Origin of the sequence: Rahnella sp. BCC 1045, assembly GCF_019049615.1 — a bacterium.
Taxonomy (GTDB): Bacteria; Pseudomonadota; Gammaproteobacteria; order Enterobacterales; family Enterobacteriaceae; genus Rahnella; species Rahnella contaminans.
Genome location: NZ_JAFMOZ010000128.1, coordinates 1 through 56184, shown reverse-complemented (window position 1 = coordinate 56184; position 56184 = coordinate 1). Strand labels below are relative to the sequence as shown.

The window sequence follows — 56184 nt, the reverse complement described above, 5'->3', positions numbered from 1 at the left end:
AAAATAGGCATCCAGCATCCAGAGACGGAACTCAAAATCGTTTTTAATCAGGCGCATAGCGGTAATCTCAGTAAATGACAAATAGCGCACCTGAGTAAAAATTCCATAACACTTCAATATGATATCAGGCACGCATTGCGTTCAGGCCTTCCATTGCTGATCTCATATAACAAGAAATTAACACAATAGTGACACTTAGCAAGCAGCACTTTCTCTGAAAAGTTTATGGGATAAGCGTTTATTGCTATTCCTTGCAATAATCGGTTTAAAATATAATTCTCATGAATGGTTTATATTTTAAATATTCAGCATGCGATTAATTTTGCAGGAAATTATCAGCAGCGGAGGTTTTAAAATGATTAAAAACGAAAGGAACAGAACTGACATTGGGGATGCTTTGCATCGCCACTGCCAGCCCTGTTCCCAAAATCTGTCGTTACTGTTCTTTCGTGTTCTGACTCTTAGCCGTTCAGTAAAAAGTGATTACCAGCGGCCAGGAGGCGGGCCTTCACGCCAGTGCCCCGGAGGACCATCACGCCAGTAGCCGGGAGGCGGACCTTCATGCCAGTGCTCGTGATGCCAGTAGCGCGGCGGTGGCGGTGGAGCCGGTTCGTAATAAACCCAATGCCCGCGGCCTTCATCACGATAATGGTTATCCCACCAGCCTGGCGGACGCCAGTCACCACCGTCCCAGTAATATCCACGATTATCGCGGTCACCGACATGCAGTGACAACCCCGGCATATTAAGCCCTACCTCGACGTCTGCCTGTGCGATAGCGGGCAAAGTGAGCAAAACGGCGAGAACAAAAATTAGTTTTTTCATTGTGAACCTCACGACCTGCTTATCAGGTGGTGACAAAGTACCGCCAGCTATCTTCCTGTTCTATAGGAATTTATCCCAAAAAAAATGTCCTGACGTTATCCTTACAGTTGCGTCAGAAGCGATGTCGGGAGACTGCGATGCAACACTATGTCGGTAAAGGAGATTCAGCCAGAAGTGCCAGAATAGGAATAAATGACAGATACAAAAAAACCGCCGAAGCGGTTTTCTGTTTGCTGCTAAGTTGTGCAAAATCAGATTTTGCAGCCTTCGCAGTCGCTTTCGTCCTGAACGGCTTCAGGCACTTCTGCTGCTTTTTCAGCCGCTTTTACTTCAGCAGTTTCTAGTGCAGCATCAATGTCAAAATCAAAAATATCGTCGCTCATTCTCATCACCTTAATTGTTCAAAATCGCGTTCAGTATAAACGACAGTCCCCGCCCGGTGCCGGTTTTTTTGTGCCCTGCTCCGGCACTAATCATGGAATTTCTGCCCTATCCTGCCTCGCAGATTTGCATTAACCCCGCGCAGAAACCATAGTTAACCTGAATATGATGGTGTCATGGAGACACCGTTGCGCAAAAAATACGAGGAGAACCGGATGACGACGTCAAACATCAAAGCCTGGGCCAACACACGTGAAACCTCTCATGAAATCGCTGAAGCCATTTTCGAACTGGCTAAAAATGATGAGAAACTGGCGCAGAAAATTTGGGAAGAAGGCAGCGATGAAGTCTTGCCCATCGCGTTCGCAAAAACCAAGGACGACTATTTGTTCTGGGGTGAAGAGAAAATCGACAGGAAAAATGTCTGATCAGTAGCCCGGCCATTCGCCACGAAACCCTGGGACCTTCCCGGGGTTTTTGCGTTAACCGGATGCGCCGTTAGCTGTCAAAACCAAAGCCCATTTTGTGTGCCCACTCAAATACCTGTTCTTTATAAAAGAATCGGGGTTCGCATACGCCAGGCTCACCGGGCGTCTGAATCATCACTGCGACGCAGGGATAAGCCACCGGACGCGCGTCAAAGATAAAATCTTCCACTTCCTGATCGGCAAACTCAGAGGTTTCGCCTACCGCGCTTGCCTGGAATATTTCGTCCATGATCCACTGGCGGTATTCAAATTCGTTACTGATAAATTTCATCATTCCCCCCTGTTCGGCTTTTACTTAACATGCGGTCAGGCCCGGATTTATTCAATGGTGCAGGGCATCGCCACCGCAGCAAGGGCACACTTCAGCGCGGGAAACCGACATTGCGGCGCTGCCGTCGCTGTCCCATTCCACACGTAAAGGTTTGCCATTGTCGTTTTCGGCTTTGATAAAGCGATCAAAATGCATCGCCTGCCCGGTCATTGTTTCAGTCAGCAACAGTCCATCGCCAGCATAAATGCGCGCAGTCGCCTGTGCATCCTGTTTTTCACCGGAAATGATTTTGTGCAGATGATGAATTGTAAGTTTGATTCGTTCCACTGTCGCTCCTGTAACGGCTGGCATCATTTTTCGCATGTACGATTCATTCACGAAAATGATACCCAGCCACTATTTTATCAGAGCATGCAGGGTAACGTCATGGGCAGAAGCCATGTTTAAGGGCGCGATCAGTGAGCTAACTGTGCTGTTCTGGTGGGATCTTGCTGCTGATTTTCCAGACGAGCCAGATCGTATACATCATAAAAGTCGATCGAGCCTTTGTTGCGTACGATCGATTCAATACGATTTTTGATGTGCGAACTTACGCTGCCGGCACTCAAAATTTGCTTAACCGCATCACCGGATAATTCACGGCTGAAATACCATTCGCCGTTATAGCAAACGCGAAGATCTAACACGCCGATATCTTCGTAACGGTAAACCGGTTTGATTTCGAGCAGCAGCATCGCCGACATAAACACCAGAAATGCGGTGAAGCCGATAAACCAGCCCACGCCCATGTACGGTGAAACATACATCACCACGCCGACGGCGATATAGCCGACCAGCATCGCCAGGCATAACCATGGATGGTTCACGAAGAACTCTCCATTAATGCGCGCCTTTCCGTCACGGCCTTCCTGACGATTGATCCGATCAATTTCACTGTTTAATACGTTTTTGATTACGTCCATCTCATAACCTCACTGCGTCACGACTATAATGCAATCTGATTACATAATTTTATCATGACAACTGTTATAGCGCGTAGAGCAGTTACCGTGAGTAAAACGGTGAACTGTTATAGATAAGCTTGGCATTGACGTTTTTACCCACATGGAAACCACCCAATCTATGTCAGATAAAAGGAGATCATCGTGGCATTATCAATCGTAGAAAGACCGGCCAAAAAGCTGGTGAGCTACCGGGTTGTCGGCCCTTATCAGCAGTCAATCCACAGCGGCTTTCAGCAACTGACCAAATGGGTTGCGCGGCATCATCAGCCGCGTACCGAATGGCTGACCTGGTTTCATGATAACCCTGATACCACGCCGGCAGAGGCTTTGCGGGCCGATCCTTCGGTTTGCGTTGCCGATAATTTTATTCTGGATGAAGCAGAAGGTCTGTCACTGCAAACGTTGCCAGGAGGCACTTATGCGGCCTATCACACCACTATTGCCGACGGTGATTTTGAGAAAGCCTGGCGCGATTTTTATGCTCAGTTGCTGACCAGTGCGCACTACCGGCCGGACGGAAAAGCCTGTTTCGAACACTATCTCAGTGATGGTTCGAAAAGTGGCATCTGGGAAGTTGTACTTTATCAGTCTGTGGAGAAAATTCCCGCTATCCGCTAAAAGGCTCAGACCAGAAGCGGAATGTCAGACTGACTGCAAAAATCGAGATAAGCCCGCGGTGGCTCAGCGTCGCTGACCAGTACATTGAATCGGGCAAGAGGTGCGATTGCCGCCGGTCGCACCTGATCAAACTTCGTGCTGTCTGCCACCAGAATACTTTGCGCAGAACGCTCCATCGCCTGATGTTTCATCAGCAACTCATCAAAATTGTAGCAAGTGACGCCGTGTTCAATACTGACACCGGCCGCCGAAATAAAAGCTTTGGACGGACGGATATAATCCAGCTCACTGCTGCGCCCTAACGGGGTAAAAATACTGTTGCTGGATTTGAACGCGCCGCCACACAAAATCACCTCACAGTGAGGCTTTTCCTGCAATGCGAGAAAGGTATTGAGCGAATAGCAGATTGCCGTAAAAACGAGGGTTTCGGGAATGCTTTCGATGACGTAAGGCATTGTGGTGCCGCAATCAAAAAACACCGTGTCGTTCGTCTGAATCAGCCCCGCTGCGCGTGAGGCCAGGCGTTTTTTCTCCGCAACCTGACGCATTTTCTGTTCGCTGACGAAATAATGTGTCGCCGGGTTATTCTTAGGATCCATGACAATGTAGCCACCCAGCAAAATAACCGGCGCAGGTTCCACGTTAAGGTCACGGCGTATGGTCATTTCGGAAACATTGAGCAGTAAAGACGCTTCTTTCAGATGAATTTTGTCGGTCTTTTTTAATGCCAGCAACAGACGCTGGATCCTGTCTTCACGCTTATTTTCCATGGTGTTATCTCACGCCTTTCCCGTTCGCAGCCGCTCACTATACCTTTGCCGCGCAACCACCGCAAACCCGCCTGCAGCCTGATATTATTGCAATTGCCGTATCGTCAGATAACCACCAAAGACCGCGCCGGTATCAATATAAAACAGGTTCGCAAATTGCAGTGCAGGTTCAACCGGCGTATGTCCGAAATAGAAAGCATCAGCGCCGGATATCGGCCCGTAACGTCCGGCAAGCGCAGAGTTAATACGGTCGCGGTTCCAGATAGTTTCATAACTGTCGAGCGGCTTTCCGAAAACATATTCGTCCGAAACGTAATCCGCATGCGCAATGACGATGCGTTTTCCTTCGCGCGTGTTGAGTTCGAGAACATGTGGCAATTTGTCTGCCTGCAAAATCAGCGCTTTTGCCTGCTCCTGAATCTCATCTTCCAGTGCGTAAAACCAGTCGCCGCCGTTACGCAGCCATCTTGAAACATTCTCTTCATGTATCGCGTCAATCGCCATCTGTTCGTGATTGCCGCGGACACAGGAAAACCACGGCTCATTGATCAGGCGCAGGCACCCGACACTGTCAGGGCCGCGATCGGCGAGATCGCCGACAGACAACAGTAAATCGCGTTGCGGATCGAACGCTATCTTTGCCAGTTCATGCCCGAGCAGGCTGAGACATCCGTGCAGATCCCCCACGACAAAAATGCGGTGGTAAAGCGAGCCATTGATACGCTGATACAAAGCAGGCGTCATACGAAACAGAAATCCATTTAAGCAGTGAATTCTTTAAGTGTAACGTATGAGAAGAAGGAGGAAAGAATGCGTCCGGCCGGGAGGAAAATTTTCACTGCCCGTCAGCGGTTTGAGCGCTCTTTACACGTAGTTGGCGCTGAAATCCACTGATAATTAAATTATCGTTAAGTAACTGCCGCCTTTTTGTGCTAGACTACTGCCCGCTCTAAGTAAAACCGGAGGTTTTATGAGTTCCACCGTTGTAAGCGCTCAAGACGAGTGTCCGTTGTGCCAAAGCACGAATAAAACGTCGGTGAATATGTCGGCGAAAATTGTCACTGTGACCTGCACTTCTTGCGGCCGTTACAGTATCTTCCGCAAAACTATGGAAGAAATTTCTATAGACCGGAAGAAACGCGTTGCCCTGCAGGCGTTTTTTACCAGCCAGCCTAACTACCATCTGCCTTTATCTATCAGGGCACTGAGCAACACTGATTCACCGGGTGAATTTTAACCCTAAAAACGCCCCTCGGGGCTGTTTTAATTCCCTTCTCTGCACTTACTCCCCTGCACGCCACACGAAAAAGCATCATTGTGCATTCTTGTGGCTTGCCGAATTTCAGGCATAAAAAAACCACCCGAAGGTGGCTATAACGACATTACTACTTTATTGCTTTTGATTATTCAGCTAATTTTCCATGGTACCCGGGACGAGACTTGAACTCGTACAGCCATAAGCCGAGGGATTTTAAATCCCTTGTGTCTACCGATTCCACCACCCGGGCTCCGGGAAAATTGGAGGCGCGTTCCGGAGTCGAACCGGACTAGGCGGATTTGCAATCCGCTACATAACCGCTTTGTTAACGCGCCTTAAATCTTACTACTTGTCTTGTACTTAAACCAATTCACGAACCAGTTTAAGAAAATTTGGAGCGGGAAACGAGACTCGAACTCGCGACCCCGACCTTGGCAAGGTCGTGCTCTACCAACTGAGCTATTCCCGCTTTAATCAGAACGTACTGATTTTTTTAACTATCTTCTGGCGCATGACTGGCTGCCTTCCGATGCGTTGCATTCTACTGACCTGACGGATTGAGTCAATAAAATTATCAGGTTCATGCGATCGTTTGACGTTTTTTACGTCAGTTTGATCAGGGTTCCAGCAAATCGTGGCGCGCAGCGTTCAAATACTGGAACATTGACCAGAAAGTCAGCACAGCAGCAATGTAAAGCGCAACCACACCGACACCCACCACGATGTTATCCGGACGCCACAATAACGCGACCAGAGACAACATTTGCGCCGTTGTCTTCACTTTACCAATCCAGGACACCGCAACGCTGCTCCGTTTACCAATTTCCGCCATCCACTCGCGCAGCGCCGAAATGATAATTTCACGTGCAATCATCGTCGCCGCCGGCAACGTAATCCACCATGAATGAAAGTATTCTGCGACCAGCACCAGCGCGATGGCAACCATCACTTTGTCTGCGACCGGATCCAGAAATGCACCAAAACGCGTTGTTTGCTTCAGGCGACGGGCAAGATAACCATCAAACCAGTCAGTCACCGCAGCAAAAACAAAAATCAGCGCGCAGGCCAGTGATGCCCAGGGATAAGGCAGATAGAAAGCCAGCACAAAGAACGGTATCAGTACAACGCGGAACAGGGTAAGGCACGTAGGTATATTAAATTGCATAGCGAAGGTAACTGTTTGTCCGGTGTGGATATTATGAGTATGTTGCTACATTGCCTTTAGTGTTTCAACGCATTATGAATCTTTTCTGCCAATGCGTTAGAAATACCCGGCACCTGTGCAATTTCCTCTACGCTGGCATTCAGTAATGGCTGAATGCCTCCCATGTATTTCAGTAAAACCTGACGCCGTTTTGGCCCGACGCCTTCAATTTCTTCCAGTGCACTGGTCGTACGCACTTTAGCGCGACGCTGACGGTGGCCGGTGATCGCATGATTGTGCGAGTCATCGCGGATGTGCTGAATCACATGCAATGCCGGAGAATCCGCCGGTAACGCAATGCCCTCACCTTCTGGTACGAAAAACAGCGTTTCGAGCCCGGCTTTGCGGTCAGCACCTTTCGCGATACCAATCAGCAGCGGTTTAGATTTATCCCACTCAACATTCAGCGAATCAAAAACATCGCGCGCCATGCCGAGCTGGCCTTTCCCGCCGTCAATAAAGATGACATCGGGAATTTTCTTTTCATCGAGCGCTTTACCATAACGGCGGTTCAGCACCTGAGCCATCGCCGCGTAATCATCGCCTGGCGTAATACCGGTAATGTTATAGCGGCGGTATTCCGAACGCACCGGGCCGTTGCCGTCAAAAACAACGCAGGAAGCGACCGTTTGCTCGCCCATAGTATGGCTGATGTCGAAGCATTCCATGCGGTTAATTTCGGCAAGATGGAGTGTTTTTGCCAATTCTGCCAGCCGCTGATGGATGGTGGATTGCTGCGCAAGCTTTGTTGTCAGCGCGGTGGATGCGTTGGTACGCGCCAGTTTCAGATAACGCGCGCGATCACCGCGAGGCTTACTTTGAATCTGAACTTTACGTCCGGCCATTTCACTGAGCGATTCCGCCAGCAAGTCTTTTTCAGGCAGGCTGAAATCCAGCAAAATTTCACCGGGAAGCGTACGCATCTGGCTCCCCTGCAAATAAAACTGCCCGACAAACGTCTGCACGACTTCGCCCAGATCGGTGCCGCCCGGCACTTTCGGATAATAGCTGCGGCTGCCAAGCACTTTACCCTGACGGATAAACAGCACATGAAGACAGGCCATTCCCGACTCAAAGGCCACGCCGATGACATCCAGATCTTCGCTGTTGCCCGATACAAACTGACGTTCTGTGACGCGACGGACGGCCTGAATCTGATCGCGGATCCGCCCGGCATCTTCAAATCGCAAATCTTTGCTGGCTTCTTCCATACGGCTGACCAGCTGCGTCACAACCTGCTGATCTTTGCCCGACAGGAACAGACGCACGTAATCTACCTGATCGTTGTATTCCTGATCGCTGACCAGCCCTTTGACACACGGGCCCAGACAACGGCCAATCTGATATTGCAGACACGGACGTGAACGGTTGCTGTAAACACTGTTTTCACACTGTCGGATGGGGAAAAGTTTTTGCAACAGCGCCAGCGTTTCGCGAACAGCGTAAGAGTTTGGGAAAGGCCCGAAATATTCGCCTTTCGCATGCTTCGCGCCACGGTGAACGGTAATTCTCGGATGGTTGTCCGCGCTGAGGAAAATCAGCGGATACGACTTATCATCGCGCAGCAAAACGTTGTAGCGCGGCTGATACAGTTTGATGTAGTTGTGTTCAAGCAGCAGCGCTTCAGTTTCCGTATGCGTTACGGTGACATCGATTTGCGCGATATTTTTGACCAGCGTTTCCGTTTTACGACTGGAAACCTGGACGCGAAAATAGCTGGAAAGACGTTTTTTAAGGTCTTTGGCTTTACCTACATAGATTACGGTGCCGCTGGCGTCATACATCCTGTAGACGCCCGGCTGGCTGGTGACCGTTTTCAGAAAGGCTTTAGGGTCGAAACGCTCATCACTCACTGCCTGATAAAGTCTCCGCGTTGAACAAGCCGTGCCGGATAGCCAAATGGGTTAACTCAACATCGCCGCTAATATTTAATTTACTAAACATCCTATAACGATAACTGTTAACTGTCTTCGGGCTCAAGTTCAGCTGTTCTGAAATTTCATTCACCTTTTGGCCTTTGGTAATCATAAGCATGATCTGTAATTCACGCTCTGATAAGGAATCAAAAGGCGTTTCAGATTGGGGTTCAATCTGGCTGAGTGCCATTTGTTGAGCGATGTCAGACGCAATATAGCGCTGACCCGAATCAACCAGGCGGATAGCATTCACCACTTCCTGTGGCGCAGCCCCTTTACTCAGATAGCCCGAAGCCCCGGCCTGCATCACTTTGGCGGGTAACGGATTTTCGGTATAAATCGTCAGGATGATTATCTTGATGTCGGGCGAAAAACGAATAATTTTCTTCGTCGCTTCTAACCCGCCGATACCCGGCATGTTCATATCCATCAGGACAATATCAACATCGTTGGCGCGACACCATTTGACGGCATCTTCACCGCACTGCGCCTCACCAATGCCTTTGATATCTTCAAGAATGCGTCGGATCCCTGCGCGCACCAGTTCATGGTCATCAACAAGAAGAACGCTAATCAAAGAGAATTCTCCAAAAAATAAGGGCGACACACCGTCAGGTTCTTCAAGCCCGTCTTAACGTAATCATGTACGCTGAACATTAATAGTGTTCTCAGACCGCTTATAAACGAAGAGGAGGTGGCAATTATAGGCCAGCATTAACAAACTCGCCCCACTACCGCTCATCGGCAGTGTTTTAAATCATGAAGACGAAAGCATTATTATAGCCCGCGTATTTTACTCTATCATGCCGTCCTGACCAAGGAATGTCTGAAAAAAACTACTTTGCTGAATGTAAATGAGAAGTGCCATCACCTGTATTAATAATTCGTTAAAAAAACCTGTCTAATCAACGAAAAGGCTGATCAGAGGTCCGATGTTTTCAGCAGTAAAAAAATAATAACACCGGAATTTTCAGGTCTAAAACAGGCATTTTCTTAGACAGCTTATTTATCCGTCAACGTCGTTCTTTCATATATCTATGATATATCCGATTATTATTTTGGATAGCACGAATTGCTGATGGCTTATATGAATAAGTCTGCACATCTGCATGAAAGGTTCTCAGCTTGCTATTACGTTTAGTATTCTTTACGGCGCCCATAATATTCCGTATGAATAATCCTATTTGGCTGTTTTAACCGCAACAGGTCCGCGCTGCACTAAACCGTGCCAACTATGCTAAAATGCTGCCACTTTTCACCCTTCATAGCGGGTGAGTTCACTTTTTACCCTGTTCTTTTTACCGTTCAGAATTCGGCGTGCTGCCTGCCAGCCTGTCTGAGGAGATTTAAATAATGAGTAATTGCGATTTTACGACTGAAGCAAACGTTGAAACACTGGCGACCGAAGTTGCCTGCCTGAAAGCCACGCTGACCCTGATTTTGAAAGCCATTGGCCAGGCTGATGCAGGTAAAGTCATGCTGAATATGGAACGTTTTGTGGCGCAGATGGAAGACGAGCAACAGGCTGAAGTCTTCAAAAACTCCCTGCAACAAATCAAATTCGCTTATCGCCAGTAAGAATATTTCGGAGCCTGCCGCCTGGCGGGCTCCGCGCTTTCCCCGCACGACCCCCGGCTTTCGCCCTATATTCTGCTATAATAGAGCCCTGTATTCACATCATCAGGACAACCGTAATGAGCGAAAATAATAAAGAAAACAAAAGCAAGGCAGACGAAGTCCATGTCAGCGACGGGCTGGCAGAACTGATTGAAGCGGCCGAGCAACTGACAGAAGAAGAGATTGAGAAAGCGGCTGAAGAAGCCAAAAAAGCCGTCGAAGACGCCAAGAAACAGAAACATCACTGATCAATGCACCGCAACTTCCTTGCACCTCATCAGGCCATCGCGCCGCTGGCCATTGATTATCAGCATGGTGATAGCGAAGCGGCACACAGCCACCACTGTTCGCAACTGATCCATACTTTATCTGGCGTTGTTGAGGTGAACACCGCGCTCGGCACCTGGATGGTTCCGCCGGGCCGCGGCGTCTGGCTGCCCGCAAACGTCGAACACAGCCTGCGTTTTATCGGTGGCGTAAAAGCCCGCACCTTATTTGTCGATCCCCTCGCCCGCGCCGATTTACCCGCGCAGTGTCAGGTGGTCCAGATTTCCCCCCTGCTCCGCGAACTGATTCTGACATCTCTGACGATCCCGCACGATTATCTGCCGGGCGGCCGTGATGAACGGATTATGGAGTTACTGCTCGACGAACTTCGGTTGCTGCCAACGTTGCCGCTTCATTTGCCCGAGCCCAAAGAACCGGAGTTGCTTGTGCTCAGCCAGCAAATTCGCGCCGATTTGTGTGCGTCATGGGAGCTTGAGGAAGTGGCTAAGCGTCTGGATATCAGCAGCCGGACACTCTCGCGCCGCTTTCAGCGCGAAACCGGGCTGCGTTTCAGTGACTGGGTCAGACAGGCAAAATTACTCGAAGCGATTAATCAGCTGGCAGCAGGTCTCTCGGTGATTGATGTCGCGCTGGCACTGGGCTATGACAGCCCGAGTGCATTCAGCGCGATGTTCCGCCGTTCCCTTGGCATTTCACCCAGCGAATATTTTAGTCAGACAGAATCCCGCCAGCCGCATTAAACAGCGCCTGCACGGAAGCACTGGAGACATCGCTGTCGATACCCACGCCGTAGCGGGTTTCACCATGACGCCCCTGACAACTCAGGTACGCAACGGCACGGCTGTGGCTCTGATGCCCTAACGTATGCTCGTGGTAATCGCCAATTTCCAGCTCCACGTCAAAACTGCGGCGCAGGGCATCGACCGCGCCGGACAACAGCCCGTTGCCGCTGCCGGCAATTTGCTGCTCTTCATTGCGGTAGCGGATGCGCGCACTGAAATGACAGACATTTTGCTCATCACTGCGGATATCGTAGCTCAGCAGTTTTACCACCGGTTGCTCGGTCAGTCCGTAACGCGCACGGAACAGCCGCCAGATATCGCTGGTGCTCATTTCCTTGCCATGCGTATCGGTTTCGCGCTGCACGGCTTTACTGAAATCTATTTGCAGGCCGCGCGGCAGTTTCAGCCCGTGATTCTGTTCCAGCAACCAGGCCGCCCCGCTTTTTCCCGACTGGCTGTTGACGCGGATCACTGCCTCGTAACTGCACCCGACATCAGCCGGATCGAGCGGCAGATAAGGCACCCGCCAGACGTCACTGTCTGAGGTTTTCTGCGCCGCGAAGCCCTTTTTGATGGCATCCTGATGTGAACCGGAGAATGCGGTGAACACCAGTTCACCGGCATAAGGATGGCGCGGATGCACCGGCAGCTGATTACATTCCTCAACCGCTTCGACAATCGCCTGCAAATTACTGAAATCCAGTTCAGGGTTTACGCCCTGGGTATAGAGATTCAGCGCCAGCGTCACAATATCCACATTCCCGGTACGTTCGCCGTTCCCGAACAAACAACCTTCCACGCGATCGGCACCCGCCAGCATCGCCAGCTCGGCACACGCCACCCCGGTTCCGCGGTCATTATGCGGATGCACGCTGATGGAAACCTGCTGACGACGGCTGAAATGCCGGCAAAACCATTCAATCTGATCGGCGTAAATATTCGGCGTACTGACTTCCACGGTGGCCGGTAAGTTGATAATCATCGGACGCTCAGCGCAGGGCTCCCAGACATTCGCTACCGCTTCACAGACTTCCAGTGAAAACTCCAGCTCAGTAAAACAAAACGTTTCCGGGGAATATTCGAACGTCCATTGCGTCTGAGAATATTGTTCGCACAACTGGCGGATCTGCTGCGCACCACGGACAGCCAGCTCGCGGGTGGCGGCCTTATCCTGACTGAAGACCACTTCGCGGAAAACCGGCGCCGTAGCGTTATATAAATGTACGATGGCGCGCGGCACATCTTTCAGGGCTTCAAACGTGCGGGCAATCAGATCCGGGCGCGACGGCGTCAGCACCTGAATCACCACGTCGTCGGGGATCAGCTTGTCTTCAATCAACCCGCGCACGAAATCAAAATCGGTTTGTGATGCAGAGGGAAACGCCACTTCAATTTGCTTAAAACCACAGCGCACCAGCAGGTCAAAAAACTGGCGTTTACGTGCATTATCCATCGGTTCCGCAAGAGCCTGATTTCCGTCACGCAGATCACTTGAGCACCATTGCGGCGCTTTATCGAGCGTATTCCCCGGCCACTGGCGGTCCGGCAAATTCACCGGGGGGAACGGGCGATATTTCTGTGACGGGTCGTTTAACATACGAATCTCCTTAGGAATAAAGTGAGCGGCAATGCTCTGCGAATTCCATAGTACGCAAACGATATCCTTCTGCGCCTTGCTAACTGACAGCAACCCTCGCAAAACGGACAAAAAGAAAATGATAAATGAATCAGAGTCACGCTATAGTGCATAACTAAACGCGTCCAGATCGGCGATCAGAGGTCGTACAGAATGAAAAGGGTTCTGAATCCAAACGAAAATAAACGGCTTGCGGCGCTGCAAAAACTCAAGATTGCGGACAGCAATCCGGATGAAGTGCTTGATCTGATTACCCGTCTGACTCAACAAATTTTCGATATTCCTATTTGCATCATTACTCTGGTTGACCAACACCGTCAGTGGTTTAAATCCAAAACTAATACAGCAACTCAGTACACCGCACGTGATATTGCGTTTTGTGATCACACCATCCGCTCTTCTTCGGTAATGGTCGTCAACGATGCCAAAAAGGATCCGCGTTTTCGCGAGAATCCGCTGGTCACCGCCGATGAGGGAATGCGTTTCTACGCCGGTGCCCCGCTTATCACCCGCGATGGTTTTGCCGTCGGCAGCCTGTGTCTGGCCGACAAACAGCCGAGAGATTTTTCCGTGCAGGAAGTGGAAATGCTCTCGGATCTCGCGGCTATCGTCATTGATATTATCGAATCGCGCAGCTCGGTGAGCTTTGTGGATATCGTTACGCGCCTGCCTAACCGCCAGCGGCTGATGGAAGATATCGCGCAACTGATCAAAACGCCGGATAACACGTCCTATCTGCTGATCCTGATTGATACGCTCGACACGCTTTATGCCTACGACATCGGGCGTTCAATTGGCATTCCGAAAGTCGAAAACATTCTTAAAGACGTCGGTGCTTTCCTGCGCTGTGAACTGAATGAAAACGACAAAGTTTACAGCCTGATGCTCGGCCGCTTTGCGCTGATCAAACGGCTCGATGAACAGCAGGAGATTTTCAATCAGCTGGAAATCGCCGCCGCTAAAATCCAGCGCAGCATTACCAGCGATATCCCGATCAATGTCCGCTTGCACGCAGGTTACACTGTCTTTTCGTCAACCTCTTCCTGCGCGGAAACCACCCTGCGTCAGGGTATGTCGTCCCTGCATGAAGCCATCAGCAATAATCAGCTGGTGATGCCGTATCAGCAGGAATCCGATGTTATCCAGCTACGTGCCTTCAATTTGCTTAATGATCTGATGGCGACCGTCGCGTCCTGCGAAGATTTTCATCTGCTTTATCAGCCAAAAATTCGTCTGGCTGACAAAAAATTCCAGGGCGTGGAAGCGCTGATCCGCTGGCGGCACCCGACACTCGGGGTCATTTCACCTTCAGAGTTCATTCCTCTGGCAGAAAAAACCCCGCTGATTACGCCGCTGACTAACTGGGTCATTACTCAGGCTGTAATGCAGATTGCCGAATGGCAAAAACGCGGCGCGCAGATCCAGGTTTCCATCAATCTGACGGCCAATAATCTGGTGGAACAGGATTTGGTTCAGCGCATCCATACCGCGCTAATCCTGCATCAGGTTTCCCCGTCGATGCTGGAAATCGAGTGTCTGGAAACCCAGACGCTGGTGAATAATCCGCACGCCGTCGCATCGCTGGATGCCCTGAGACAAATGGGTATCAGCATTGCGCTGGACGATTTCGGTTCCGGCTACAGCAACCTGAACTATCTGCAAAAAATTCCGGCGGATACGCTCAAGCTGGATCAGTCCCTGATTCAGGGCATCAGCAATGACAGCAAAAGCAAAGTGATCGTCAAATCGATGATTGAAATGGCGCATGCGCTGAGTTACCAGGTCGTTGCCGAAGGCGTGGAAGACAATGACACGCTGATGTGTCTGGAAGAACTGCGTTGTGATTCCGTGCAGGGCTTCTATTTTTCCCGCCCGCTGCATCACGATCAGATACTGGAATGGTCGAAACCGTACATCTGATATTCCCCGTGTAATCATTGCGAAAAATAGCCATAAAAAAACCCGCCGGAGCGGGTTGTTCATTTCGGTCATTCGCCGGTTTTCTGCCGGATATTGTAGGTTCCGAAGAAACTGCGGTCTGTTTCGAGACTGACAGGTTTCCCGTTCGCATCCACAGTAATCGAACCGGTCGTTTTGGTCAGTGCGCAGGCAAGACGAACGTCGATGGTTCGCATGCCGTTTGGCACATTTAAATCCACATACTGATTAAAGTGCAGCGACGCGACGGTCTGACCATCTAGAATCACGATCAGCGGACAGGTCTTTTCAAAAGGTATTACCGACCACTGCTCGATGCGGTGCAATCTGACATGCGTCTGGCCCGCCGGCGGTGTGGTGCTGGCATTGGCAAACGACGATTTGACCTGAAGTGTCGGCTCGTAAGGATTAGCTGCACACCCGGCTAAAAATAGAGCAGCCAAGGCCACCAGTGTTTTTTTCATCGTTATCTCCCTGAGTTTATGCACGAATAATAGCAGCGTGCGCGCATTTGTCCGACTCTTTTTAGGAGAGATTGTTACACCGTAAGCAGGCCGGGCAAAACAAAATCACACCCCAGATTGCAATGTTAAAGCATTGGGAAATTAATGCCGTGCCAAAGAAAGCCTGAATATTTCCTGTCAAAAAATGAAGTTCCTGAACCAGTAAAGTTAAACAGCCGCTCCAGAAAATTTATATCCCGCATTTCATCAAATTTAACCACAGTAAAACTAATCCGAACTCACTGATTAAATTTAAGGCAAAGCACAGCTTTATATTTCCGGAATTAGAACGAAACAATAATATTGCTGAATCAGGAAGATAAAACCGAAGGGAATGACGAAATAGGGGAATCACAACACATTGATAACCAGATTGTTGGTGGGTCGTGGCGGGTTCGAACCGCCGACCAATTGATTAAGAGTCAACTGCTCTACCGACTGAGCTAACGACCCAACGGGACGGATTATTCTCTTCTCAACGGATGATGTCAAACGCTTATCCCTACTTTTTTTACAGTTATTCTCAGTGATAATTGTGAAGCCCATCACAGTGAAAAACGGTATTATTCCCGTCGCTGTCACTGACATTTGATTAATTAACACTCAGTTATCCACGTTGTAAAAAATACGATACATTTTTTTCTGCGGCATTTTTCATGCCAGTTATAATAAATGCGCATATAACATTACTATTACACCGGTCATCCCGGCTGTCGTTCCAGTTAGGCTGACAAAAGAGCCATTGAGAGCTCAATTTACTGACATAAATAAATGCGATATGGCGGAGTTCATACGCAAAAAAGCAAAAAACAGGAATCAATACAACATGCAAGAAGAGTCAAAAATCCTCACTCAGTCAGAGGAAGAGAACGCAGAAGGCTTGCGGCGAAACCTCTCTAACCGCCATATTCAGCTTATCGCTATCGGCGGTGCCATCGGTACCGGCCTGTTTATGGGCTCAGGAAAAACCATCAGTCTCGCCGGTCCTTCCATCATTTTCGTGTATATGATCATCGGCTTTATGCTGTTTTTCGTGATGCGCGCAATGGGCGAACTGCTCCTTTCCAATCTTGAATACAAATCCTTCAGCGATTTTGCCGCCGACCTTCTCGGTCCGTGGGCCGGATATTTCACCGGCTGGACCTACTGGTTCTGCTGGGTCGTCACCGGTATCGCCGACGTCGTCGCCATCACCGCCTACGCGCAATTCTGGTTCCCCGGTCTTTCACAATGGATCGCCTCGCTGCTCTGCGTTCTGGTTCTCCTTAGCCTGAACCTTGCTACCGTCAAAATGTTTGGTGAGATGGAATTCTGGTTCGCGATGATCAAAATCGTCGCCATTGTCGGGCTGATTATTGCCGGACTGGTGATGGTTCTGACGCATTTCCAGACCCCAACCGGCACCGTCGCGGCTTTCAGTAACCTGTGGAACGATGGCGGATTCTTCCCGAAAGGCGTCAGCGGATTCTTCGCCGGTTTCCAGATTGCGGTGTTTGCCTTTGTCGGGATTGAACTGGTGGGCACAACGGCTGCCGAGACGAAAGATCCGCAGAAATCGCTGCCACGCGCCATCAACGCAATCCCGCTGCGCATCATCATGTTCTACGTTTTCTCGCTGATCATGATTATGTCAGTCACACCGTGGAGCCACGTTGTTGCGGATAAAAGCCCGTTTGTTGAGCTGTTCGTTCTGGCCGGTCTGCCGGCTGCGGCGAGCATCATCAACTTTGTCGTGCTGACCTCTGCTGCTTCTTCCGCCAACAGCGGCGTGTTCTCCACCAGCCGCATGTTGTTTGGTCTGGCCCAGGAAGGCAATGCGCCGAAAGCGTTCGGCAAACTCTCTTCCCGCGCCGTGCCGTCTAACGGGCTGACCTTCTCATGCATCTGCCTGCTCGGCGGTGTGGTGCTGATTTACCTGATCCCGAACGTGGTGACGGTCTTCACGCTGGTCACCACCGTTTCTGCGATTCTGTTTATGTTCGTCTGGACCATCATCCTCTGCTCGTATCTGGTCTACCGTCGTAAACGTCCGCAACTTCACGAAGCATCCATCTACAAAATGCCGCTCGGCAAAATCATGTGCTGGGTATGCATGGCGTTCTTCGCCTTCGTGCTGGTGCTGCTGACTTTGCAGGATGACACCCGTCAGGCGCTGATGGTTACGCCGCTCTGGTTCGTGATCCTCGGCATTGGCTACTGGCTGCGAAGCAGAAGCCGCCGCGCTTAACTGAACCGGTAATAGTAGAAAGGAGCCTTTACGGCTCCTTTTTCTTGGGTTGTTTACTCCACATCCAGCGCCGATCTGAACTGCCGCCACATTTTCACCGCTGAGGGTCTGGCCGAGGCCAATTTGACCGGTAACTGAGGCGGTTCTCCGGCTTTCATCTCGCCAAGATCAAACACAAAGGTGTAATCCGGTTCCTGACCCATGCGTAAATCGCTCACCAGGATGTGGCCGCCCTGCTCTTTCACACTAAAAAATCCGTGACTAAACCACGCGACGCGGGCGAGAAACGCATTGTCTTTATGCGCTTCGTAAAGTGCTTCTCCGCGCGGATAAAAGCGGAAACGGATCGGGGAATCCGGGTGCAGCAGCGATGTAAAACCTTCGCCGTAGCTGTCTTTATTCATCACCACGACGCGCCACACCAGTGAGTTGAGCGGTGTCGGCGTCACCAGAACCTGTGTGCTTTCGATGTTCTGCCGCTGCAATTCTTCGCTGACGTGCACCGTCACCTGATGCTGCTCGATAACCGTGCAGACCAGATACAAACAGCTCACGCCCAGCAGCACGTTATTCCACATAATCCCGCGCTGTTGCTCACGGTACAGCGCCAGCCCGACGCCGATGATCAGCGGCAAGGTATACAGCGGATCGACGATGAAAATGCTGCCGACCGCAAACGGATAATGCGTAAAAGGGATGCCCAGCTGTGTGCCGTAAACCGTCATTAAATCCAGCAACGGATGCGTGATCAGCGCCAGCCAGACCGTGCTGCACCAGCGTCTGAAGTGCTGCCCGGCGCTGAAAATTTTCGCCATCATCCAGGCGAGCAGCGGCGAAACCAGCGTGAGATACAACAACGCATGAGTGTCCGTGCGGTGCTGCGTCATATTGCTGATGGCGTCGCCGTGATCGTAGAAAACATCCAGATCCGGCAGCGTTCCGCAGACCGCGCCCGCCAGTGCGGATTTCCACACCGGCGTCCGCTTGCCCATCACCGCGATACCCACGGCGGCGCCCAAGACTAATTGTGAAACCGAATCCATCCTGACCTCTTCAAGCCCGAAGCTGTATGCCTTCGGTAATAATGCGCTGCACGTTGCTCACGGTCAGTTCGAAAAATTCAGGATCGTTGAGCGTTTTGCCGGTGATGGCTTCCACCTGCACACCAAAATCGGCGTAATGCTGGGTGGTTGCCCACAGCATAAAAATCAGCTGCATCGGGTCAACCGGCGCAATTAATTCATCTTTGATCCAGCCGCGGATCACATCCGATTTATCTTCCACCAGCGTTTTCAGGCTGCCGCCGAGTTCCTGTTTCAGCAGCGGCGCGCCCTGCACCATCTCCAGACAAAACAGTCGCGACGCCTGCGGATGATCGCGTGAAACACAGAGTTTCAGGCGGATATATTCACGTATCGCTTCCAGCGGATGCTGATCCCGTTGCAGCGCTTTCAGCGGTGCCAGCCAGATATCCAGCAGGCCTTTCAACACGGCGATATACAGATCTTCTTTCGACGGGAAGTAATACAGCAGATTGGTTTTTGAGACATCGGCACGCTCAGCGACCTGATCCAGGCTGGTGCCGTGAATGCCGTACAGCGAGAAAAACTCCAGCGCGGCGGCCATGATATTGCCACGTTTGGCGGCGACCGCCCGCGAGCGGCGCGTCGGTGCTTTCACCCCGGTTTTGCGGGAGTTGCTTTCCCCGGCGGCGGGCTGAGGAGGTTCGACCAATGGCTTCACAAGGATTTCCTGAGACAAACAGCAAGGGAGAAATCATAACAAATAGGGATAAACGCGACTATCGCTATAAGCCCGGTCAATTAAACAACAAATAAATAACCACAATAATTGTGTTATTTAACAAAAATGCACCATTTGCGGACATTCCTGCCTGATTTATGTGCAGTTTGTTTTGACCAAATGGTCTGAAACAGACCGTTTGCTCCACCACAAGTCAAAACACATTTTTAACTTATTGATAACCATAACTTTTAAAAAAGTGGCACTGCCCTTGCAATACTCACCCCGTTAGGAAATTTCAGCACGGTGCAATTCGGAACCCGCAGGACGCACTCAAGCCGCGCAGAGATTTTCGCAAGCCCTTGTATTGAAAAATAAATCTTCAACTGAGGTGAGCTATGAAAATCGGTGTCTTCATTCCTATCGGCAACAACGGCTGGTTAATTTCTGAAACCGCGCCACAGTACAAACCGACTTTTGAACTGAACAAAACCATCGTGCAGAAGGCGGAACACTACCATTTTGACTTCGCGCTCTCGATGATCAAACTGCGCGGCTTCGGCGGTAAAACCGAATTCTGGGAACACAACATGGAGTCGTTCACGCTTATGGCGGGCCTTGCCGCCGTGACCTCCCGCATCCAGCTTTACGCCACCGCCGCCACGCTGGTGATGCCACCGGCAATTGTGGCGCGCATGGCCGCCACGATTGATTCCATCTCCAACGGTCGTTTCGGCGTGAACGTCGTCACCGGCTGGCAGAAACCGGAATACGAACAAATGGGCATGTGGCCGGGCGACGACTATTTCAGCCGCCGTTATGACTATCTGACCGAATATGTCAGCGTCCTGCGCGACCTGTGGGGCACCGGCCACTGCACGCTCGACGGCGAATTCTTCAAGATGGACGACTGCCGTGTGAGCCCGCGCCCGCAGTCTGAAATGAAAGTGATCTGCGCCGGACAAAGCGACGCAGGCATGGCGTTCTCTGCTAAACACGCCGATTTCAACTTCTGTTTTGGCAAAGGCGTTAACACGCCAACCGCGTTTGCGCCGACCGCTGCGCGCATGAAAACAGCGGCGGAAGCCGAAGGCCGCGACGTCTCCTCTTACATTCTCTTTATGGTCATTGCGGATGAAACCGACGCCGCCGCCCGCGCCAAATGGGAACTGTATAAAGACGGTGCCGATGCCGGTGCGCTGGCGTGGCTCACCGACCAGAGCAGCAAAGATACCAAATCCGGTGCTGACACCAATGTCCGCCAGATGGCCGATCCCACGTCGGCGGTCAATATCAACATGGGTACGCTGGTCGGCTCCTACGCCAGCGTCGCCAGAATGCTTGATGAAATCGACACCGTGCCCGGCGCAGGTGGCGTGTTGCTGACCTTCGACGATTTCGTAGAAGGCATCGAAAACTTTGGCCGTTTCATCCAGCCATTAATGAAAACCCGCCAGCACATCGCAACGCAGCAGAAAGAGGTGGCCTGATGACATTGTTTGAGAAACCCAAAGCGGTTGATGAACTGAACGTGGTTCGCCGCGAGCCAAAAAACAGCGGTGAGGAAACCATTCTCACGGCCCGCCCGGAAGCCATTGCGTTTACGCCACAGCAAACGGCGCTGATTGTGGTCGATATGCAGAATGCGTACGCCTCGCAGGGCGGTTATCTGGATTTAGCCGGTTTTGACGTTTCCGCCACCGCACCGGTGATCGCCAACATCAAAGTGGCGATTGCCGCCGCGCGTGCCGCAGGCATCAAAGTGATCTTCTTCCAGAACGGCTGGGACAACCAGTACGTCGAGGCCGGGGGTGCCGGTTCGCCAAATTTCCACAAATCCAACGCGCTGAAAACCATGCGTAAACGCCCGGAGCTGATGGGCAAATTACTGGCAAAAGGCGACTGGGATTACGACCTGGTGGATGAACTCCGGCCACAGCCGGGCGACATCGTGGTGCCAAAACCGCGTTACAGCGGATTCTTCAACACCCAGCTCGACAGCTTGCTGCGCAGTTACGGCATTCACCATCTGGTGTTTACCGGCATCGCCACCAACGTGTGTGTGGAATCCACGCTGCGTGACGGTTTCTTCCTCGAATATTTCGGCGTGGTGCTTGAAGACGCCACCCATCAGGCTGGCCCGGAATTCGCGCAAAAAGCGGCGATTTATAACATCGAAACGTTCTTCGGCTGGGTCTCCAGCGTCCGCAACTTCTGCGACGCCGTGGGTTATGACGCTAAACAAAACGCCGCATAACGGCTTTATGAAGAGGAAATAGCAATATGCCTAAAAGTGCCATTATTCCGGCTGGCAGCGGCGTTCCGCTGGCACCGTTTGTTCCGGGAACGCTGGCCGACGGCGTGGTCTACGTCTCCGGCACACTGCCTTTTGATAAAGACAATAACGTCGTGCATCTGGGCGATGCCGCCGCGCAAACCCGCCATGTGCTGGAAACCATTAAAAGCGTGATTGAAACCGCAGGCGGCGCAATGGATGACGTCACCATGAATTCGATTTTCATTACCGACTGGGCGAATTACGCCGCCGTGAATCAGGTTTACGCTGAGTACTTTCCGGGCGAAAAACCGGCGCGGTTCTGCATTCAGTGCGGGCTGGTCAAACCGGGCGCGCTGATTGAAATCGCCACCATCGCGCACATCGGCAAGTAAAACGCCGGGATCCGTTCTCCTGAAGACCTTGAGGAAACATCATGTATTACAAGGTATTGGGTAAGAATAATGCAGACGCCGAAACCGTGGTGCTTTCCTCCGGCCTCGGCGGTTCAGGCAGTTTCTGGCAACCCCAGCTGGCGATGCTGAGCGAGCATTTTCGCGTCATCATTTATGACCAGCACGGAACCGGCGTCAGCAAAGGCACCGTGCCCGCCGGTTACCGGATGGAAGATATGGCCGATGAACTCGCCGGACTGCTCAACGAACTGGATATCACCCGCTGCCATCTGGCAGGTCACGCGCTCGGCGGCATTATTGGCCTGCATCTGGCACTGCGTTATCCCGCGCTGCTGCAAAGCCTGGTGGTGATCAACGGCTGGGCGAAGCTCGACAACCAGACGCGCCGGTGCTTTGAAGTCCGCCAGAATTTACTGCTCAACAGCGGCGTCGATGCCTACGTGCAGGCGCAACCGCTGTTTCTGTATCCGGGCGACTGGCTGTCGGCCAACGACGCATTACTTCAGGATGAGCGCCAGCATCAGGTGGCGCATTTCCAGGGAATGGAAAATCTGCTTCACCGTTTACAGGCGCTGATGAATTCCGATCTGACCCAAACGCTCGGGCAGGTCATCGCGCCCACGCTGGCGTTCAGCTGCAAAGATGATTTGCTGGTGCCGTGGATGCGTTCTGCCGATCTCGCCGAACGCCTGCCGAACGGTGAACACACACAAATGTTGTACGGCGGCCATGCTATGAGCGTGACCGACCCGGAAACGTTTAACCCGATTTTACTGGAATGGCTGCAACGGCATTCATCGCAAAAACCTGCCGCGCCTTCCCATCGCCTGCCCACGGAGACAACATGGCCGAAACATTAACCGCTACGCCAGCCGTTGAAAAACAAGCGTTTCGCGATGCGATGGCGCATCTCGGTTCCGCCGTTAACATTATCACCACCGACGGCCCCGGCGGTCGCGCGGGCTTTACCGCATCCGCCGTGTGCAGCGTCACCGACTCACCGCCGACCCTGCTCGTTTGCCTGAACCGCTCGGCGTCGGTGTATCCGGCATTTACCGAAAATCAGGTGCTGTGCGTCAACACGCTCGCCGACTGTCATGAATCGCTGTCGAATTTATTCGGCGGAAAAACGCCAATGGAACAACGCTTTGAGGCCGCCGAATGGTCATCCCTTTCCACCGGTTCTCCCATTCTCAGCGATGCGCTGGTCTCGTTTGATTGCAAAATCACGCAAGTCACCCGCGTCGGCACCCACGATATTATGTTTTGCGAAGCCGTCGCGATCACCCGCAACGACGAACGCCACGGACTGGTGTATTTCGACCGCCGCTATCACCCGCTGATTCGGCAGTCAGCCTGTTAACTCAACCTGATTAGGGAATTGCAGCATGGCAAATACCAATACCTCCTGGTTTCCAAAGTGGCGTAAAAGAGAAGGCAATCTGGATGGCGCCGTTATTGCGCCGGACGAACGGCTGCCGTTAGGGCCGACGGTGATTATGGGGCTGCAACATACCGTCGCCATGTTCGGCGCGACGGTATTAATGCCGCTGCTGATGGGGTTTGACGCCAACATGGCGATCCTGATGTCCGGCATCGGCACCCTGCTGTTTTTCCTGGTGGTCGGCGGACGCGTGCCGAGTTACCTCGGGTCGAGCGCGGCGTTTGTCGGGCTGGTGATTGCGGTGACCGGCTACAGCGGCCACGGCGCAAACCCGAATATCGGCGTCGCGCTCGGCGGGATTATTGCCTGCGGCGTCATTTATACGCTGATTGGTTTTGTGGTGATGGCCGTCGGTACGCGCTGGATTGAACGCCTGATGCCGCCGGTCGTGACCGGTGCGGTGGTGATGGCAATTGGTCTGAACCTCGCGCCGATTGCCATTAACAGCGTCTCCGCGTCGTCGTTTGACAGCTGGATGGCGGTGGTCACCGTGCTGTGTATTGGCTCAGTGGCCGTTTTCACCCGCGGGCTGGTGCAGCGTTTACTTCTGCTGCTCGGGCTGGTGGCGGCGTATCTGATCTATATGCTGGTCACAAACGTCATGGGGCTGGGCGCGCCGGTAGATTTCACTACCGTCGCGCAGGCGCCGTGGTTTGGCCTGCCGACCATCACCACACCGGTGTTCAGCACCCACGCAATGCTGATGATTGCGCCGGTGGCCGTGATTCTGGTGGCGGAAAACCTCGGGCACATTAAAGCGGTCGCGGGCATGACCGGTAAAAATCTCGATCCATACATGGGCCGCGCGTTTGTCGGCGACGGGCTGGCGACATTACTGTCAGCCTCTGCGGGCGGAACCGGCGTGACAACCTACGCGGAAAACATCGGCGTCATGGCGGTCACAAAAATTTATTCCACGCTGATTTTCGTCGCTGCTGCCATTGTTGCCATTGTGTTGGGCTTTTCGCCCAAATTTGGTGCACTGATCCACACCATTCCCGGTCCGGTATTGGGCGGCGCGTCGATTGTGGTGTTCGGATTGATTGCCGTCGCCGGTGCGCGCATCTGGGTACAAAACCAGGTGGATCTGGGTCTTAACGGCAATCTCATCATGGTTGCGGTCACGCTGGTACTGGGCGCAGGCAACTTTACCCTGAGTCTGGGCGGCTTCAGCATGGGCGGTATCGGCACAGCAACGTTTGGCGCAATTTTGCTGAACGCCTTCCTCAGCCGCAGCAAACAGGTTAAAACGCAGCCGGAAATAAAAACTGGCACAGAAGCTGCATTAAAAGATCACTGACGACCTCAGTTTCTCCTTAGCTCATCATTTTTGATGATCGCCAGCGGTTATCCGGTCCACCCGTCCGGATTAGCCGCTGGTTTTTTTCTTTCTGCGCCTCACACATTCCCACATTGCAGCTAAGTAATGCGAAATTCCTTCGTTCACCTCCCCTTTAAATTGGTTTGTTATGGAACCAGCACTTTCGTTCTATATGAATAAAAAGTGATTCATCTGCCAGACATCGCCAAAAATAAAAAGGGTCTCACTATGCACATTCTTCGCCGGAAAAACGCGGTCACACGCGCCCTGGCTTTAGGGGTATTGATCACCAGTTCTTCCGCCGTTTTTGCCGCCGACGCAACACCGGTTAAGGGCGGAACACTGGTTTATCTTGAACAACAGGCGCACACCAATTTGTATCCTCCGGCCGGTGGTTTTTACCCAAACGGCGGCATCCTCAATCAGATCACCGACAAACTGACCTATCAGAACCCGCAGACGCTGGAAGTCGAACCGTGGATTGCTGAGTCCTGGAGCTTCAACGCCGACAAAACCGAATACACCTTCAAACTGCGTCCGGGCGTGACCTTCTCCGACGGCACGCCGCTTGATGCTAACGCCGTGGCGAAAAACTTCGACACCTACGGGCTGGGCAATAAAGAACGCCATCTGCCGGTTTCCGAAGTGATTAATAACTACGACCACAGCGAAGTGATTGACCCGCTGACCGTGAAGTTCTACTTCAAAAAATCCTCACCGGGCTTCCTGCAAGGCACGGCGACCATCGGCTCCGGGCTGGTATCACTGAGCACGCTGGATCGCAATTTTGATGCGCTGGGTGACGCAACGCACATCATCGGTTCCGGCCCGTTCGTCGTCAGCAAGGAAACGCTCGGTCGTGAAGTCGATCTGACGGCGCGCAAAGATTACAACTGGGGGCCGAAAAACCTCAAACAGCAGGGCCGCGCCAATCTCGACGGCATCAAAGTGATCGTCACCGGCGAAGACAGCGTGCGTATCGGCGCGCTGCTGGCCGGTCAGGCAGATTTCATCCGTCAGGTTCAGGCGTACGACGAGAAACAGGCCAAAGACCAGAACTTCCCGATTTATGCCGCGCCAACCAAAGGCGTGAACGACAGCATTTCGTTCCGTCCGGACAACGCGCTGGTATCTGATCTCAAAGTCCGTCAGGCGCTGCTGCACGCCACCAACAGCAAACAGGTGGTCGATACGCTGTTCTCGCCAAACTATCCGCAGGCCACCTCCGTCATCGCCAAAACCGCCGCCGGTTACGTGGATCTGAGCAACAAACTGACTTATGACCCGACGCTGTCGAAAAAACTGCTGGATGAAGCAGGCTGGAAACCGGGCCCGAACGGCCTGCGCCAGAAAGATGGCAAAACGCTGTCGCTGACCATTTATGAATCCCTGCCGCAGCCGCAAAACAAAGAAGTCTTGCAGCTGGTTTCACAGCAGTGGAATCAGGTCGGCGCGAAGCTGAACATTCTGGCCGGTGACGCGGGCAGCCGCGTGGCGGACAACCTGGATCCTGAAAAAACTCCGGCGAACGTGGTGGAAGTCGGTCGCGCCGATCCGGACGTCATCAAAAGCTCCTTTTACCCGACCAACCGCGATGCGCTGCTGCAAAAAGGCGGCCTGAGCAGCAAGGTGAAAAGTTTCCGTGACGACAAACTGAACGACCTGCTGGTGGCGATTTCAGCTGAAGTGGATCCGAAAAAACGTCTGGCCCTGGCCGGTGACGTGCAGAACTACCTGCTCGATCAGGCTTACGTCATTCCGATTTTCGAAGAACCGCAGGTCTTTGCCGGTGCGCCTTATTTTAAAGGCGTGAGCTTCGAAGCCGTTGGCCGTCCGAGCTTCTACGGCGCATGGCTTGAAAAGCACTAACAGGCAGGAGTGAATCATGAACCGATACGTTAGCGGCCGGTTCGGGCAGGCTTTGCTGGTGTTGTGGGCGGCGTTTACCGTCTCTTTCATTCTCCTGCAAGTGCTGCCTGGCGATGCCATTCTGATTAAATTCCAGAACCCTGACATGGGGCTGAGCCCGGCGCAAATCGCGGATATGCGCGCGGCCTACGGCGCGGATGTGCCGCTGGTGCAGCAATATCTGCATACGCTGGGGAATTTCCTGCGCGGGGATCTGGGCTATTCGATTCAGGCTGGCGTACCGGTCACTGAATTACTCAGCAGCAACTTTCCGCCGACCTTGCGGCTGGCGCTGATGGGCTTCGCACTGGCCGCCGTGGTGGCCTTTGCGCTGGCGTTTATCTCCAGCCTGCTGCATTTCGGCTGGCTGAAAAACCTGTTGCAGTCGGTGCCGTCGCTGTTTATTTCCATTCCGACCTTCTGGCTCGGCATCGCGCTGATTCAGTTTTTCTCTTTCCATCTGCGCTGGATCCCGGTGATCAATCCGGGGGAATGGGTCGGGCTGATTTTACCGGTGGTGACGCTGGCCGTGCCGATTTCCGCACCGCTGGCGCAAATTCTTATCCGCAGCATTGATCAGGTGCAGACCCAGCCGTTCGTCGCCGTCGCCCGCGCCAAGGGGGCCAGCCGCAGCGGCGTGCTGTGGCGTCATGTGGCGCGCAACGCTCTGCTTCCGGTGCTGACTATCGCCGGTTTGCTGTTTGGCGAACTGATCGCCGGGGCGCTGATCACCGAAACGGTATTTGGCCTGAACGGCCTCGGGCAACTGACGCAGCAGGCGGTGAACAATCAGGACGTCGCGGTTTTACAGGCGATTGTGGTGATTTCCGCCGCCGCTTTTGTCGGCATCAATTTACTGGTTGATTTGCTTTATCCGCTGCTTGATCCGCGTCTTAAAGCTAACGCTTCGAAAAACTCAAAGGGAGCCACCGCATGAGCAGCTTACCGCTGGGTAAAAGCACTCTTTCCCTGCCCGCCACACAGCGCCGCCGCTGGAAACCGGCCCGTTTACAGCCGGGGCTGATCATCGCCTGGCTGGTGATCGCGACCGTGATTTTATGGGCGGTCGCGCCCGGCTGGTTTACCGGTTACAGCGGCACCGAAGGCATCGCGGGCGCACAGCGTCTGGCTCCGCAGGCCGGTCACTGGCTGGGCACCGATCAGCTCGGCCGCGATGTGTACGCCCGCATCGTTTACGGCGCGTCGCATTCACTCTCCGGCGCACTGGTCGCCGTGGCGCTCGGGCTGGTGTTCGGCACCGCATTAGGGCTGGCAGCCGGTGCCAGCGGCGGCATTGTTGACGCAATTGTCATGCGCATCAACGACGTGTTGCTGTCGATTCCCGGCCTGCTGTTGTCGCTAAGCGTCATCATTTTGCTCGGCTTCGGCACGGTTCACGCGGCGATTGCCGTCGGGGTCACCTCCGTCGCCAACTTCGCCCGACTCGCCCGCGCCGAAGTGGTATTGGTGCGCCACAGCGATTACGTCGAAGCGGCCTATGGCAGCGGCGGCACCTTCTTCTCGATCCTCTGGCGGCACATTCTGCCGAACTCGCTGACCTCGGTCATCGCCTTCTCGGCATTGCAATTTGGCAGTGCGATTCTGGCGATTTCCACCCTGAGTTTCCTCGGTTACGGCACACCGCCGCCAACGCCGGAATGGGGTTTACTGATTGCCGAAGGCCGTAACTACATTTCAACCGCCTGGTGGCTGACCACCTTCCCCGGCATCGTCGTGGTGCTGGTGGTGCTTTCCGCCAACCGCATCAGCCAGTCATTACGCAGGAGAACGCGATGAGCACACAGGCGATTTTGAATAACCACGCCGCACCCGTTCTTGAGCTGGATAATCTGACGATTGCCTATGACGGCAAAGCTGTCGTCCACAACGTCTCATTTTCCATTTACGCCGGAGAAGTGCTGGCACTGGTGGGCGAATCCGGTTCCGGTAAAACCACTACCGCGCAGTCGATCATCGGCCTGCTGGCGGAGAACGGTCATATCGAACAGGGCGAAATCCGCCTGAACGGCACCGACATCAGCCAGTGGTCGCAGCGCCGCCTTGATGCCCTGCGCGGCGCACGCATCAGCCTGATCCCGCAGGACCCGACCAGTTCTCTGGATCCGGTGAAAACTATCGGTTCGCAGGTTGCCGAAATTCTGGATATCCACCAGCGTCTGCCGCGTGTTCAGCGCGACGCACGCGTGGTGGAACTGCTGACCCGCGTCGGCCTTACGCACCCGGAACAGCGCGCGAAACAGTATCCGCACGAGCTTTCCGGTGGCATGAAACAGCGTGTGCTGATTGCGATTGCCATTGCGCTGCAACCGGCGCTGATCATTGCCGACGAACCGACCAGCGCACTCGACGTCACGGTGCAAAAACGCATTCTGGATTTGATTGACGATTTGCGCCGCGAATCCGGCACCGCCGTTTTGCTGGTCACGCACGATCTGGCGATTGCCGCCGAACGCGCCGACCGTTTACTGGTGTTCCGCCACGGCCAGGTGCAGGAACAGGGCGTGACGGCGGAAGTGCTGAACGCGCCGAAAAGCGATTACACCCGCCAGCTGTTTGCCGACGTTCCTGCCCTTTCCGGCCGACACCGCGCGCATATTGCCGCCGTCGCCGAACCGGTACTGTTGGTCGAAAATGTCACCCATGATTTCTCCCTGGGCGGTAAACATCAGGCGGCATTCCGCGCCGTTGATAACGTTTCGTTCAGCATTCCGCGCGGCACCACGCATTCTCTGGTCGGCGAATCCGGCTCGGGTAAAACCACGCTGGCGCGCATTCTGCTCGGTTTTCAGAAACCGGACAGCGGCCGCGTATTGATCGACGGCGAAGACATCACGCGCCTCAAAGGCGAAGCGCTGCGTCAGGTACGCCGTAAAATTCAGCTGGTGTATCAGAACCCGTTCGCCTCGCTGGATCCGTCTCAGACCTTGTTCAGCGTGATTGAAGAACCGCTGCTGAACTTCGAAAAAATCCCGTCAGCCGTACGCCGTGAGCGCGTTCTGGATATCGCCCGCCGCGTGGCGCTGCCGGAAGAACTGCTGGGCCGCAAACCGCGTGAGCTTTCCGGCGGCCAGCGTCAGCGCGTGGCGATTGCGCGGGCGCTGATCCTCGAACCAAAAGTACTGATACTCGACGAAGCGACCTCGGCGCTCGACGTCACCGTACAGGCGCAAATCCTGACCCTGCTCCGGGAGCTACAGGATTCACTCGGCCTGACCTATTTATTTATCTCGCATGATCTGGCGACCGTCCGGCAAATCTCCCACAGCGTCTCGGTGCTCAACCGCGGGCAACAGGTGGATTCCGGCAACGTGGAAGACGTGTTTGCGCTGCCTTCCAGCGATTACACACGGCAGCTGATTGATGCGATCCCCGGCCGCCACCGCGCTACCTGAGTCAGCACATGAAAAAGAAAAGAGGGACATTATGAGCAGCAAACGTCTTGGGTTTTTCACCCGACTTCTGGATAACACCAGCGCGCAGGAACGTTACCGGCTGGCGACCGAGCAAATTATTCACGCCGAGCAGCTGGGTTTCGACTCCGCGTGGGTCGCGCAGCACCATTTTCACGAAGCCGAAGGCGGCCTGCCCGCACCGCTGGTCTTCCTTGCTCAGGTCGCGGCGCATACCCGCTTTATCCGTCTCGGCACCGGCGTGATTACGCTGCCGATGGAAAATGCGCTGCGCGTGGCAGAAGACACCGCCGTGCTGGATTTACTCTCCGGCGGACGGCTTGAAATCGGGCTGGGTTCCGGCGGCACGCCGTCGTCATTTCTGCCGTTCGGCTTTGAAAGCAGCGAGCGCGGTGCGGTGTTTAGCCATAATCTGCAAACCCTGCTGACCGCCTGGCGCGGCGAACCGCTGGCGGGCACCGATAACCGGTTGTATCCGGCGGCACCGCATCTGGAAAAACGCGTCTGGCAGGCCACATTCTCGGTTGACGGCGGCGCACGTGCCGGTAAATCCGGCGACGGGCTGATGCTTTCGCGCACCCAGCCACGCCCGGCGAATGCGCCAGACCTGCGTCTCGACGAATTGCAAAACCCGATTATCGATGCCTATCTCGACGCGCTGCCGGACGGCGTTGCGCCGCGCATCATGGGCTCACGCACGGCATTTGTGACCGAAAACGGCGACGAAGCCCGCGAACTGGCGCAAAAAGGTTTACGCCGTCAGGCCGAAAATCACCGTGCCGGCGGACAGATTGTGAACGGCGATACGCTGGATGATTACATCCGCACCTTCGACGTGCATCTTGGCACCGCGGAGCAGGTCACCGCCACGCTACAGGCCGACACCGCTCTGGCCCGCGTCACCGATCTGGCGTTTCAGGTGCATTCTATCGATCCGCCGCATCCTTACATTTTGCGTTCCATTGAACTGATTGCGCGTCACGTCGCGCCAGCCCTTGGCTGGGTTCGCCGCACGCCGCAGCGCCGTGTTTCCACCTCTTCCGCCGACCCTACGCTCTCAAAGGCTGCATTTACACAGGACAACTTATGACCACTTATTCGACTGATCTGCTGGAAAAACTGGCTGAAATCGCGCCGTCTTCTGAACTGAAACAGGCACGCGACACCCGCGACGCTGCGACCCGCCACGCGCAAGGCAGCTACGATGCGCTGTTTACCGAACAGGACGGCGTGGATTTCACGCTTGCCGAGCGTCTGCGTTTAGCGCAAAACGTCGCGCGCTGGCACGGCGATTCACAGCTCACCAATCACTATTCTGAGCGTTTGCAGGATTTGCCGGACATCGACGAAACCGCCCGTCTCGACGCCGCGCTGACTCACGGCGAACGCCTGAGCTTCAAACCCGCCAGCGCCACGCCTGCACATTTACAGGCACTGAAAAAAGCGGGCTGGTCGGTGGATGCCATCGTCACGATTTCGCAGCTGATTGCTTTCGTCAGTTTCCAGAGCCGCGCGCTGCGCAGCTACCGTCTGATTGGCGGCAAACCGGTGGAAAACGCCAGCAATAAACCGGTCGGCGCCGCGTTCTGGCGCACTGAACCGAATACCCACAGCGGCCGCGACGCACCGCAGGCATTCACGCAGGAAGAGCTTGGCTGGGAACCGTGGATCCCGTCCAAAAAGCTGGAGGAATTTGATGAAGCCCAGCAGGCGATTCTGGCGAAATTTGGCCATACCGATTCCGACTATTTCCGCCTGTTAGGCCGTAACCTGCCGGTGCTTGAACAACGTACGCTGACCGACAAAGGCATTTTCTACACGTCCGGCGGCCTGCCGCGCAAAGAGCGTGAACTGGCGGCCACCGTAGCGAGCAAAATCAACGGCTGTATTTACTGTGCGTCGGTGCATTCGCGTAAGGCCAGCCAGCTTTCCAAACAAACCGAAGACGTTCAGCGGCTGATCGACACCCCGCCGGGCGGCATTCTCAGCAAGGAACAATCCCCGCGCTGGCAGGCCGAAATTGATTTCGCCGCCGCGCTCTCCGCCACGCCGCCGGTCGCCTCGCCGGAACACATTAAGGCACTGCGCGATCAGGGTTTGAACGAACTGGAAATCGTCGATCTGGCGCAGTCTGCGGCGTTCTTCGCCTGGGCAAACCGCCTGATGTTAACGCTGGGAGAACCGTTTAATGACTGATTCACAGACTTCTCAACGCCCGGTTCCGCAGCTCGATCACGTAGTGATTAACGTCGCAGAACAGCTTAACGGTGCCGAGCAGCAGTTCCGCCGTCTCGGTTTCCAGCTCACACCGCGAGGCCATCACTCGCTCGGTTCCAGCAATCATCTGGCGATTTTCGGCGAAAACTATCTGGAACTGCTCGGCTTCGAACCGGGCAATGCGCATACGCGTAAAGATCTCTGGCAGGCTCCGCTCGGCCTCACCGGTCTGGTGTGGAAAACGCAGAATTCGAACGCCGTGTTTGATCATCTGCAACAGCAAAACATCGCGGGTTCAGCACCGGCAGAATTCTTTCGCCCCGTGGCGCTCAACGACGGCACCTCGCCCAATGCACGGTTCCGCACGGTCCCGCTGGCCGCCGACCGCGTGCCCAATGGCCGCAGTTTCTTTTGCCAGCACCTGACCCCGGAACTGGTGTGGCGCACCGAGTGGCAAAACCACCCGAACGGCGTCGCGGACATCACCGGTTTTGTGATTTCCGCCGCCTCCCCGCAGGCCGCCGCGAAAGTGTACGGCGAACTGTTCGGCGCAGAAGCCTTGCAGACTAGCGCTGAAGGCGTGACATTACGCGCCGGTCGCGCAACCGTCCGGTTTGTGACGCCACAACAGGCGCAGGCCGAGTTTGGGATCGTACCTGAGGGGGAAAACGGGAGTGCGCGGATGGTCGGGTTGGAATTTGCGACACGGTCGCTGGATGCGGTGCGCAATAGCCTGCGCGTGGGCGAAATTTCGTTTAATGACTTAACCAGCCGGGTTTTGGTTCGCGCTGCGGATTCGCTGGGAGTGGCGGTTAGTTTTAGCGAAGAATAAATTCCAGGTCGTGGGCTCGCCGCCCAAACCCGCAAAACCTTGGGTTGCCGTTCAAAACTGCAAAACCTTGGGTTGCCGCTCAAAACTGCAAAACCTTGGGTTGCCGCTCAAAACTGCAAAACCTTGGGTTGCCACCCAAACCCGCAAGACCTTGGGCTCGCCGCCCAAACTGGCCCAAAGGGCGCGTTAACGCGCGCGCCCTCTGGACACCCGCGCTTTTCAACTGCGCGCTGCCGCTCGCTGGCTATGTTTCAGTAACTCCGGCTAGTGCCGCAAACGCCGCCGCTGCGCGGTACTTTCGCTTCGGGTTCGAACCTGCTCGGAAAAAAACCTCGCCGTTTCTCACCTCTCACTCAACGTCGTTTTGAAAGCGGCCGCAGTTTTCTAATTCGCAACCTCACCGCTGATTGTCATCAAAAAAATAAGCAGACGGTTTTACCAAAAGTTAAGTAAGAAAACAGAATGCCGTTGAATTTAGATAAGCCCCCAGCCGCTTTCAGAAAGCTTGCCGTGCGAAGAGTTTCGAGACCTGTGGCTCGAAACCGAGTAAGGGAACCGCGCAGCGGCAAGTTTTCGCGGCAATAACTGCGGCACCTGAAACATAGCCAGCGAGCGGCAGCGCGCAGTTAAAGAGCCCGGGATTCTCAAGGGTGGTGGCGATAGACCACCCTTGAGGCCGGTTTGGGTGGCAACCCAAGGTCTTGCAGTGTTTGGGCGGCGAGCCCAAGGTTTTGCGGGTTTGGGTGGCAACCCAAGGTCTTGCAGTGTTTAGGCGGCGAGCCCAAATCCCTCCCCTTCAGGTGAAATAAAACCTGATCAGGTGAAAAAACACCGGTGCTGCAAAGCACAACGAATCAATGCGATCCATCATCCCGCCGTGCCCCTCGATCATCGCGCCGAAATCCTTCACGCCGCGATCGCGCTTAATCGCCGACATACACAAGCCCCCGGCGAAGCCGAGTAAGGTGATGACCAGCGAAATCAGTGCGGCCTGCCACGGTGCGAACGGGGTGATCCACCACAGCAACGTCCCGACCAGCGTGGCGCTGAGGATCCCGCCGGCAAAGCCTTCAAGGGTTTTGTTCGGGCTCAGACGCGGCGCAATCGGGCGTTTGCCGAAAAGCTTGCCGAACACGTACTGCAACACATCGGAAATCTGCACCACAATCATCAGAAACAGCAGCAATTTGATGTTCTGGTTTTCATAGCCGGGAATGTTCAGCATCAGCAAGGCAGGCGCGTGGCTGATGCAGTACACCGCCAGCATCATGCTCCACTGAATTTTCGCGCTGCGTTCGAGGAAGTTGACCGTGTCTCCGGCCAGCGCCATGCGGGTGGGGATAAACAGAAACGCGTAGACCGGAATGAAGATCGCAAACGTGCCATACCAGCGTTCGCCGACCAGCAAATATTGCAGCGGCAGCATAATGAAGAAACACCAGAACAGCGCTTCGTGGTCACCGCGCCGGGTGGGCGTCAGCGTGATGCATTCGCGCAAGGCCAGAAACGACATCACGGCAAACAGCAGCGTCGAGCCGACCGGGCCGAACCACATTGCCATCACCGATAAAATACACATCATCCACCAGGCGCGGATGCGGGCATTGAGGTTGGCGACGACCGGCGTATTACCTTTCACCAGCGCGATCAGATAGCCCAGAATGCTGGCAATCAGCAGCAGACCGAACAATCCGCACAGTAAATAAACTAACGATTTATCCTGAAAATTCATGGTGCCAGTGTCTCCAGAGCAGCCCGCGCACGAAGCAGAAATTCCGCTTTCTCTTCCCCTTCCCGGATACTTTCAACCGGTTCGCCAAACGTTGCCGAACACAGAATGGGCACCACCAGACGGGAGCCTTTCGGCAGCACACGGTTGAGGTTTTCGAGATAAACAGGCACCAGTTCGACATCCGGATTCATTTTCGCGAGATGCCAGATCCCGCTTTTGAACGCCGAGATTTCCTCGCCGTTACCACGGGTGCCTTCCGGGAAAATAATCAGCGACTGGCCTTTTTTCAGAGGGTCGTTCATCAGTTCCAGCGCATTGTTCGGCTGTTCAGACTGCTTTTCAGCAGGACGCCGTTTGATCAACACCGCGTTAAACACACGACGCGCAATGTAACGGCGCAATTTAGAAGAGAGCCAGTAATCAGCCGCCGCAACCGGACGAACCTGCGGACGCAGATGACCGGGCAGGCTGGCCCAAATCACCATACCGTCGAGATGGCTGGAGTGATTGGCGTAGTAAATGCGGGCCTGTTTTTCAGGTAAAGGTGCCAGCCAGCGGGCGCGGACGCCGGTCAGCAGGCGGCAAAGCCGTACCAGAAAACCGGCCACCAGCCGGCCATCCAGCGGTAATTTAGTGCGAGGTTCCATCGTTATCTCCCTCAGTTCCGGCCTTTTCATGCAGTTCACGCAAAATACGTGAACCGCGACGCCAGCAGGTCACCAGTGCGCCGAGCGTAATGATCACCAGACAACTCAGCAGCAGGAGTTGCCCCCACTGCGACGGCAGGAAAATCGCAATCACCGCGCCCGCACACAGAATCGCCATGCGGTGCTGTTTTGCCATCGGCCCGAGAAATTGCTGTTTCAGCCCGCAGGTTCCGCCCAGCAGACGCAAATACGCCGTCATCAGCGCCAGCAGCGCCGCAATCCAGCCCAGCGTGACGGCCTCCGGCATCGCCACCAGACCATAACCGACGCCCGCCAGAATCAGCGTATCGGAAACACGATCCGGTAATTCGTTGTAAACGGGTCCCGCCGGGCTGGCCATGCCGCCTTCCACCGCCACCATGCCGTCGAGCAGGTTACAGATGAGCCGCCCCTGAATCATCAGCGCCGCCAGCAGGAGAAGAAATCCACGCCCGAAAGCCGTTTCACAATAAAATGCCAGCAGAAAACACAGCCCGGACACCAGCGCAAAACCCATGCTGGCCACGGAAATCTGATTCGGCGTAATGCCTTTATTCTTTAACCAGACCGCGCTGTTTTTGGCCCAACGTTTATCCCGGGTGGCGATCGGCCGCCGGTCCTTGAGATCTAAGTCCATAAATAATATCCCTTTATTACTGAAAACTGATGACCCTGATTTCTATAAGCCTTTGTAAGGCATCCAGATAATAGTGAAGTTGCCTGCGCGGTGAAATGTTTTTGTTCAGCCCTCACCCTGAAACGTTCCTGGCCGCTTATGCCGGTTTGAGCATTCCTTAGATCTTTTAATTGGTTGATTAAATCACACAATATGTTAAAACTCTGCTACACCGCATTTTAGACGGCTAAACGTCTGAAGCTCCACATCCCCCGTTTAGAAGGCCAACGTCCAGTGACCGCTTCCCGTCTTGAGATGCGCAACATCTCGATTTCATTTGCCGGTTTTCCCGCGCTTCGCCAGGTAGATTTTACGCTGGAAGGCGGATCCGTCCATGCGCTGGTCGGTGCGAACGGCGCCGGAAAATCGACGCTGATGGCTGTGCTTTCCGGCACGCACGATCATTACACCGGGCAGATCACCATCGACGGCGAGCCGGTGAACATTAAACTCCCGCACCACGCGCGCGCTCACGGCATTCATCTGGTGCAGCAGGAAGTGGATGTCGCGCTGGTGCCGACGCTGAATGTCGCCGAAAACATCATGCTGGACCGGCTTTCCGAGCCCGGACATTTGCATAACTGGCCGCGTTTATACCGTCAGGCGCAGCGGCTGACCGAACAGCTTGGCCTGAACATCAGCCTGAAAGCCCGTATCGAAAACTGCACGCTGGCCGAGAAACAGCTGATTTTGCTGGCGCGCGCGTTGTCGCATAAATGCCGTTTCCTGATCCTCGATGAACCGACCGCGCCGCTCGATCAGGCGGAAAGCGCCCGTCTGTTTGCACTGGTGCGTAAGCTGAAAGACGCGGGCATGGCGGTGGTCTTTATCTCCCACCGCATTCATGAACTGCGCGAAATCTGCGACCGCATGACGGTGCTGCGCGACGGTCGTCTGGTCAGCGATGACAGCATGGACGGCCTGAGCAACGAGCAGATAATCGAGAAAATGATCGGCCATCAGCTCGATGATATTTATCCGCCACGCCGTCCGCCGCACAGCGGCGAAACGCTGCTGCGCATTCACGGCATGCACGACAAAGACAAACTGCGTGATATTTCACTGCGCCTGCATCGCGGTGAGATCCTCGGCATTGCCGGGCTGGCCGGTGCCGGAAAAACAGAACTGTGCAAAGCGTTGTTTGGCGCGACGCCCAGCCAGGTCGAAAGCGGTGAGCTGAACGGCAAACCGTGGAAGCCGAAAGAACCGCATCTTTCCGTCGAACAGGGTCTGGCATTAGTGCCGGAAGAACGGCGCAAGGAAGGGATTTTCATTGATGAAAATATCCCGATGAACCTCAGCGTCACCGCTGACGATTCGTTTTCGCGCTGGAGTATTTTCAGTAAACGCCAGTCGCTGTCGTGGGCGAAAGATATTATCAGCCGTTTAGGCATTCGCGCTTCCGGGCCGATGCAGAAGCTGGCGAGGCTTTCCGGTGGTAACCAGCAAAAAGTGGCTATCGGAAAATGGCTGCGCAGTGAGAGTCAGGTGTTGATTTTTGACGAACCGACCAAAGGCGTGGACATCAAGGCCAAAACGGACGTGTTCAGGCTGATTGACGGCCTGGCGCAACAGGGAAAAGGCATTATTTATGCTTCCGGTGAGTTCGCCGAACTGGTCGGTTTATGCGACCGCATTCTGGTGTTATGGGATGGCCGCATCGTGGCCGAACTGGACGCCGCAGACGTCGACGAAGAAACCTTATTAGTCTATTCAACCGGAGGAACACCCGCGTGAGCAAAGCCGTGGTGAGTAAAGAAAGTACATTGGCAGCGGGTCAGCCCTGGCGTCATCAGCTGTTCGAATTTTTGTATAAATGGGGCATGTTGCTGACCGTTGTGCTGCTGATCGCCGGTTTTGGCGTAGCCTCGGACAACTTCCTCGAACCGTCGAACATCATCAACATTCTGCGTTCCATCGCCATCGTGACGGTGATTGCCATCGGCGTATCGATTTCACTTTCGGTCGGCGGCTTTGATTTGTCGGTCGGTTCAACGGCGTCGCTCGCCAATGCGCTGGTGATTTCGATGTTCGTCTGGCACGGGTTTGGCACCACCGAAGCGATTCTGATCACACTCGCGCTGTGTACGCTGGTGGGCCTGTTTAACGCCTTCCTGATTGTTATCCTGAAAATCCCCGACATGCTCGCCACCCTCGCCAGCCTGTTTGTGATTCAGGGCGCGGCGATGACCTACAGTTACGGCGGTTCCATCACGGAGAACATGCTTCTGCCAAGCGGCGACATGGCCGAAGGCACGGTACCCGCGGTATTCAGCCTGCTCGGTCAGGTGCCGGTGATTGTGATCGTGATGGCGGTCGTGACCATTGCGGTACAACTGTTTATGTCGCTGACCAAACATGGCCGCCGTATGTACGCCATCGGCGGCAACCCGCTGGCCGCGCGCCTCGCGGGGATCCGCACCGCGCGTTACCGCGTGATTGCGTACGTGATTTCTTCGGTTCTGGCGGGCGCAGGCGGCATTTTGCTGGCGTCACGTATCGGTTCTTCGCAGGTGAATGCCGGTGGCGGTTATCTGATGGACGCCGTTGCCGCCGCGTATATCGGTTTCTCGCTGGCCGGTTCCGGCAAGCCCAATGCGCTGGGAACCTTGCTGGGCGCAGTGATTCTGGGCGTGCTGTCAAACGGGCTGGTGATGCTGTCGGTGCCGTACTACGCGATGGATATCATCAAAGGGCTGGTGTTGGCGGTGGCGCTGGCGCTCACGTACATACAGAAGCGGTAGGTCGCCTGAACGGGCTTTGCGTTTTTAAACGGAAAAGGATCGAGGAAGTTTCGGTTTTTCAATAGCAGTGATCACATGGCTTTTCGCGCCGACACCGACCAGAGAGGCCCGGGACGGGGCCTCTCTGGACTCTCCGCGTCTTTTTACAACACGCGCTATCGCCCGCTGGCTATGTTTCAGAAGCCACAGCTAGTGCCGCGAAAACTTGCCGCTGCGCGGTTCCCTTTCTCGGTTTCGAGCCACAGGTCTCGAAACGCTTCGCGCGGCAAGCTTTCTGAAAGCGGCCAGAGGCTTATTTAAATTCAAAATCAGGCTGGTTCTAATCTTTTAGAAAAGGCAATTTGGCGCGCTCAGAAATTTTGCTGACCGAGGGGTCGAGACCGCAAGGCTCGAAGCCCTCGAGGAAGGAACCGCGCAGCGGCAAGATTTCGCGCCACACGCCGTAGTAACAGAACACGTCCGTCGACCTAGCGATAGCGCGCAGTGAAAGAGCCCGGGGGGTCTTGGGGGGTGGCGGCGATAGGCCGCCCCCCAAGTCGGTGTGGGCCGACGCCCACGACCTTGAATTTGAAGTTGAAGTTGAAGTTGGCTTTAAAGTATTTATGTAAGTACCTTAAACATCACACTCGTCGACTCCAGCACGCCTCCCGTCGACATTGCATACTGCGGAATGATCCCGCTCAGCGTAAACCCCTGATTTTCATACAGCGTCTGCGCCGGACTGCCCGTAACGGTATCCAGCACCAGCAGGGTTTTGCCCTCTTCACGCGCCAGCGCTTCCACCGCATCCATCAGCTTTTTCGCCACGCCTTTACGGCGCCCTTCCGGATGGACCATCAGTTTCACCACGTCGCCGCGATGGAGGCCGTTGCCCGGTTGATCGACCACCAGCTGGACGGTGCCGATGATTTTTCCGGCTTCGCGGGCGACCAGAAGACGCTTTTCGCCACGCTCAAAAGCAGGCAATAATTTTTGCCAGAACGCCTGCGCCTGCACAAACCCGAACGGCAGAATGAACCCGATGCTTGCGCCGAGCGCCACCGACTGCATCAGGGTTTCTGCCAGCGCGTCCAGATCCGCCTCCGGCAATACGCCACCCTGCACTTCACTTATCACGACTTCTCTGCCGTTTTGCATAATGATGCTCCTGTTCTGTCAGATTTAAGGACGTGAAATCACAATGGCGTAGCGGGCATCCGCCGGGCCGGGAACGTGGAATGACGAGGTGCCGTGAAGATGGAAACGCAGGCAATCTCCGGCCTCAAGCCGGTAAGTGCGTGAAGCGAGCGTGAACTCCAGTATGCCTTCCAGCATCCAGATATGCTGCTCGAGGCCGTCCACCGGCGGGGAATCATACGAAATCGTGGCACCGGCTTTTAACGTGCCGGAGATCAGTTCGGCGCGAAAACCCGGTGCGGGAGGGGAAACCGAACGGCGCGCAAAACCGGTTTCGCGGTCATGCCACACCGGCTGCTGCGCGGCGCGGATAAGCTCCGGCGGGTTATCCTCCAGCGCCATCAGCAGGCGCGAGGTGGTCAGCCCGTACGCCGCACTCAGTTTGCCCAGCAGCGACGCGGTCGGGCTGGTTTCTGCACGCTCCACGCGGGAAAGCGTTGCCCGGCTGATGCCCGTGCGTTGCGCCAGTTGTTCCAGCGACCAGCCCTGGCTGACGCGTAATTCTGCCAGCCGTTCGGCCAGACGCAGATCGTGACTGTCCTGCCCTTCTTCCATTTCGTTCCCCTTGAAAATTCTCAATACAGGGAAAATATCTCTCATTTGAGAAATTCGCAAGTTAAAATAATGTAAGCAGAAAGTATTAGCTAAGTTGTACAAAAATAATAAAGTTGTACAGCTTTCATATCAGGCGCTAGAGTTACGATAAGTTGGATGAATATTTTTGGATTTAACTATGTCTCTTTACAGCATCGGCGAAGTCGCCCGAATTTGTGGTATCAACCCGGTCACGCTTCGCGCATGGCAACGCCGCTATGGTTTGCTTAAACCGCAGCGCACCGAAGGCGGCCACCGCCTCTTTAACGATGATGATCTCGACACCATCCGCACCATTCTGGGCTGGATCAATCGCGGCATTCCCGTCGGCCAGGTGAAATCCCTGCTGGAAGGCAAAGTCGAGGCATTGCCCGGCGGCTGGTCGCAGGGCGAACACCGTCTTCTGACCGCGCTTCAGGACGGACGCAGCAACAAAGTGCGTCAGCTGATTATCGAACTGGGGCGGGAATATCCGGCGGCCTCGTTTGTGAATAATATTTTGCGCCCGTTGCGTGAGCGCCTGAGTTCCGGCGATTCACGGCTGCTCATGATGCGCAGCCAGCTCGACGGGCTGATCATCGAGCACGCCGTGATGTGTATGAATGCCGCACGTAAACGGCCGGGAACCCCGGCAACGCTGACCGGCTGGGGGCACACCGACAGCACCGAGCTGTGGCTCGAAGCCATTGTGCGTTGCGAAGAAGGTATGCAGGTTGAAATCCTGCCGGTTCCGCTGGATGAGCCACATCTGGAAAACCTCAGCGGCTCGCAAATATTGTTGTGGTCGGAAGGCAAGCTCACGCAGATCCAGCGCCAGCGCCTTCTGAACTGGGTGGAACAAGGGCTTTCGATCATTCTTCTGGGCAGCTCGGCGGTTATTCTCAGCGCCGGAGAAGACGAACCTCACGCAGAGTCTGAGCCGGCGCTTTTACCGCATGACGAAAGTCACATCATTCTTCAGATGGTGCCTTTGCGCAAAGAAGGAAAAAAATAATGATTAAACATTTTCCTGAGCCCGCCATTGCTCCCGACGTTTTGTCGCGGCTTTGCGAATTTTATCATCAGCTTGAGATGAGCCAGCTGCCGCAGCTTTCCCGCATCTATCACCCGCATGTGGTGTTTATCGATCCGGTTTCGCATTACGACGGCGTGGACGCGCTCGAGCGCTATTTCTCGCAGTTGCTCAGGAAAGTGAATTATTGCCGCTTTGAAATTCAGCCCCCGCTGTTGCAGGGCGACGAAGCATCCCTGTTCTGGCAGATGGAGTTTTCCCATCCTGCCCTGAAAAAAGGCCAGCCGATGTTTCTCCACGGCGCGAGCCATATGCGCCTGCACGATAACCGCGTCATTTATCAGCGTGATTATTACGACCTCGGCGCGATGCTGTATGAGCATCTGCCGGTGCTCGGCGGCGCCGTCCGCGTAGTCAAAGCCAGGTTGAAATAATGCGCCGCGTTCTGATTACCGGTGCCAGTTCAGGTATCGGAAAACAGCTGGCACAGGATTACGCCGCCGAAGGCTGGGAAGTGACGGCGTGCGGTCGCAGCCTGGAAAAACTGATCAGTACGGCAGCCGCCAGTCCGCTGATTATTCCGCTGTGTTTTGATATCACCGATTTGACCGCCACGCGTCAGGCGTTACACGACGTACAGGCTGATTTAGTGATTCTGTGCGCCGGAACCTGTGAATACCTGGATAACAGCGTGGTGGAAGCCGAAAAAGTTGCCCGCGTGATGAACGCCAATTTCATCGGCCCGGTCAATTGCCTGGACGCCCTGCTGCCGGGTTTAGCAGCCGGAAGTCGCGTGGCGATCGTCGGTTCCACCGCCTGGCTTTTGCCCTTTTCGCGCAGTGAAGCCTATGGCGCATCGAAAGCCGCGCTGGCCTTTTTCGCACGTTCACTGAGCGTCGATCTGGCTCCGCGTCAGATTCACATTTCGCTGATCCAGCCGGGATTTGTGGAAACACCGCTGACGGCGCGAAACAATTTTCCGATGCCGATGATGGTGACCGTCACGCAGGCTTCTCAGCACATTCGAAAAAAACTGGCGCGCGGTGCCAGTGAAATTGCATTCCCGCCGCTTTTTGCCGGTTTCCTCAGGGTGGCATCTTTGCTGCCGGTGAGTCTGCAAAAATGGTTATGTCGGAAAATGGTGAAATGAAATGACAATAAAAGTGGCGATCGTGGGAAGCGGCATTTCGGGCCTGAGCTGTGCGTGGATGCTGGCGAAAAGCCAACCCGGCTGCGAGATCACGGTTTTCGAATCGTCGGCAACGTTAGGCGGGCATACTGCCACGCAGGACGTGATTTCAGACGGCAAAGCGTACGCCATCGACACCGGTTTTATTGTCTACAACTCGCGGACGTATCCGCATTTCATCGCCCTTTTGCGCGAGCTGGGTATTGAAGGCCAGCCGACAGAAATGAGTTTTTCCGTGCGCAATCCGGCCAGCAAGCTTGAATATAACGGGCATTCGCTCAACAGCCTGTTTGCCCAGCGCCGCAATCTGTTCAGGCCGCAATTCTGGCGCTTCATTTTCGAGATCCTGCGCTTTAATAAACTCTGCAAGGCGCGCCTGCTGAATCCACACAATGACGAAGATACACTGGCCGATTTGCTCGATCAAAATGGCTTTTCGCCGTTTTTCGCACTGCATTATGTGTTGCCGATGGGCGCGGCGATCTGGTCGTCCTCGCTGGGCGACATGGCGAATTTTCCGCTGTCGATGTTCCTGCGATTCTTTGATAACCACGGGCTGCTCGATGTGACAAATCGTCCGCAATGGAGGGTGGTGCCGGGCGGTTCGCGTGAATATATCCGCCGCTTACAGGCGCGGTTACCCGCCAGTGTGAAACTGCTGACGGACGCTCCGGTGACTAAAGTCATCCGTTCTTCTTGCGGCGTGGTTGTGCATTACGCGCAGGGCGAAGCGCATTTCGATCAGGTGGTTTTCGCCTGCCATTCGGATGAAGCACTGGCGATTTTGGGCGAACAGGCCACGGCCGATGAGCGCGACATTCTCGGTGAGCTGCCTTATCAGGCCAACGACGTGATTCTGCATACCGATACCCGCCTGCTGCCGCGTGAAAAACGTGCATGGGCGAGCTGGAATTATCAGTTGCCGAATACCGTTAGTGACGCGCTGCGCGGGGATATGCGTGATGGCAATCCATCAAACATGCGCCGTGCCAGCGTGACGTACAACATGAACATTTTGCAGGGGCTGGACGCGCCGAAAACCTTCTGCGTTTCGCTCAATCCGCTCACGCCGGTTGACGGCAGCAAAGTCCTGTTCCGCGCGACCTATATGCATCCGGTGCTGAACGTCGCCAGCCATCATGCGCAGCAGCAGCGTTACCGGATCAACGGCGTCAACCGCACCTGGTTCTGCGGCGCTTACTGGTACAACGGTTTCCATGAAGACGGCGTCAACAGCGCCCGCGACGTGGCCGAACAGCTGACCCTGCAACTTGAACGCGAAGACACCGCCGGGCAGGCCGAACGGGAGGCGTCATGAACAGCACGTTGTACGTCGGTACCGTGCGCCACCGGCGGTTTACGCCGGTCGAACACCGTTTCGATTACGACATTTTCATGCCGCTGATTGATCTCGATGAGCTGGAACAACTGCCTGCACTCGGCGTAAAGCTGGAACGTTTTTCGCCGGCCAGCTTTCGCCGAAAAGATTATCTGGGCGGCGGAGACATCAAAACCAAAGCGCAGGAAAGAATTGCCGAACTGACCGGCGATCGCCCTGACGGACGGGTAATGTTGCTTTGTCAGTTATGTTATTTCGGCTGTTATTTCAATCCGGTCAATTTCTACTACCTTTATGATAAGACCGGAATTTTGCGCTGGATGCTGGCCGAGGTGCGGAACACGCCCTGGAATGAACGCCACACCTACGCCGTGCTGCCCGACGGTTCGCAGCCGGTCCCGAAAGCCTTCCATGTGTCGCCTTTTAATCCGATGGACATGGTCTATCACTGGCGTCTGACATCCCCGGGAAAAGAATTACATATCACTATCGAAAATCACCGTAAAGAACGGGAATTCGATGCTGCCCTGTCGCTGACTGCCCGCCCGCTGACCCGCGACGCGTTGCGCCAGCAATTATGGCGGCTGCCTCTCATGACCGCGAAAACCGCCCTGACGATTTACTGGCAGGCGGTAAAACTGTGGCTGAAACGGGCACCTGTTTATTCTCATCCTCCCGTTGATAAGGACTGACCATGAGCCAACCCGAAGTGCAATTCGCCCGCGAAGGGGCGATGAACCGGCGCAGCAAGGCTGCACGCGCACTGATTCTCGGCGTATTAAAAAATCTGAATGGCGCCGGGTTAACGCTGCGTGAACCGGGTGAAGATGCGGTCTTTTTTGGCGACGCGACAGCCCCTTTGCAGGGCGAAATTGAAGTTCACAATCTGCGGGCTTACCGGCGGGTTTTGCTCGGAGGAAGCATCGCGGCGGGCGAAAGTTTTATTGATGGCGACTGGACGACGCCCAATCTGACGGCGGTTCTGCAACTGCTGGCCGAAAACATGAAGCTGGTGGATAAAATCGAAGCGCGGCTGAGCTGGCTGAGTACGCCGCTGAACAGGCTGATTCACTTATTCCGCCGCAACAGCCCGACGCAGGCGCGCAAAAATATCTCCGCGCATTACGATCTCGGTAACGATTTTTATCAGGGCTTTCTGGATGAGCAAATGCTCTATTCATCTGCCTGGTATCAGACACCGCAGATGTCGCTGGAACAGGCGCAGGAAGCCAAAATGCGCCGCTTGTGCGAACAACTGCAACTGCATGCGGGCGATCATCTGCTGGAAATCGGTACCGGCTGGGGCGCGATGGCAGAGTTTGCCGCCCGTGAATACGGCTGCAAAGTGACGACCACCACTATTTCCCGCGAGCAGTTCCGCTACGCCAGCCAACGCATTGCGAATGCCGGGCTGAGCGACCGCGTGACGGTGTTATTTGAAGATTACCGCTCGCTCGACGGCCAGTACGACAAGCTGGTTTCCATCGAAATGATCGAAGCCGTCGGGAAACGCTACCTTTCCACCTTCTTCAAACGCTGCAATGCCCTGCTGAAACCACAGGGACGGCTGGCGATCCAGGCAATCACCATTGCCGATCAGCGTTACGCGACGTACAGCCGCAAAGTCGATTTTATTCAGCGCTACGTTTTTCCCGGCGGTTTTCTGCCGTCTATCACCGCCATGAATGAAACGATGACCCGTTATACCGGCCTGGTGGTGCGCGACTTGTTCGACATCGGTTTTGATTACGCCCGCACGCTGCACGAATGGCGCGAACGGGTACAGCGTTACTGGAATGCTCAACCGGACGGCGTTCAGGACGAACATTTCCGCCGCCTGTGGCTGTTTTACCTGTGCTACTGCGAGGCCGGATTCCGCGCCCGCACCATCAGCACCGTACAGCTTATCGCCGAGCGACGCGGATGAAATCGTGGCGGTTCTGGCTGCTGACGCTGGGCTTTGATGTCTGGTGGACACTGGCAGTCTGGGGACGCGACCAGTTTATCTTTTTTCTGCTGATCAGCAGTTTTCTGATGCTGGCGTTTACGCCTTCGCATCGACGTTTATGGGTGGCGGTCGTTTGCACGCTGGGCATCATGCTTGATTCGCTGTGGTGTATTTTTGGTCTGTTGGAATTTACAGATTCGCAGGCTGTTCCGCCGTGGATGATGGCGCTCTGGCTGGGGTTCAGCGCGTGGTGGCTGTGGCTGCTTGGCGTAATACGCCTTGCGTGGTACTGGCTGATCCCGCTCGGCGCGGTCAGCGGGCCGCTGGCGTATTTCCTCGGTATGCAGCTCGGCGCCATGCAGCTCATCGCCGCACCGGTTTACGTCTGGCTGGCGCTCGCCGCCGGATGGGCGGTTTTCCTGCCGCTGGTCAGTCTGCCGGTATTGTTCCGTAACACACGGAGAACCTGATGAAACGTTTTTTACTGCTGGCAATACCGCTGCTGTTTTCATTCTCTGCTATCGCCGCCACACCGTGGGATCACTGGCGGCAGGTGGGACGCGCCACGCTGAACTGGGGGCCGTTTGAAGTTTACAACTCACAACTGCTGACGCCGGAAGGCCATTATCAGGCGCAAAAATGGCCACAGGCGTTAGTGATCGACTATCTGCGCAGCATTGATCGCGAGGAACTGACCAAAGCCACGGAAGAGCAATGGCAGGCACTCGGACTGCTCGAACAGGCGCGGAAAAATGACTGGCTGAACCGCGTTGAAAAAATCTGGCCGGACGTCAGTAACGGCAGCGAAATCGTTTTTCTGGCTGATGAGAACGGTGGCCAGTTTTACAGCCGCGCGCCCAACAGCGTGCTGATTCAACCCATCGGCGAACCGTTCAACCCGGCGTTTCGCGACGCATTCCTGGCCATCTGGCTTTCACCCGCCACGCAATATCCTGATTTACGCAGCAAGCTCATCGGCGCGACGGCGTCCGATTAATGTTCATCCGACCGGAGGTTTTATGACTGCCCTGCGCAAAATGCTTCTTCCCCTTCTGGCGGCCTGCGCGCTGCTGCTGACCAGTTGCAGTGCCAGTATCAAAGATTATGCGCAAGCGCAGCCAGCGCTGGATATCTTCACCTATTTTGCCGGTGATACCGTGGCATACGGCATGGTGCAGGATTACAGCCATAAACAGACCCGGCGTTTTACCGCCAAAATTCAGGGTGACGTGGTGGCGGATACGCTGACGCTGCACGAGGATTTTGTATATGACGACGGCGAGAAACAGACCCGCGTCTGGCGCATCCGGAAACTCGCAGATGGCCGTTATACCGGTACGGCGGGTGACATTATCGGCACCGCGACCGGGCAATCGGCCGGAAATGCGTTCAACTGGAAATATGTGATGGACGTTAAATCAGGCGGCAGCACGTACCGCCTGACCTTCGACGACTGGATTTATCAGCAGGACGAACAGCATCTGTTTAACGTCACATCGCTGAGAAAATTCGGCGTCGAAGTGGCGCGTGTGACGCTGTTCTTTGAGAAGAAGTGAAGGGGTTAAATCTTCACCTCTTTAATCACCGTTTTGCGGCGGCCGAAGACGAATTTACCCAGCGTCACCAGCAGAACGGCGCAAAGAATTACGCCTAACGCTACCCATTCGACTGGCGAAAGGGATTCACCGGCGAAGCCGATACCCAGCAAAACCGCGACTATCGGGTTCACATAGGCATAACTGGTGGCGACGGCGGGACGCACGGTTTTCAGCAAAAACATATAGGCGCTGATGGCAATCATCGAGCCGAAAACCACCAGATAGCCCAGCGCCAGAAAGCCACTGAGCGTCGGCGCGGCCGACAGATGTTCACCGGTGAGTCGGCTGGCAACCAGCAATACCACACCCGCAATAATCATTTCTGCCGCACCGGCCATCAGGCCAACCGGAAGGGTCAGGCGCGAACTCCACACCGAACCAAACGCCCAGCTCAGCGAGGCCAGCAGGATCAGCGCCGCGCCCCACGGGTTTCCTTCCAGATTGCTGCCGGTATTGAGCAGCACAATACCAAACAGGCCGATCGCCACGCCGGTCCATTCCAGACGGCTGTTGGGCATTCCCCACAGACGGCTGAAGCACAGCGTAAACAGCGGAACCGTAGCGACCATCACCGCGGCAATGCCCGACGGCACCTGCATATGTTCGGCGACAGTCACCAGACCGTTACCGACGGAGAGCAGCAAGATGCCCACCGCACCGGCGGCCATCCACTGTTTCAGCGTCGGGACTTTATGCCCGCGCAGCAGCAAAAAGGTGAACATAATGCATCCGGCAACAAAGAAACGCAGCCCGGCCATCATCAGCGGCGGCCAGCTTTCCACGCCCACGCGGATCACGAAATAGGTAGAACCCCAGATAAAATACAACGCAAACAGTGCTGCGATTAATGGCAGCAGGGAACGGGTCACAGAGGCGGTCATAGGAATAACTTATTAGCGTGATAATAAAGGCAAACAGTTAACGCTATTGGCCCGATTACCGGCAAGGGAATCTGTGCGATCGCGTCAAAATGTTGCTAAAAAGTTTCTGCATATGACAAAAAATGAGAGGCATTGGCGGTTAACGTAATTAGCGCATGAATAGTGTGTTGCAGGAGGAGGTAAACAATTTATAATTCGTCGTTCAAATTTCCGAGGTACTGCACATGAATTCGCTAGGCAAAAAATTATTTATCGCACTGTTCGGCCTGATGGCAATTGGCGCAATTGGTGGCGTTATGGTCGCGGGTTATGCGGTGGTGATTCAGGACGACGCCAAACCGGTCAGCGATAGCGACGCCCCTTCCGTAGTTCCGGCGCCGTCTTCGATGTCAGCGCACTGATTCACCGCCAGACCGCTGCTGCCACCGTTGCAGCCAGCGGCTCCAGCGTTCAAACAGCATATCCACGCAAATCGCCAGCAGCGCGACAATCACCGCGCCCTGCAAAACATACGCCGTATTAAAGCCGCTCAGACCGATAATAATCGGCGACCCCAGGCTTGATGTCCCGACCGTTGACGCAATCGCCGCCGTCCCGATATTGATGATCACTGATGTGCGGATACCGGCAATGATCACCGGCGCGGCCAGCGGGATTTCGACCTTTCTCAGCATCTGCCAGCGGCTCATCCCGACGCCCTGCGCAATTTCGCGTGCCGACGCTGGCACCGATTCAATCCCGGCAATGGTGCCCTGCAAAATGGGCAGCAGGCCGTAAAGCACCAGCGCGATTATCGCCGGTTTTTCGCTAAACCCCATCACCGGCACCGCCACCGCCAGCACGGCGACCGGCGGAAAAGTCTGCCCCATCGCCACCAGCGTTTCGATCAGCGAGCGGAATTCCTTGCCCGCCGGACGCGTGACACCCACGCCCGCCGCCACGCCGATCACCACCGCAATCAGGCTGGAAACACCGACCAGCAAGAGGTGCGCTTCCACCAGCGAGGCGAAGCTTTCCTGCTGATACACCGGTCTGCTGAGCGCGGGAAACATCCAGTGAAACAGGCCGCCGAGCGACGTCATGCCGAAAATCAGCGCCAGCAAAAGCGCCAGTACCCAGATGAGAGGATCCGTGAGAACTCGCCGTAAGCCGTGTTTCATACAGCGTTCCCTGTCGTCGTCAGATCCGCAAAATGCAGCACACCGACCGGCTGCCCCTGCTCATCCACCACCGGCAGTTGCTGAACCTGTTGCGCGACAAATTTTGACAGCGCCTGGCTCAGGCTCATCGACGCCACCAGAGGTTTTTCATTACCGGCGTAATATTCGCCCTGACGTGTGCGCGAACCGACTTCCTGCAAGGACAGCAAACGAAGGCCCATATCGCTGCCGCCAAAGAAATCACGCACGAACGGCGTCGCCGGTTTGGTCAGCAATTCCAGCGGCGTACCCTGCTGCACCACCTGCCCGTCGTTGAGCAGCACGATGCGGTCAGCCAGCGCCAGCGCTTCGTCGATGTCGTGCGTCACCAGCACAATCGTGCGGTGCGAGAGTTTATGAATACGCGCCACTTCTTCCTGCAACGTCGCGCGCGTCACCGGATCGAGCGCGCCGAACGGTTCATCCATCAGCAGCACCTCCGGGTCTGATGCCAGCGCACGCGCCACGCCGACACGCTGCTGCTGCCCGCCGGAAAGCTGGTGCGGATAACGCGTGCGGAACTGTTTCGGATCCAGACTCAGCAGTTCGAGCAATTCGGTCACGCGGTCGCGGATTTTGGCCTTCGGCCATTTCAGCAACTGCGGTACGGTGGCGATGTTCTCTTCCACCGTCCAGTGCGGAAACAGGCCAATCGACTGAATGGCGTACCCCATCCGGCGGCGTAAATCCTGCGCGCGAAATTTTTCAATCGGTTCACCGGCAAAGAGAATTTCGCCGCGATCGTGCTCTTCCAGCCGGTTGATCATCTTCAGCGTGGTGGATTTCCCCGAGCCGGACGTCCCGATCAGCACGGTGAATTCGCCTTTGGCCATTTCCAGCGTCAGGTCACGCACGACCGCCTTGCCAGCAAAGTGTTTACTTACCTGCTTGAAATGAATCATCTGCGTGAGGTTTCCAGTATTGAGACTGCGAATTTAAAAATGCTGTCGACCACGACGGCCATCAGAACCGCGGGGATCACCCCGAGCAACACCAGATCCAGCGCGCTGCTTAACAGGCCCTGGAACATAATCGCCCCCAGCCCGCCCGCGCCAATCAGCGCCGCGACCATCGCCATTCCGACGGTTTGCACCGCCACAATCCGGATGCCGGTGAGGATAACCGGCAGCGCAATCGGCATCTGGACGCGGAAAAAGACCTGCCCGCGGTTCATGCCCATACCGCGCGCGGATTCAATCACCGCTTCCGGCACGGAATCGAGCCCGGCAATCACGCCGCGCACCAGCGGCAACAGGGAGTAAAGCACCAGCGCGATAATTGCCGGGGCCAGCCCGATACCGCTGATCCCATGTTCGCCCAGCCACGGCAGCGCTTTTGCCAGCCCGGCCAGCGGCGCGAGCAGCAGGCCAAACAGCGCAATCGACGGCACGGTCTGAATAATATTGAGCACCGACAGCACCGGCCCGCGCCAGCGCACATGGCGGTGGCAGAGCAAACCGACCGGCAGGCCGATCAGCACCGCAGGCACCAGCGTGCCGAACAAAATCCCCAGATGCTGCCAGAGTGCGTCGTTAAAAACGTCTGAACGGTTGTCGTACTCTTTCAGCAGCGACAGCCCGGAAAGCTGGCCGTAAAACAGCAGCAAAACCACCGGGATCAGCATCTGGATATTGAGCAAAATGCGCAGGGTGTGATTGCGGGTAAAACGGGAAATGGCGTCGGAGGCAATCAGCAGACACAGCGCCGCTGCCGCCCAGAAACCGCCGCCGAGCGAGGTGCGCGCAATACTGTCTTCGTTGCCGCCGGTCAGTTGTACCGCGGTATATCCGGCCAGCCAGACCAGCGCCGCCAGGAGAATTTCTGCCAGCAACATCACCAGCAAATGGCTGCGGCCAAACAACGTAAGAAAAGCGCTCACCACCAGCAATATCACCGGCAGAAGCACGAAAAAGGTATAGCCGTGGAGCAACGAGGCCAGCGAAATGCCCTGCCCCGACACCAGGCGGTTAGGCGCATGGCTGAGAAAGGCCAGACCGGAACCGGACAGCAATAACAGGAAAACCAGCGTCAGCAATACGCGGTTTTTAACGGGTGAATGATGAGCCAAAACGTTACCTGATTTCAGTGAACACGGCCCGCAGGCCGCATTCAGGGCGTCACTGCCCGGTTATTTTTTAACGAAACCTTTGTCCTGCAAATATTTCGCCGCGACCTTCTTCGCATCCTGACCATCGACCGCAATTTTCGCGTTCAGCGTTTGCAGCGTTTTAGTATCGAGGGAAGCAAAGACCGGTTTCAGCAGATCAGGAATGTTCGGATGCGCTTTCAGCGCGGCTTCGCGGATGATTGGCGCAGGCGCATAAATGGGCTGCACACCTTTCGGATCTTCCAGCGTTTGCAGGCCGAGCGCGGCCACCGGGCCGTCGGTGCCATACGCCATCGCCGCGTTCACACCGGACGTTTTTTCCGCCGCCGCTTTTATAGTCACCGCCGTATCACCGCCCGCCAGCGACAACAGTTGTTGCTGATTCAGCTTGAAGCCGTAGGCATTTTCAAACGCCGGCAACGCATCCGGACGCTCAATAAACTCCGCCGATGCCGCCAGTTTGAAATCCCCGCCGCTGCTGATGAATTTGCCCAAATCGGCCAGCGATTTCAGGTCATGCGCACTCGCCACATCCTGACGCACCGCGATAGTCCAGGTGTTATTCGCCGGTGACGGATCAAGCCAGACAATCTTGTTCTGGTCGTAATCGAGTTTTTTCACTTTATCGAAACCGGCCTGCGCATTTTTCCACGCCGGATCTTTTTCATCGGAGAAGAAGAATGCGCCGTTACCTGTGTATTCCGGATAAATATCGATTTCCCCGGCGGTGATCGCACCGCGCACCACTTTGGTCGTCCCCAGCTGCAATTTATTGGTGGTGTGAATGCCGTTGGCTTCCAGAACCTGAATAATGATGTTACCTAGCAGGGAACCCTCGGTATCAATTTTCGAGCCAACACGAACGGCATCCTCTGCGGCCTGTGCGCTGAAACTCAATGCCGAAACCAGCGCCAGCGCTGCCATGGAAACGCCCCGTACTCGCCCAGTTGTTACAGTCATGTTCTATCCTCTTATCGGGTTATGTTGGTTTTTGTCGCCCGGCGACTGCTCTGTCTTTCTGCTTTCATCTGAATAAACAAGCTGCTAACAAGAATAGTCCAATTTCGCGCAGGGGAATGGATGGTGAGCCATAAAAGCAGGCAGCGGTAGCTGAGTAAAATGCAAAAATGTTCGAAGCTTATCCGGTAAAACACTGAGCCGGAATCTTCTGTTTTCCCTTTAATAAGGAGAGCCAGATGTCCGTTTATTCCCCGAAAAGAACCGCACCACGCATGATTGAAGCCGCCGTGGTCAGTGATAACCATCAGCTCAAATTTGAAAAGTTGCGCCTGAGCGCGCCGCGCCGTAATGAGGTGGGTGTCCGCATCGTTGCCTGCGGAATTTGCCACACCGATATCAGTTTTTTCTCGCCGGGCGCTGTTTTAGGCCACGAAGGCGCGGGGATTGTCGAGCAGATCGGCAGCGCGGTGACGACGGTAAAACCGGGCGATCACGTTGTGCTGTCTTTTCAGTCATGCGGCCAGTGCGACGCCTGTTCCGCGCACAGCCCGGCAGACTGCGAACATTTTTCTACGCTGAACTTTGGCTTCTCCCGCCTTGATGGCAGCAGCGCTTACCCTCCGGGCATCAGCGGGCATTTTTTCGGGCAATCCTCCTTTGCCAGTTACGCGCTGGTCACGGAACAAAATCTGGTGAAAGTCGGTAAATCGCTGCCACTCGCCACGCTGGCTCCGCTCGGCTGCGGCCTGCAAACCGGTGCGGGTACGGTAATGAATACGCTGAAAGTGAAAAAAAGCGATCGTCTGCTGGTCATTGGCACCGGTGCGGTAGGCATGGCGGCGGTGATGGCGGCAAAAATTGCTGGGGCAAAAGAGATTATCGCCCTCGATCAGCATCAGCACCGGCGGGATCTGGCGCTGGAACTGGGCGCGACAGAAGCCATGAAAACCGGAAAGGAGCGTAGTCTGCGCGAAACTCTGGATTACGTTATCGATACGGCGGGCGTTTCCGCGCTGGATAAACTCGGGCAGGACGCGCTGAAAGACGGCGGCACAATGGTACGGCTGACCGGTACGGGCGGGGCAACGCTTTCGCGCGGGAGGAAAATACTCAGCGTGATCCAGGGCGACTCCGTGGCGCAGGCGTTCATCCCAAAAATGATTACACTCTGGCAGGCCGGGCAATTTCCTTTCGACCGCCTGCTGCATTTTTACGACTTTCAGGATATCCGTCAGGCTATTGACGATGCCGCCTGCGGCAAGGTGATGAAGGCCGTTTTACGCTGGCCTGCGCAGGCTTAGATCACTTAGCTTTAACTTATAGCCATTTGTTTTTACGTATCGCTGAATCAGGACTTGTGACCGGCATCACCTCGCCTCTATGCTGGTTTTTTTGTCAAAAAGCGTAAACACAACAATGTCTGATTCAATTGCGGCCTCTCCCGCCGCCTCTTCAGGGGATTACAGCGCAGATTCTGCGTCTGACAAACCGGTGGTGATTCGTTCTGCTGCCGATATTACTCAGTTAGTGAACCGTGGCGCCGCGAAAATCAGCGACGCGCGCATCGTGATAGCTATCGCACTGGGCGGCGTTTTCCTCGACGCTTACGACCTCGGTGCGCTGGCCTTCGGGATGAAAGATATCACCCGCCAGTTCGGCCTGACGCCTTCCGGCGCGGGCTTTGTCGCTTCCGCAATCACCTTCGGGGCGATTGTCGGCGCGCTTTTCGGCGGCTATCTGACCGACAAAATTGGCCGTTACCGTGTGTTCATGGCCGACATGTTCTTCTTTGTGATTGCCGCACTGGCCTGTGCCTTTGCGCCAAATGAATGGGTGCTCGGCGGCTCGCGCTTTGTGATGGGCCTCGGTGTCGGTATCGATTTACCGGTGGCGATGGCGTTTCTGGCGGAATTTTCCAAGCTTCAGGGGCGCGGCAATAAAGCCTCGCGCGTGGCGATGTGGTGCCCGACATGGTACGCGGCGATCAGCGTTTCCTATCTGCTGGTTCTGCTGCTTTATGCGGTATTGCCGGCCACACACACCGACTGGCTGTGGCGTTTAATTCTCGGTTTTGGCGCGGTGCCGGCGATTCTGATTATCGCGATACGCCACCGTTACATGAATGAATCGCCGGTCTGGGCGGCGAATCAGGGCGACCTGCAAAGTGCGGCGGCTATCCTGAGAAAATCCTATAACATCAATGCGGTTGTTGCCGATGATGCCGATAAAACGCCGCAGGTGAAAGTGCGCAAAGCGGCATGGCGGAATTACGGCACGCTGTTGCAGGGCATTTATCTGCGCCGCACCGTGCTGGCTACGGTGACCGCCGTCGCCTCGTCATTTGCCTACAACGCCGTGGCGTTCGGTCTGCCGGTAATTTTATCCAGCTTCCTGAAACAGTCGATGATCAGCACCATTTTGTTCTCGCTTGGCCTGAATCTGTGCTTCGCGTTTGTCGGCGGTCTGATTGCCGTGCGCTATGTCTCTAAATTTGGTGCATGGAAAATGACTTATGCCGGTTACGCCTGTCAGCTCATTGCGATGATCGGGCTGGCGCTGGTTGGCCGTCCGGCCGACGGCGGTGAAGCGGCAATTTCCATCGCCATGCTGGCATTGTTCCTGTTCGGCCAGGGATTCGGTCCGGGCTCGCACACCATGACATTCGCTTCGCTGAGCTACCCGACGTCGCTGCGCGGCATGGGTGTCGGTTTCAACCAGACGCTGATGCGCGCCAGTTCCACCCTTTCCCTGTTCCTGTTCCCGGTGCTTTCCGCCGCGTTAGGCACCGGCGTGTTTTGGGTGATCGCGTTAGCGCCGCTGGCAGGACTCATCGTGCTGACAGCGGTGCGGTGGGAACCGTCGGGGTATGACGTAGATGCTGAAGATTTTCAGCAGGAAATTAAACCAGTTTAGTTTTTGCCTTGCTTCTCCCCCTGCGAAGGGGGAGGTCGGGAGGGGGTTTTAAAAGCTAACGCCTTGTCTAAACAAACTTTAAATCTTGTTTTTGACCTTAATACCCCACCCCAACCC

At 54.9% G+C, this 56184-nt stretch carries 59 protein-coding genes, 4 tRNA genes and 1 pseudogene (1 of these 64 only partly in view); 35 read left to right on the top strand and 29 right to left on the bottom strand.

Features of this window, described 5'->3' with window-relative positions:
* The 3 genes from J1782_RS13790 to J1782_RS26470 form a co-directional block, all read right to left on the bottom strand.
* Positions 1–90, bottom strand: partial view of a hypothetical protein gene (locus J1782_RS13790; RefSeq protein WP_338105846.1) — the start only. The gene continues 204 nt to the left of window position 1, outside the view; 90 of the gene's 294 nt are visible here — the first part of the coding sequence; the start codon lies at positions 88–90; its stop codon lies beyond the left edge, outside the window.
* Between the two features lie 393 nt (positions 91–483).
* Positions 484–825: a DUF2502 domain-containing protein gene (locus tag J1782_RS13785; protein WP_152325571.1), complete on the bottom strand. Its 342-nt coding sequence runs from the start codon at positions 823–825 to the stop codon at positions 484–486.
* Positions 826–1076: 251 nt separating this feature from the next.
* The gene (locus J1782_RS26470; RefSeq protein ID WP_013576285.1) at positions 1077–1208 is read right to left on the bottom strand and encodes a hypothetical protein; all 132 of its coding nucleotides are present in this window, start codon (positions 1206–1208) and stop codon (positions 1077–1079) included.
* Positions 1209–1421: 213 nt separating this feature from the next.
* Here J1782_RS26470 and J1782_RS13780 point away from each other — a divergent pair, with 213 nt between their 5' ends.
* Positions 1422–1634, top strand: a complete 213-nt coding sequence (locus J1782_RS13780) for a YccJ family protein (protein ID WP_152325570.1) — start codon at positions 1422–1424, stop codon at positions 1632–1634.
* A 70-nt stretch (positions 1635–1704) separates the two neighbouring features.
* Here J1782_RS13780 and J1782_RS13775 read toward each other — a convergent pair whose 3' ends face one another.
* From J1782_RS13775 to J1782_RS13765, 3 genes are all read right to left on the bottom strand, one after another.
* Positions 1705–1968 (bottom strand): hypothetical protein, encoded by a 264-nt coding sequence (locus J1782_RS13775; RefSeq protein ID WP_226790063.1) that lies wholly within the window; start codon positions 1966–1968, stop codon positions 1705–1707.
* A 48-nt stretch (positions 1969–2016) separates the two neighbouring features.
* A complete protein-coding gene (locus J1782_RS13770; protein ID WP_217153334.1) occupies positions 2017–2292 on the bottom strand; it encodes a hypothetical protein in 276 nt (91 codons plus the stop codon).
* 128 nt (positions 2293–2420) lie between these two features.
* Entirely contained in the window at positions 2421–2927 is a 507-nt protein-coding gene (locus J1782_RS13765) for a YlaC family protein (RefSeq protein WP_152325568.1), read from the bottom strand.
* A gap of 183 nt (positions 2928–3110) precedes the next feature.
* Between J1782_RS13765 and J1782_RS13760 the strand changes: the two genes are divergently transcribed.
* Positions 3111–3587: a GyrI-like domain-containing protein gene (locus J1782_RS13760; protein ID WP_152325567.1), complete on the top strand. Its 477-nt coding sequence runs from the start codon at positions 3111–3113 to the stop codon at positions 3585–3587.
* Positions 3588–3592: 5 nt separating this feature from the next.
* On the opposite strand, the gene deoR is transcribed toward J1782_RS13760, so the two are convergent.
* Both deoR and J1782_RS13750 read right to left on the bottom strand, forming a co-directional pair.
* Positions 3593–4357 carry a DNA-binding transcriptional repressor DeoR gene (gene deoR / locus J1782_RS13755; protein ID WP_152325566.1) on the bottom strand — a complete coding sequence of 255 codons (765 nt, stop codon included), beginning with the start codon at positions 4355–4357 and terminating at the stop codon, positions 3593–3595.
* Between the two features lie 84 nt (positions 4358–4441).
* A complete protein-coding gene (locus J1782_RS13750; RefSeq protein ID WP_152325565.1) occupies positions 4442–5101 on the bottom strand; it encodes a metallophosphoesterase in 660 nt (219 codons plus the stop codon).
* Between the two features lie 226 nt (positions 5102–5327).
* Between J1782_RS13750 and J1782_RS13745 the strand changes: the two genes are divergently transcribed.
* Positions 5328–5594, top strand: coding sequence for a hypothetical protein (locus tag J1782_RS13745; RefSeq protein ID WP_152325564.1), 267 nt, complete (start codon positions 5328–5330; stop codon positions 5592–5594).
* Between the two features lie 185 nt (positions 5595–5779).
* Here the strand turns inward: J1782_RS13745 and J1782_RS13740 are convergent.
* From J1782_RS13740 to uvrY, 6 genes are all read right to left on the bottom strand, one after another.
* Positions 5780–5865, bottom strand: a tRNA-Leu gene (locus J1782_RS13740).
* Between the two features lie 11 nt (positions 5866–5876).
* A tRNA-Cys gene (locus J1782_RS13735) sits at positions 5877–5950 on the bottom strand.
* Positions 5951–6008: 58 nt separating this feature from the next.
* Positions 6009–6084: transfer RNA gene (locus J1782_RS13730), tRNA-Gly, on the bottom strand.
* A 147-nt stretch (positions 6085–6231) separates the two neighbouring features.
* Positions 6232–6780 carry a CDP-diacylglycerol--glycerol-3-phosphate 3-phosphatidyltransferase gene (gene pgsA / locus J1782_RS13725; protein ID WP_152325563.1) on the bottom strand — a complete coding sequence of 183 codons (549 nt, stop codon included), beginning with the start codon at positions 6778–6780 and terminating at the stop codon, positions 6232–6234.
* A 56-nt stretch (positions 6781–6836) separates the two neighbouring features.
* Positions 6837–8672, bottom strand: coding sequence for an excinuclease ABC subunit UvrC (gene uvrC / locus J1782_RS13720; RefSeq protein ID WP_152325562.1), 1836 nt, complete (start codon positions 8670–8672; stop codon positions 6837–6839).
* Positions 8665–9312: a UvrY/SirA/GacA family response regulator transcription factor gene (gene uvrY / locus J1782_RS13715; protein ID WP_217153352.1), complete on the bottom strand. Its 648-nt coding sequence runs from the start codon at positions 9310–9312 to the stop codon at positions 8665–8667. The genes uvrC and uvrY overlap by 8 nt, the downstream gene beginning before the upstream one ends.
* A 776-nt stretch (positions 9313–10088) precedes the next feature.
* Here uvrY and J1782_RS13710 point away from each other — a divergent pair.
* The 3 genes from J1782_RS13710 to J1782_RS13700 all read left to right on the top strand — a co-directional run bounded on the left by J1782_RS13710 (position 10089) and on the right by J1782_RS13700 (position 11380).
* A complete protein-coding gene (locus J1782_RS13710; RefSeq protein ID WP_015697982.1) occupies positions 10089–10313 on the top strand; it encodes a DUF2594 family protein in 225 nt (74 codons plus the stop codon).
* A gap of 116 nt (positions 10314–10429) precedes the next feature.
* The gene (locus J1782_RS13705) at positions 10430–10600 is read left to right on the top strand and encodes a hypothetical protein (RefSeq protein WP_165059584.1); all 171 of its coding nucleotides are present in this window, start codon (positions 10430–10432) and stop codon (positions 10598–10600) included.
* Positions 10601–10603: 3 nt separating this feature from the next.
* The gene (locus J1782_RS13700) at positions 10604–11380 is read left to right on the top strand and encodes a helix-turn-helix transcriptional regulator (protein ID WP_152325561.1); all 777 of its coding nucleotides are present in this window, start codon (positions 10604–10606) and stop codon (positions 11378–11380) included.
* On the opposite strand, the gene leuA is transcribed toward J1782_RS13700, so the two are convergent.
* Complete coding sequence (gene leuA, locus J1782_RS13695) at positions 11349–13019, bottom strand: 2-isopropylmalate synthase (protein WP_217153333.1); 1671 nt, start codon at positions 13017–13019, stop codon at positions 11349–11351. The genes J1782_RS13700 and leuA overlap by 32 nt on opposite strands.
* 192 nt (positions 13020–13211) lie before the next feature.
* Between leuA and J1782_RS13690 the strand changes: the two genes are divergently transcribed.
* Positions 13212–14978, top strand: coding sequence for an EAL domain-containing protein (locus J1782_RS13690; protein ID WP_217153332.1), 1767 nt, complete (start codon positions 13212–13214; stop codon positions 14976–14978).
* A 68-nt stretch (positions 14979–15046) separates the two neighbouring features.
* Here the strand turns inward: J1782_RS13690 and J1782_RS13685 are convergent, their stop codons facing one another.
* The gene (locus tag J1782_RS13685) at positions 15047–15460 is read right to left on the bottom strand and encodes a hypothetical protein (RefSeq protein WP_152325558.1); all 414 of its coding nucleotides are present in this window, start codon (positions 15458–15460) and stop codon (positions 15047–15049) included.
* A 416-nt stretch (positions 15461–15876) separates the two neighbouring features.
* Positions 15877–15952: transfer RNA gene (locus J1782_RS13680), tRNA-Lys, on the bottom strand.
* A 373-nt stretch (positions 15953–16325) separates the two neighbouring features.
* Between J1782_RS13680 and cycA the strand changes: the two genes are divergently transcribed.
* On the top strand, positions 16326–17726 hold the full coding sequence (gene cycA / locus J1782_RS13675) for a D-serine/D-alanine/glycine transporter (protein ID WP_152325557.1): 1401 nt from the start codon (positions 16326–16328) through the stop codon (positions 17724–17726).
* A 53-nt stretch (positions 17727–17779) separates the two neighbouring features.
* Here the strand turns inward: cycA and J1782_RS13670 are convergent, their stop codons facing one another.
* Entirely contained in the window at positions 17780–18769 is a 990-nt protein-coding gene (locus tag J1782_RS13670; RefSeq protein ID WP_217153331.1) for a metal-dependent hydrolase, read from the bottom strand.
* A gap of 10 nt (positions 18770–18779) precedes the next feature.
* Positions 18780–19460 carry an HTH-type transcriptional regulator RutR gene (rutR, locus tag J1782_RS13665; protein WP_208952226.1) on the bottom strand — a complete coding sequence of 227 codons (681 nt, stop codon included), beginning with the start codon at positions 19458–19460 and terminating at the stop codon, positions 18780–18782.
* Positions 19461–19867: 407 nt separating this feature from the next.
* On the opposite strand from rutR, the gene rutA reads away from it, so the two are divergent.
* The 13 genes from rutA to J1782_RS13600 all read left to right on the top strand — a co-directional run bounded on the left by rutA (position 19868) and on the right by J1782_RS13600 (position 33313).
* A complete protein-coding gene (rutA, locus tag J1782_RS13660) occupies positions 19868–20959 on the top strand; it encodes a pyrimidine utilization protein A (RefSeq protein WP_217153330.1) in 1092 nt (363 codons plus the stop codon).
* Entirely contained in the window at positions 20959–21726 is a 768-nt protein-coding gene (gene rutB / locus J1782_RS13655) for a pyrimidine utilization protein B (RefSeq protein WP_254303075.1), read from the top strand. Before rutA ends, rutB begins: the two co-directional genes overlap by 1 nt.
* 26 nt (positions 21727–21752) lie before the next feature.
* On the top strand, positions 21753–22139 hold the full coding sequence (gene rutC / locus J1782_RS13650) for a pyrimidine utilization protein C (RefSeq protein ID WP_152325552.1): 387 nt from the start codon (positions 21753–21755) through the stop codon (positions 22137–22139).
* A 41-nt stretch (positions 22140–22180) separates the two neighbouring features.
* Positions 22181–23020: a pyrimidine utilization protein D gene (gene rutD / locus J1782_RS13645; RefSeq protein ID WP_208952224.1), complete on the top strand. Its 840-nt coding sequence runs from the start codon at positions 22181–22183 to the stop codon at positions 23018–23020.
* On the top strand, positions 23005–23523 hold the full coding sequence (gene rutF / locus J1782_RS13640; RefSeq protein ID WP_217153329.1) for an NADH-dependent FMN reductase RutF: 519 nt from the start codon (positions 23005–23007) through the stop codon (positions 23521–23523). Before rutD ends, rutF begins: the two co-directional genes overlap by 16 nt.
* 25 nt (positions 23524–23548) lie before the next feature.
* Positions 23549–24904: a pyrimidine utilization transport protein G gene (gene rutG, locus J1782_RS13635; RefSeq protein ID WP_152325549.1), complete on the top strand. Its 1356-nt coding sequence runs from the start codon at positions 23549–23551 to the stop codon at positions 24902–24904.
* A 249-nt stretch (positions 24905–25153) separates the two neighbouring features.
* Positions 25154–26794 (top strand): TIGR04028 family ABC transporter substrate-binding protein, encoded by a 1641-nt coding sequence (locus J1782_RS13630; RefSeq protein ID WP_152325548.1) that lies wholly within the window; start codon positions 25154–25156, stop codon positions 26792–26794.
* Positions 26795–26810: 16 nt separating this feature from the next.
* Positions 26811–27770 carry an ABC transporter permease gene (locus J1782_RS13625; protein WP_101077266.1) on the top strand — a complete coding sequence of 320 codons (960 nt, stop codon included), beginning with the start codon at positions 26811–26813 and terminating at the stop codon, positions 27768–27770.
* Complete coding sequence (locus J1782_RS13620) at positions 27767–28630, top strand: ABC transporter permease (RefSeq protein WP_152325547.1); 864 nt, start codon at positions 27767–27769, stop codon at positions 28628–28630. Before J1782_RS13625 ends, J1782_RS13620 begins: the two co-directional genes overlap by 4 nt.
* Positions 28627–30246 (top strand): ABC transporter ATP-binding protein, encoded by a 1620-nt coding sequence (locus tag J1782_RS13615; RefSeq protein ID WP_217153328.1) that lies wholly within the window; start codon positions 28627–28629, stop codon positions 30244–30246. Before J1782_RS13620 ends, J1782_RS13615 begins: the two co-directional genes overlap by 4 nt.
* Positions 30247–30277: 31 nt before the next feature.
* A complete protein-coding gene (locus tag J1782_RS13610; protein WP_152325545.1) occupies positions 30278–31354 on the top strand; it encodes a putative FMN-dependent luciferase-like monooxygenase in 1077 nt (358 codons plus the stop codon).
* A complete protein-coding gene (locus J1782_RS13605; RefSeq protein ID WP_152325544.1) occupies positions 31351–32460 on the top strand; it encodes an alkylhydroperoxidase domain protein in 1110 nt (369 codons plus the stop codon). The genes J1782_RS13610 and J1782_RS13605 overlap by 4 nt, the downstream gene beginning before the upstream one ends.
* Positions 32453–33313 (top strand): VOC family protein, encoded by an 861-nt coding sequence (locus J1782_RS13600; protein ID WP_217153327.1) that lies wholly within the window; start codon positions 32453–32455, stop codon positions 33311–33313. The genes J1782_RS13605 and J1782_RS13600 overlap by 8 nt, the downstream gene beginning before the upstream one ends.
* Positions 33314–34109: 796 nt before the next feature.
* On the opposite strand, the gene J1782_RS13595 is transcribed toward J1782_RS13600, so the two are convergent.
* Genes J1782_RS13595 through J1782_RS13585 form a run of 3 tightly spaced genes read right to left on the bottom strand, consistent with a single transcriptional unit; the run spans position 34110 to position 36368 of the window.
* A complete protein-coding gene (locus J1782_RS13595; RefSeq protein ID WP_152325542.1) occupies positions 34110–35045 on the bottom strand; it encodes a phosphatidate cytidylyltransferase in 936 nt (311 codons plus the stop codon).
* Complete coding sequence (locus tag J1782_RS13590; protein WP_152325541.1) at positions 35042–35692, bottom strand: 1-acyl-sn-glycerol-3-phosphate acyltransferase; 651 nt, start codon at positions 35690–35692, stop codon at positions 35042–35044. Before J1782_RS13590 ends, J1782_RS13595 begins: the two co-directional genes overlap by 4 nt.
* A complete protein-coding gene (locus J1782_RS13585; protein ID WP_152325540.1) occupies positions 35676–36368 on the bottom strand; it encodes a CDP-alcohol phosphatidyltransferase family protein in 693 nt (230 codons plus the stop codon). The genes J1782_RS13590 and J1782_RS13585 overlap by 17 nt, the downstream gene beginning before the upstream one ends.
* 294 nt (positions 36369–36662) lie before the next feature.
* Between J1782_RS13585 and J1782_RS13580 the strand changes: the two genes are divergently transcribed.
* Entirely contained in the window at positions 36663–38144 is a 1482-nt protein-coding gene (locus tag J1782_RS13580; RefSeq protein WP_152326323.1) for a sugar ABC transporter ATP-binding protein, read from the top strand.
* Between the two features lie 11 nt (positions 38145–38155).
* Positions 38156–39151, top strand: a complete 996-nt coding sequence (locus tag J1782_RS13575; RefSeq protein WP_152326322.1) for an ABC transporter permease — start codon at positions 38156–38158, stop codon at positions 39149–39151.
* 600 nt (positions 39152–39751) lie between these two features.
* Here the strand turns inward: J1782_RS13575 and J1782_RS13570 are convergent.
* Positions 39752–40288 (bottom strand): GNAT family N-acetyltransferase, encoded by a 537-nt coding sequence (locus tag J1782_RS13570; protein WP_152325539.1) that lies wholly within the window; start codon positions 40286–40288, stop codon positions 39752–39754.
* 24 nt (positions 40289–40312) lie between these two features.
* Entirely contained in the window at positions 40313–40882 is a 570-nt protein-coding gene (locus J1782_RS13565; protein WP_152325538.1) for a helix-turn-helix domain-containing protein, read from the bottom strand.
* A 178-nt stretch (positions 40883–41060) separates the two neighbouring features.
* Here J1782_RS13565 and J1782_RS13560 point away from each other — a divergent pair, with 178 nt between their 5' ends.
* Genes J1782_RS13560 through J1782_RS13520 form a run of 9 tightly spaced genes read left to right on the top strand, consistent with a single transcriptional unit; the run spans position 41061 to position 47965 of the window.
* A complete protein-coding gene (locus J1782_RS13560) occupies positions 41061–41915 on the top strand; it encodes a MerR family transcriptional regulator (RefSeq protein WP_217153326.1) in 855 nt (284 codons plus the stop codon).
* Entirely contained in the window at positions 41915–42367 is a 453-nt protein-coding gene (locus tag J1782_RS13555) for a nuclear transport factor 2 family protein (protein WP_217153325.1), read from the top strand. Before J1782_RS13560 ends, J1782_RS13555 begins: the two co-directional genes overlap by 1 nt.
* Positions 42367–43083: an SDR family NAD(P)-dependent oxidoreductase gene (locus J1782_RS13550; RefSeq protein ID WP_217153324.1), complete on the top strand. Its 717-nt coding sequence runs from the start codon at positions 42367–42369 to the stop codon at positions 43081–43083. The genes J1782_RS13555 and J1782_RS13550 overlap by 1 nt, the downstream gene beginning before the upstream one ends.
* Positions 43084–43090: 7 nt before the next feature.
* Positions 43091–44440, top strand: coding sequence for an FAD-dependent oxidoreductase (locus tag J1782_RS13545; RefSeq protein ID WP_217153350.1), 1350 nt, complete (start codon positions 43091–43093; stop codon positions 44438–44440).
* Positions 44437–45153, top strand: a complete 717-nt coding sequence (locus tag J1782_RS13540) for a DUF1365 domain-containing protein (RefSeq protein ID WP_152325533.1) — start codon at positions 44437–44439, stop codon at positions 45151–45153. The genes J1782_RS13545 and J1782_RS13540 overlap by 4 nt, the downstream gene beginning before the upstream one ends.
* A 2-nt stretch (positions 45154–45155) precedes the next feature.
* Positions 45156–46388: a cyclopropane-fatty-acyl-phospholipid synthase family protein gene (locus tag J1782_RS13535; RefSeq protein WP_152325532.1), complete on the top strand. Its 1233-nt coding sequence runs from the start codon at positions 45156–45158 to the stop codon at positions 46386–46388.
* Positions 46385–46879 carry a DUF2878 domain-containing protein gene (locus J1782_RS13530; RefSeq protein ID WP_165059556.1) on the top strand — a complete coding sequence of 165 codons (495 nt, stop codon included), beginning with the start codon at positions 46385–46387 and terminating at the stop codon, positions 46877–46879. Before J1782_RS13535 ends, J1782_RS13530 begins: the two co-directional genes overlap by 4 nt.
* On the top strand, positions 46879–47406 hold the full coding sequence (locus J1782_RS13525; RefSeq protein ID WP_152325530.1) for a hypothetical protein: 528 nt from the start codon (positions 46879–46881) through the stop codon (positions 47404–47406). Before J1782_RS13530 ends, J1782_RS13525 begins: the two co-directional genes overlap by 1 nt.
* 22 nt (positions 47407–47428) lie before the next feature.
* On the top strand, positions 47429–47965 hold the full coding sequence (locus J1782_RS13520; RefSeq protein WP_217153323.1) for a DUF3833 domain-containing protein: 537 nt from the start codon (positions 47429–47431) through the stop codon (positions 47963–47965).
* 5 nt (positions 47966–47970) lie between these two features.
* Here J1782_RS13520 and yedA read toward each other — a convergent pair whose 3' ends face one another.
* Positions 47971–48888, bottom strand: coding sequence for a drug/metabolite exporter YedA (yedA, locus tag J1782_RS13515; RefSeq protein ID WP_152325528.1), 918 nt, complete (start codon positions 48886–48888; stop codon positions 47971–47973).
* A 224-nt stretch (positions 48889–49112) separates the two neighbouring features.
* On the opposite strand from yedA, the pseudogene J1782_RS26560 reads away from it, so the two are divergent.
* Positions 49113–49214: pseudogene (locus J1782_RS26560) on the top strand (hypothetical protein); the annotation flags it as partial.
* Between the two features lie 63 nt (positions 49215–49277).
* Here the strand turns inward: J1782_RS26560 and J1782_RS13505 are convergent.
* Genes J1782_RS13505 through J1782_RS13490 form a run of 4 tightly spaced genes read right to left on the bottom strand, consistent with a single transcriptional unit; the run spans position 49278 to position 53154 of the window.
* Positions 49278–50048 (bottom strand): ABC transporter permease, encoded by a 771-nt coding sequence (locus J1782_RS13505; protein WP_165059552.1) that lies wholly within the window; start codon positions 50046–50048, stop codon positions 49278–49280.
* Positions 50045–50989 (bottom strand): ABC transporter ATP-binding protein, encoded by a 945-nt coding sequence (locus J1782_RS13500; RefSeq protein WP_152325526.1) that lies wholly within the window; start codon positions 50987–50989, stop codon positions 50045–50047. The genes J1782_RS13505 and J1782_RS13500 overlap by 4 nt, the downstream gene beginning before the upstream one ends.
* Positions 50986–52155 carry an ABC transporter permease gene (locus tag J1782_RS13495; protein WP_165059550.1) on the bottom strand — a complete coding sequence of 390 codons (1170 nt, stop codon included), beginning with the start codon at positions 52153–52155 and terminating at the stop codon, positions 50986–50988. Before J1782_RS13495 ends, J1782_RS13500 begins: the two co-directional genes overlap by 4 nt.
* 60 nt (positions 52156–52215) lie before the next feature.
* Positions 52216–53154 carry an ABC transporter substrate-binding protein gene (locus J1782_RS13490; protein ID WP_152325524.1) on the bottom strand — a complete coding sequence of 313 codons (939 nt, stop codon included), beginning with the start codon at positions 53152–53154 and terminating at the stop codon, positions 52216–52218.
* Between the two features lie 236 nt (positions 53155–53390).
* Here J1782_RS13490 and J1782_RS13485 point away from each other — a divergent pair, with 236 nt between their 5' ends.
* Positions 53391–54455 carry an NAD(P)-dependent alcohol dehydrogenase gene (locus J1782_RS13485; protein WP_217153321.1) on the top strand — a complete coding sequence of 355 codons (1065 nt, stop codon included), beginning with the start codon at positions 53391–53393 and terminating at the stop codon, positions 54453–54455.
* Positions 54456–54570: 115 nt separating this feature from the next.
* On the top strand, positions 54571–56067 hold the full coding sequence (locus J1782_RS13480; protein WP_152325522.1) for an MFS transporter: 1497 nt from the start codon (positions 54571–54573) through the stop codon (positions 56065–56067).
* Positions 56068–56184: the final 117 nt, after the last annotated feature.

Coding starts and splice junctions, on each gene's coding strand:
- J1782_RS13625 (WP_101077266.1), top strand. CDS start 26,811: ATGAACCGATACGTTAGCGGCCGGTTCGGGCAGGCTTTGCTGGTGTTG.
- J1782_RS13485 (WP_217153321.1), top strand. CDS start 53,391: ATGTCCGTTTATTCCCCGAAAAGAACCGCACCACGCATGATTGAAGCC.
- J1782_RS13590 (WP_152325541.1), bottom strand. CDS start 35,692: ATGGAACCTCGCACTAAATTACCGCTGGATGGCCGGCTGGTGGCCGGT.
- J1782_RS13490 (WP_152325524.1), bottom strand. CDS start 53,154: ATGACTGTAACAACTGGGCGAGTACGGGGCGTTTCCATGGCAGCGCTG.
- J1782_RS13550 (WP_217153324.1), top strand. CDS start 42,367: ATGCGCCGCGTTCTGATTACCGGTGCCAGTTCAGGTATCGGAAAACAG.
- J1782_RS13530 (WP_165059556.1), top strand. CDS start 46,385: ATGAAATCGTGGCGGTTCTGGCTGCTGACGCTGGGCTTTGATGTCTGG.
- J1782_RS13630 (WP_152325548.1), top strand. CDS start 25,154: ATGCACATTCTTCGCCGGAAAAACGCGGTCACACGCGCCCTGGCTTTA.
- J1782_RS13570 (WP_152325539.1), bottom strand. CDS start 40,288: ATGCAAAACGGCAGAGAAGTCGTGATAAGTGAAGTGCAGGGTGGCGTA.
- J1782_RS13705 (WP_165059584.1), top strand. CDS start 10,430: ATGAGCGAAAATAATAAAGAAAACAAAAGCAAGGCAGACGAAGTCCAT.
- J1782_RS13540 (WP_152325533.1), top strand. CDS start 44,437: ATGAACAGCACGTTGTACGTCGGTACCGTGCGCCACCGGCGGTTTACG.
- J1782_RS13620 (WP_152325547.1), top strand. CDS start 27,767: ATGAGCAGCTTACCGCTGGGTAAAAGCACTCTTTCCCTGCCCGCCACA.
- J1782_RS13535 (WP_152325532.1), top strand. CDS start 45,156: ATGAGCCAACCCGAAGTGCAATTCGCCCGCGAAGGGGCGATGAACCGG.
- rutF (WP_217153329.1), top strand. CDS start 23,005: ATGGCCGAAACATTAACCGCTACGCCAGCCGTTGAAAAACAAGCGTTT.
- J1782_RS26470 (WP_013576285.1), bottom strand. CDS start 1,208: ATGAGCGACGATATTTTTGATTTTGACATTGATGCTGCACTAGAAACT.
- J1782_RS13670 (WP_217153331.1), bottom strand. CDS start 18,769: ATGGATTCGGTTTCACAATTAGTCTTGGGCGCCGCCGTGGGTATCGCG.
- rutD (WP_208952224.1), top strand. CDS start 22,181: ATGTATTACAAGGTATTGGGTAAGAATAATGCAGACGCCGAAACCGTG.
- J1782_RS13775 (WP_226790063.1), bottom strand. CDS start 1,968: ATGATGAAATTTATCAGTAACGAATTTGAATACCGCCAGTGGATCATG.
- rutB (WP_254303075.1), top strand. CDS start 20,959: ATGACATTGTTTGAGAAACCCAAAGCGGTTGATGAACTGAACGTGGTT.
- J1782_RS13520 (WP_217153323.1), top strand. CDS start 47,429: ATGACTGCCCTGCGCAAAATGCTTCTTCCCCTTCTGGCGGCCTGCGCG.
- J1782_RS13500 (WP_152325526.1), bottom strand. CDS start 50,989: ATGATTCATTTCAAGCAGGTAAGTAAACACTTTGCTGGCAAGGCGGTC.
- J1782_RS13480 (WP_152325522.1), top strand. CDS start 54,571: ATGTCTGATTCAATTGCGGCCTCTCCCGCCGCCTCTTCAGGGGATTAC.
- yedA (WP_152325528.1), bottom strand. CDS start 48,888: ATGACCGCCTCTGTGACCCGTTCCCTGCTGCCATTAATCGCAGCACTG.
- rutG (WP_152325549.1), top strand. CDS start 23,549: ATGGCAAATACCAATACCTCCTGGTTTCCAAAGTGGCGTAAAAGAGAA.
- J1782_RS13690 (WP_217153332.1), top strand. CDS start 13,212: ATGAAAAGGGTTCTGAATCCAAACGAAAATAAACGGCTTGCGGCGCTG.
- J1782_RS13600 (WP_217153327.1), top strand. CDS start 32,453: ATGACTGATTCACAGACTTCTCAACGCCCGGTTCCGCAGCTCGATCAC.
- J1782_RS13525 (WP_152325530.1), top strand. CDS start 46,879: ATGAAACGTTTTTTACTGCTGGCAATACCGCTGCTGTTTTCATTCTCT.
- J1782_RS13765 (WP_152325568.1), bottom strand. CDS start 2,927: ATGGACGTAATCAAAAACGTATTAAACAGTGAAATTGATCGGATCAAT.
- J1782_RS13555 (WP_217153325.1), top strand. CDS start 41,915: ATGATTAAACATTTTCCTGAGCCCGCCATTGCTCCCGACGTTTTGTCG.
- leuA (WP_217153333.1), bottom strand. CDS start 13,019: ATGTTAAACGACCCGTCACAGAAATATCGCCCGTTCCCCCCGGTGAAT.
- J1782_RS13560 (WP_217153326.1), top strand. CDS start 41,061: ATGTCTCTTTACAGCATCGGCGAAGTCGCCCGAATTTGTGGTATCAAC.
- J1782_RS13605 (WP_152325544.1), top strand. CDS start 31,351: ATGACCACTTATTCGACTGATCTGCTGGAAAAACTGGCTGAAATCGCG.
- J1782_RS13615 (WP_217153328.1), top strand. CDS start 28,627: ATGAGCACACAGGCGATTTTGAATAACCACGCCGCACCCGTTCTTGAG.
- cycA (WP_152325557.1), top strand. CDS start 16,326: ATGCAAGAAGAGTCAAAAATCCTCACTCAGTCAGAGGAAGAGAACGCA.
- J1782_RS13785 (WP_152325571.1), bottom strand. CDS start 825: ATGAAAAAACTAATTTTTGTTCTCGCCGTTTTGCTCACTTTGCCCGCT.
- J1782_RS13610 (WP_152325545.1), top strand. CDS start 30,278: ATGAGCAGCAAACGTCTTGGGTTTTTCACCCGACTTCTGGATAACACC.
- J1782_RS13565 (WP_152325538.1), bottom strand. CDS start 40,882: ATGGAAGAAGGGCAGGACAGTCACGATCTGCGTCTGGCCGAACGGCTG.
- J1782_RS13595 (WP_152325542.1), bottom strand. CDS start 35,045: ATGAATTTTCAGGATAAATCGTTAGTTTATTTACTGTGCGGATTGTTC.
- J1782_RS13710 (WP_015697982.1), top strand. CDS start 10,089: ATGAGTAATTGCGATTTTACGACTGAAGCAAACGTTGAAACACTGGCG.
- J1782_RS13685 (WP_152325558.1), bottom strand. CDS start 15,460: ATGAAAAAAACACTGGTGGCCTTGGCTGCTCTATTTTTAGCCGGGTGT.
- J1782_RS13750 (WP_152325565.1), bottom strand. CDS start 5,101: ATGACGCCTGCTTTGTATCAGCGTATCAATGGCTCGCTTTACCACCGC.
- J1782_RS13745 (WP_152325564.1), top strand. CDS start 5,328: ATGAGTTCCACCGTTGTAAGCGCTCAAGACGAGTGTCCGTTGTGCCAA.
- J1782_RS13580 (WP_152326323.1), top strand. CDS start 36,663: ATGCGCAACATCTCGATTTCATTTGCCGGTTTTCCCGCGCTTCGCCAG.
- deoR (WP_152325566.1), bottom strand. CDS start 4,357: ATGGAAAATAAGCGTGAAGACAGGATCCAGCGTCTGTTGCTGGCATTA.
- rutC (WP_152325552.1), top strand. CDS start 21,753: ATGCCTAAAAGTGCCATTATTCCGGCTGGCAGCGGCGTTCCGCTGGCA.
- J1782_RS13585 (WP_152325540.1), bottom strand. CDS start 36,368: ATGGACTTAGATCTCAAGGACCGGCGGCCGATCGCCACCCGGGATAAA.
- J1782_RS13780 (WP_152325570.1), top strand. CDS start 1,422: ATGACGACGTCAAACATCAAAGCCTGGGCCAACACACGTGAAACCTCT.
- J1782_RS13700 (WP_152325561.1), top strand. CDS start 10,604: ATGCACCGCAACTTCCTTGCACCTCATCAGGCCATCGCGCCGCTGGCC.
- pgsA (WP_152325563.1), bottom strand. CDS start 6,780: ATGCAATTTAATATACCTACGTGCCTTACCCTGTTCCGCGTTGTACTG.
- J1782_RS13505 (WP_165059552.1), bottom strand. CDS start 50,048: ATGAAACACGGCTTACGGCGAGTTCTCACGGATCCTCTCATCTGGGTA.
- rutA (WP_217153330.1), top strand. CDS start 19,868: ATGAAAATCGGTGTCTTCATTCCTATCGGCAACAACGGCTGGTTAATT.